Origin of the sequence: Burkholderia sp. Bp9140 (genome assembly GCF_003853425.1) — a bacterium.
Taxonomy (GTDB): domain Bacteria; phylum Pseudomonadota; class Gammaproteobacteria; order Burkholderiales; family Burkholderiaceae; genus Burkholderia.
Genome location: NZ_QTPQ01000055.1, coordinates 1 through 45,826, shown reverse-complemented (window position 1 = coordinate 45,826; position 45,826 = coordinate 1). Strand labels below are relative to the sequence as shown.

Here is a 45,826-nt window from a genome sequence, read left to right as displayed (position 1 = left end):
GCGTCGTCCGTGCCGATCGCGCGCAGCGTCGACAGCACGAGCCGGCTCATGTCGACCGACGACGAGATCGCGATCGGCTTCGACGGCCGCAGCTCGCGCACCGGCGCGTGGCCGTCGTCGTTGCGCAGGTTCACGAAGTACCCCGACTGCGGGCGGCTTTCGAGCAGCCCGCGGCTTTCGAGCAGCAGGTATGCATGCAGCACGGTCGTGATGCTGATCCGGTGCTGCTGGCTCGCCTGCCGTACCGACGGCACACGATCGCCATGTCGATACACGCGTTGCCGGATGAGCCTCTCGATGTCGTTCGCGAATTTCTCGTAGAGCTTCATCCGCCTCGCCCCGCCAGCGGTGAACCAGGCTGCGACGCGTGCATGCGCGTGCCGCGCCGCTGCGCGAAGCCGGATAGCCGTGCGCGGCCGCGGGCATCCCGGTGCGAGCGTCGTCCGTTACCGAAATTGAAGGCGGATAGCAATGCGGAACCCATCGTGACAAGGATCGGCATCCTACTTCGTCAATTCGGTGAATGTAAGTGACAGTTTGGCGATCGAACGCCAAATCGCGCGGGTGTGGTGAACAGATGGAAAATCAGCGGCACGCCAGCATCCCGTGCCTTCCGTATCGCCGCGCGGATGCCGGGCACACACGGCCGACGGCACGCAGGTCGGCGCCCCGGCGCGGCACGTGCAATCGCACGGCAACGATTTGCCCCCTGCCCTACAGGCACCGACGCTCGGTATTCCCGACGGCCTTCGGGCCGCGACGGCGGCATGCATGTCGGCGGTTTCAAACAGCGCGGCGCGGCGCGATGCGTCATCGACACGGCGACGATCAGTTGCCGAGGCGTTGGACACCTCTCGTGTCGCTGATCCACGCGACCGCCGCCAGCCGACGATCGTCCGCGGAAGGTTCGGACCGCGAGCACGCGACGGCCGATATCCCGATGTTCGACATGCGTGCCCGTCGCTGCGTCACGCGCAGTGCGAGCCGCGCGTTATCGCCGCGCGTGCGCATCCTCCTCGACATCGTCGACTTCCGCCGGAAAGCGATGCTGGCCGAAGCTCAGGATCAACACGCCCACCGCGAGCAGCACGATCCCGAACGTGGTCATCAGCATCCGCTCGGGACTATCCGTCGCGCCGCGCAGAATAAGGTCGCGCGCGAGCGACGTCATCGCGATGAACAGCGGAAAGCGCACCGGCAGCCGGCCGAGCCGCAGGTACCGCACGTCCATCGCGAGCACCTCGAGATACAAGAACATCAGCAGCAGGTCGGTGAGCGACACCTCGCCCGCGAGCACGACCTTCCACGCTTCCTGCGCCATCGCGAACGCGGTCGCGAGACCGATCACGATCAGCCCGGCCAGCTCGGCCGCATGGAGGAAGTATCCGAAGCGGCGGCGGATGCGCTCGGCGGCCGTATCGGCGGAAGCAGTGGACGTGTTCAAGGCGATGACCGGTGCAATGACGTAGGTGCCGCGCTCGACGCTGCGTCGACGCGGCGGACGGTATCGGACAGCGGGAAGCCCGCGACGCGCGCATCGGAAACGGTTGCGCACGCACCGGCTGTGCTGGCGGACTGCGCGACCGCGGACAGCGTCCGCCGGCAGCACTGGGCGAATGCGACACCGGCATCGGTGCACGCCACGCCGTCGCTCGCGCGATCCAGCAACAGCCGGCAGCCGAGATACCGTTCGAGGGCGTCGAGGCGCTCGCTCACCTGCGCATCGCCGAGCTTCAGCTCGGACGCTGCGCCGGACAGCCCGCCATGCTCGACCACCGCGACAAAAATGCGCATCGCTTCCAGCAGGTTCATCATGACGGTCCTCTTCGGCGGGCAGGGCGAACCTAATCTACTGCACGCGTCACGCACGCTCAAGAGCACAGCGCCGCGGGCTTCAGGAGTACAGCTGCACGCACGCGACGCAAAATCGGACCCCGATCAACCCATTCGAATGACAGATCGTCGATACGTGTTCCAAAGACCCGCCGAAGCTGCTAGATTGCAGGCTCGACGACGTTACGCGGTGCGGACAGGTCACGCGCCGGGCGAACGCGCGGCCTTCCCGCCCGCCTTCCCTTGCGCGCCCGGGCGGCAGGCCGCCGCCGCCGCGGCCCGTTGCGCGATGCCCGCGCAACGTCCTTCATCCGCATGTCACAAAGAGAACAGCCGCATGACACAGTCCAACCGTTCGTCTTCGCGCGCCGCGGCATCCGCGGCCCGTCCGTCCCGACATGACTGACCGGCAGGCCGCGATGCAAACCCGTCCCCCGCTTTCCCAGGCCGTTCACAGCCCGATCACGCGCAGCGCGATCTTCCTCGTCGCAACCGTCAACCCCGGCGCCGACCGCGCCGACACGATCCGTTCGTGGTGCGGCGACATCGCCGCGCTCGTGCGCTCGGTCGGCAAGCGCGTGCCGGGCGGCAACCTGTCCTGCGTATGCGGCTTCGGCGCCGACGCATGGGATGCGCTGTTCGGCGACCCGCGCCCCGCGTCGCTGCATCCGTTCCGCGAATTCGGCGCCGGCCAGCGCGTCGCGGTCGCGACGCCGGGCGACATCCTGCTGCACATCCGCGCCGACGCGATGGACCTGTGCTTCGAACTTGCAACGCAACTGCTCGGCGCGCTCGGCGATGTGGTCACGGTCGTCGACGAGGTGCACGGCTTCCGCAACTTCGACCAGCGCGCGATGATCGGCTTCGTCGACGGCACGGAGAACCCGGAAGGCCGCGAGGCGGTCGACTTCACGGTGATCGGCGGCGAAGACGCGGAATTCGCGGGTGGCAGCTACGTGATCGTGCAGAAGTACCTGCACGACATGGCCGGCTGGAACGCGCTCGCGGTGGAGACGCAGGAGCGCATCATCGGGCGCACCAAGCTGTCCGACATCGAACTCGCGCCGGACGTGAAGCCGTCGTGCTCGCACAGCGCGCTGACCACGCTCGACGAAAACGGCCAGGAAGTGAAGATCCTGCGCGACAACATGCCGTTCGGGCGCCCCGGTTACGGCGAATTCGGCACCTATTTCATCGGCTACGCGCGTTCACCGGCCCCGATCGAGCAGATGCTCGAGAACATGTTCGTCGGCCGCCCGCCCGGCAACTACGACCGGCTGCTCGACTACAGCCGCGCGGTCACCGGCTCGCTGTTCTTCGTGCCGTCGGCCGACCTGCTCGAAGCACTCGCCGATCGCGCCGCACCGGCCGACGCCACCGCCGCCGCGCAGCCGGCACCCGCATCGCCCGAGTCGCGTCGTGACGGCTCGCTGAACATCGGATCGCTGAAAGGAGCCAAAGCCCATGAATAACCTGCATCGCGAACTCGCGCCGATTTCGTCGTCCGCCTGGGAGCAGATCGAGGAAGAAGTCGCACGCACCTTCAAGCGCTCGGTGGCCGGGCGCCGCGTGGTCGACGTCGAAGGCCCCGCCGGCCCCGAGCTGTCGGCCGTCGGCACCGGGCATCTGCGCGAGGTCGCCGCACCGCGCGAGCTGGTGGGCGCACGGCTGCGCGAAGTCCGCACGATCGTCGAGCTGACGGTGCCGTTCGAGCTGAGCCGCGATGCGATCGACAGCGTCGAGCGCGGCGCACGCGACGCCGACTGGCAGCCGGCCAAGGACGCCGCGCAGCGCCTCGCATTCGCCGAAGACGGCGCGATCTTCGACGGCTATCAGGCCGCGGACATCGTGGGCATTCGCGAAGGCACGTCGAACCGCAAGCTCACGCTGCCGGCCGACGTCAGCGCGTATCCGGACGCGATCAGCGACGCGCTCGAAGCGCTGCGGCTCGCCGGCGTCGACGGCCCGTACTCGGTCGTGCTCGGCTCGGACGCCTACACGGCGCTCAGCGAAGCGCGCGACCAGGGCTACCCGGTGCTCGGCCACATCAAGCGCATCGTCAGCGGCGAGATCATCTGGGCGCCGGCGATCAGCGGCGGCTGCGTGCTGTCCACCCGCGGCGGCGACTACGAGCTGCACCTCGGTGAAGACGTGTCGATCGGCTACACGAGCCATACCGACAAGGTCGTGCGCCTGTACCTGCGCGAAACGTTCACGTTCCTGATGCTGACGAGCGAGGCATCGGTGGCCGTGGCGCCGCAGGGCAGCGCGGCGACCTGACGTCCCGCGCGCGATGCCTGCCGGGCGTCGCGCGCACTGGCCGCATTGCCGGCCGCACGTTCGTCGCCTTCCGAACCCTCCTGCATGGAGCGTGAAATGAGCGATTCGAATGAAGCATTGCAGGCGCTGCAAGCGTCGGTCGACGGGCTGAAGCAGGCCATCGACGCGAACGCGAGCCGCCAGGTCGGCGACACCGCCGTACTGTTCACCGTCGTGTCGCTGATGCTGGCCGAACTGCCGCCCGACACCCGCAACCTGATCGAGGATTCGTTCTCCGTCTGGGCCAATGATCTGCAGGATGCGGCGCTATCCACCGACGTGAAGCAGATCGCACGGCAGCGGCTCGCGATGAAATGCTCCGACTGACGCCGGTGCGCCATGGTTGCGCCAGGTCCGGCCGGCACCGTGCAACCCTCCTTCTTCGTCATCGGCCCCGCGCGACGCACCGGATGCGGTGCGCACGGGCCCCGGCGTACCCCACCCGAGCACGCCGCCGCGCCGCGTAATCGCGCCGATGCGCTTGCGCGGCCGCGTTTCACTTCGCGCGCGCCCTCCCGTTTGCTCTCCACCGGCGCCCTGCGCGCCGATGTCGCACCGCGCTTCGCGCGCCGCGTCGTTTCCGCGTCCCGCACGCCGCGCCCGCATGCACGCTCGCCTGTACTCCTTGCAACGCGCGCACGTGCGCATGTGAGGGTGCAATTCCCGGCCTGGCCGATGCGGAACTGTGTCTTGGAGGCCCTGGGCCGATTCGCTATTTTGAACGCAGTCGAAGTGATGCCGCGGACGCCGCGAAGCGCCGGTGTTGCCGGTGTTGCCGGTGTTGCCGGCGGCGAGCGCGGGCGGCGGCCGCGCCGGCTTGCGCTGCGCGATGGCGCCGGCGCGGCGCGCGCGCGGCCGGTCGCGTCGTGCGGCGAGCACACCTCGGCGCCGTATCGCATCGGGACTTCCCTTTCGAACCACGTTCATTGACAGGAGCCAGACCACCATGCCCGCACTTTGCGATATCTGTCACGCCCGGCCGGCCGTCGCGCGCGCCACCGTGATGCAGGACGGCGAGCGCAAGACGATCTCGATCTGCGACTATCACTTCCGTCAGCTGATGCGGCATCAGAGCATGCTGAATCCGTTCGATTCGCTGCTGGGCGGCGGTGCGTCCTCGCTGTTCGGCGCGTCCGGCGACGCATCGCCGCTGGCCGCCGAGATTCCGCGCGAATCGGTCGACCCGACCGACGCGTTCAGCGAGCAGACGCTCGAACTGCTGCAGCACGCGGCCGAAAAGGCGCACGAACTGCGCCGCAGCGAACTCGACACCGAACATCTGCTGTACGCGCTCGCGGATACCGACGTGTGCGCGGCACTGCTCAAGGAACTGAAGCTGTCGCCGCAGGACCTGAAGGCCTACATCGACGAGCATGCCCAGACCGGCACCGCCTCCCCCGACGCGTCGCTCGACAAGCTGTCGATCTCGCCGCGCGTGAAGAAGGCCGTGCAGTACGCATTCCAGGCCTCGCGCGATCTCGGCCACTCGTACCTCGGTCCCGAGCACCTGCTGATCGGTCTCGCGGCGGTGCCGGACAGCATCGCCGGCACGCTGCTGAAGAAATACGGCGTAACGCCGGAAGCGCTGCGCCAGAAGGTCGTGAAGGTCGTCGGCAAGGGCGCGGAAGACGGCCGCGTCGACGCGCCGACCGGCACGCCGAATCTCGACAAGTTCGGCCGCGACCTCACCGCGATCGCGCGCCAGGGCAAGCTCGACCCGGTGCTCGGCCGCGCGCAGGAAATCGAGAGCACGATCGAGGTGCTCGCGCGCCGCAAGAAGAACAACCCGGTGCTGATCGGCGAGCCCGGCGTCGGCAAGACCGCGATCGTCGAGGGCCTCGCGCAGCGGATTGTGAACGGCGACGTGCCCGAGGTGCTGCGCGGCAAGCGGCTCGTCGAGGTCAACATCAACTCGATGGTGGCCGGCGCAAAGTATCGCGGCGAATTCGAGGAACGCGCGAAGCAACTGATCGACGAAGTGACGGCCAAGCATGACGAGCTGATCCTCTTCATCGACGAGCTGCATACGATCGTAGGCGCGGGCCAGGGCGGCGGCGAAGGCGGGCTCGACATCGCGAACGTGCTGAAGCCGGCGCTGGCGCGCGGCGAGCTGAGCCTGATCGGCGCGACCACGCTCAACGAATACCAGAAGCACATCGAAAAGGACGCGGCGCTGGAGCGGCGCTTCCAGCCGGTGTTCGTGCCGGAGCCGAGCGTCGAGCAGACGATCGTGATCCTGCGCGGGCTGCGCGACAGCCTCGAGGCGCACCACCAGGTCACGTTCGCCGACGACGCGTTCGTCGCGGCCGCCGAGTTCGCCGACCGCTACATCACCGCGCGCTTCCTGCCCGACAAGGCAATCGACCTGATCGACCAGGCCGCCGCGCGCGTGCGGATCGGCGCGACGTCGCGCCCCGTCGACATCCAGGAAGACGAAGCGCAGATCGCGCAACTGAAGCGCGAGCAGGACTACGCGACGTCGCGCAAGCGCTTCGACGAAGCGAAGCAGTTCGAGGAGCAGATCGGCGCGAAGCAGAAGTCGCTCGATGAAAAGATGGAGGCGTGGCAGCGCAAGACCGGTTCCGAGACGCTGGAAGTGACCGTCGAATCGGTTGCCGAGGTCGTGTCGCGGCTGACCGGCATTCCGGTGTCCGAGCTCACGCAGGAAGAGCGCCAGAAGCTGCTGAAGATGGAGGAGCAGCTGCGCGAGCGCGTGGTCGGTCAGCACGACGCGGTCGTCGCCGTCAGCGACGCGGTGCGGCTGTCGCGCGCCGGGCTCGGCCAGACGCACCGGCCGATCGCGACGTTCCTGTTCCTCGGGCCGACCGGCGTCGGCAAGACCGAGCTCGCGAAGGCGCTGGCCGAGACCGTGTTCGGCGACGAGCAGGCGATCATCCGCATCGACATGTCCGAGTACATGGAACGGCACGCGGTCGCGCGGCTGATCGGCGCGCCGCCCGGCTACGTCGGCTACGACGAAGGCGGCCAGCTCACCGAGCGCGTGCGGCGCCGCCCGTACAGCGTGATCCTGCTCGACGAGATCGAGAAGGCGCATCCGGACGTCTACAACGTGCTGCTGCAGGTGTTCGACGACGGCCGCCTGACCGACGGCAAGGGCCGCGTGGTCGACTTCAGCAACACGATCATCATCGCGACGAGCAACCTCGGCGCCGCGATCATCATGGACAACCTCACGCAGCCGGAGGCCGCGCGCAAGACCGACAAGGCGATCCGCGAGCAGCTGATGCAGGTGCTGAAGGGTCATTTCCGCCCCGAGTTCCTGAACCGGATCGACGAGGTGATCGTGTTCCATGCGCTGTCGAAGGAGAACATCCGCTCGATCGTGCAGATCCAGCTCGACCGTGTGGTGCGCACCGCCGCCGCGCAGGACATCACGCTCGTGATGGGCGAGTCGCTGGTCGAACACCTGACCGAAGCCGGCTACCAGCCGGAATTCGGCGCGCGCGAACTGAAGCGGCAGGTGCGCCAGATCATCGAGACGAAGCTCGCGAAGGAGATCCTGGCAGACAAGCTGACGTCCGGCGATCGCGTCGAAGTCGATTACGACAAGGCCAGCGACGAAGTGACGTTCAACAAGCTCGCGTCGCCTGAAGCCGGGGACGCGAAGAAGGACGCAGACGGCGAGGCGAAGCCGAACGGCAAGGCGGCGAAGGCGTCGACGGATGAAAAGGATGACGAAGCGAAGGCCGAAACGTCCCCGCCGATCGCGAAGGCATCCGGAAAGAAGTCGTCCGGCGCGAAGAAGCACGCGCCCTGAATCACCGATACCACGCGGGCCCGCATGCACGGGTCCGCATGACCGGCGCCGTCCGCCCGACGGCGCCGCCCCACGCCGCGACGCGGCGCAACTCGAGCCGCCCCGCAGCGGGCGCGGCCCATGGAGATTCACATGACAAATCGACGCGACGTGCCAGGCATCAGGAAGTACGATGGGCCCGCCGGCGGTTGGGGCGCGCTTCGCGCGACAGCCGATGCCGTGCGCACGCAGATGGAAACCATCGAGGCGCCGATCGTGCTGATGCGGACCAACCAGCCCGACGGTTTCGACTGCCCCGGCTGCGCATGGCCCGACAAGGAACACAAGTCGACGTTCCAGTTCTGCGAGAACGGCGCGAAGGCCGTCACGTGGGAAGCGACGACCAAGCGCGTGACGCCCGAGTTCTTCGCGGCGAACCCGGTGTCGTCGCTGTTGCGGATGTCCGACTACGAGCTGGAGAACATGGGCCGGCTCACGCATCCGCTCGTCTACGATCGCGCGACCGACACGTTCCGCGCGGTCGAATGGGACGACGCGTTCGCGCGCATCGGCGAGGTGCTGCGCGCGCTGCCGCCCGAGCAGGTCGAGTTCTACACGTCGGGCCGCGCGTCGAACGAAGCCGCGTACCTGTATCAACTCTTCGCGCGCGAGCTCGGCACCAACAACTTCCCCGACTGCTCGAACATGTGCCACGAGCCGACCAGCGTCGGCCTGCCGCAGTCGATCGGGATCGGCAAGGGCACGGTGTCGCTGGAGGATTTCGACCACTGCGAGCTGATCATCTCGATCGGCCACAACCCCGGCACCAACCATCCGCGGATGATGGGCACGCTGCACGAGTGCTCGCGCCGCAACGTGCCGATCATCGTGTTCAATCCGCTGCGCGAGCGCGCGCTCGAACGCTTCGCGGATCCGCAGGACATGATCGAGATGGCGTCGTTCGGCTCGACGCGCATCGCGTCGACGTACTACCAGGTCGACGCGGGCGGCGACGCGGCCGCGCTGAAGGGCATCATGAAGGCGCTGCTGCGGCTCGAGGCCGAGCGCGGCGACGTGCTCGACCGCGACTTCATCGCGCAGCACACGAGCGGCTTCGACGCATTCTCCGCCGACCTGGAGGCCACGTCGTGGGACGACATCGAGCGCGCGAGCGGCCTGAGCCAGGCGCAGCTCGAACAGGTCGCGCTCGCGTATGCGAAGTCGAACGCGACGATCGTCACGTACGGGATGGGCGTCACGCAGCACAACAAGGGCACCGCCACCGTGCGCCTGATCGCCGACCTGCTGCTGATGCGCGGCAACTTCGGCAAGCCCGGCGCGGGCGTGTGCCCGCTGCGCGGCCACTCGAACGTGCAGGGCAACCGCACGGTCGGCATCACCGAGAAGCCGTCGGCCGAGTTCCTGCAGAAGATCGAGGACGTGTGCGGCTTCAAGCCGCCCGCGCAGCACGGGCACGATGCCGTGCAGGCAATGCAGGCGATGGTCGACGGCCAGGCCAAGGCGCTGCTGTGCCTCGGCGGCAACTTCGCGGTCGCGCTGCCCGATCCCGAGCTGTCGTTCCCCGCGATGGCGAAGCTCGATCTCAGCGTCCATCTCGGCACGAAGCTGAACCGCTCGCATCTGCTGGTCGGCAAGGAAACCTACATCCTGCCCGTGCTCGGCCGCACCGAGCTCGACGTGCAGGCGAGCGGCCCACAATCGATCACCGTCGAGGATTCGATGTCGATGGTGCACGCGTCGGCCGGCAAGCTCAAGCCTGCTTCCGACCAGTTGCGTTCGGAACCCGCGATCGTGGCCGGCATTGCACATGCGACACTGCCGGCCAGCAAGGTCGCGTGGCTCGACCTGATCGCCGACTACGACCGCATCCGCGACCTGATCGACAAGACGGTGTCCGGCTTCGAGGCGTTCAACGCGCGCATCCGCACGCCGGGCGGCTTCCGCCTGCCGCTGCCGCCGACCGAGCGCGTGTGGCCCACGCCGACCGGCAAGGCGATGTTCTCGGTCTACAAGGGCGTGAAGGAAGACGCGGACGTACTCGGCGCCGCGCAGGTGCTGCGGCTGATCACGCTGCGCAGCCACGATCAGTACAACACGACGATCTACGGGCTCGACGATCGCTATCGCGGCGTGTTCGGGCGACGCGACGTGCTGTTCATGAACCCGGCCGATCTCGCGAAGTACGGGCTCGAGCACGGCGATCTCGTCGACATCGAGACGATCACCGCGTCGGGCCGCACGCTGCGCCTCGAGAAGATCACCGCGATCGAGTACGACATCGCGCCGGGGTCGGTCGGCGCGTACTACCCGGAGGCGAACGTGCTCGTGCCGCTCGACTACATCGACAAGGAAAGCGGCACGCCGTCGTACAAGTCGGTGCCGGTGCACGTCACACGCTCGGCGGTCGCCTGATCCGCGGGCAGGCAGGGTCGCGACGCACGGCCCGCCGCGCCATGCCGCGAACCTGAACCGGCTCTTTCCCCTCTCCCGGCCGCCGCATCGCATCCGATGCAGCGGCCGCTTTCGTTGATCGCGTCGAACGACGGCCGGCTTACCGCGCCGCCGACGACGGCAGATGCGCGCCCGCCTGCCGGCGCCTGTACGCGCTGTCGCGCGTCGCGAGCCAGTAGTACAGCGGCGACGTCAGCAGCAGCCCGACGAGCCACGACAGGTCGGCACCGCCGAGATGCGCGGGAATCGGCCCCGCATACATCGGCGTGTTCATGAACGGAATCTGCACGGCGATCCCGATCGCATACGCGAGCAGCGCCTGCGGATTGAAGCGGCCATAGACGCCGCCGTCCGCCATGAAGATCGACTGGATGTCGTACTTGCCCTTGTGGATCACGTAGAAGTCGATCAGGTTGATCGCCGTCCACGGCACCAGCACGACGAGCAGCGCGAGCACCAGATCGACGAGATTGCCGACGAAGTTCGTCGACGCGCCGATCGCCGCATAGCAGCACGCGACGAAGATCACCACCGACACCACCGCGCGCGTCTTCGCGGTCGGAATCCACTTGTACGCGAAGGTCTGCACCGACGTGATCACCGCGAGCACCGCGCCGTACAGGTTCAGCGCGTTGTGGCTGATCACGCTCAACAGGAACAGCACCAGCATCAACGGGCCGAGCGGGCCCGTCGCCTGCTTGACCGCGTCCATCGTATCCGCGCCGGCCGGCACCGCGAGCACCGCGACCGCGCCGAAGATGAACGCGAGCGTCGAGCCGATCGTGCAGCCGAGATAGGTCGCCCAGAACGTCGACGCGACGCCGACGTCTTCCGGCAGGTAGCGCGAATAATCCGACACGTACGGCGCGAACGCGATCTGCCACAGCGCGGACAGCGACACCGTCGCCAGCCACCCTGCGAAGTCGAAACCGCCGCGCGTGAGGAAATCGGCGGTGCTCACGTGCGACAGGATCATCCAGAAGCCGACCAGGATGCCGATGCCGAGCACCCACGTGCCGATCCGGTTCAGGATGTGGATGAACCGGTAGCCGACGATCCCGATCAGCCCCGAGCCCACCGCGCCGATCACGATGCCGACGGGCACCGGCACCGACGACGCGATCCCGTGCACCGACTTGCCGGCCAGCACGATGTTCGATGCGAAGAAGCCGACGTACATCACCGCCGCGATCAACGTGACCAGCAGCGCGCCCCACGAGCCGAACTGCGCGCGGCTCTGGATCATCTGCGGGATGCCCATCTGCGGCCCCTGCGCCGAATGCAGCGCCATCAGCACGCCGCCGACCGCCTGGCCGACGACGATCGCGACGATGCCCCACATCAGGTTCAGGTGGAAGATCTGCACGCCGAGCGCGCCGGTCACGATCGGCAGCGGCGCGATGTTGCCGCCGAACCAGAGCGTGAACAGGTCGCGCACCTTGCCGTGGCGTTCTGCGGGCGGCACGTAGCCGATCGTGTGTTTCTCTATCATGGGGGACGCGTTGCGGTCCGCGGTCGTCATGGCGATGTCTCCTGTGCTGCGCGGCGATGCGCGCGTGCCGTTTCAGCCGGCGCGCGACGGTGCGTGCGCCTGCAATCGGGTCCGGATACGCGGGCAACGGTTCGCCGCGTGCAGGCACGACGACATCGATCGAAGCGCCGGCGCGCATTGCGTGCGGGGACGGATGACATGCCCCGCCGGCACGTGCGCGCTTTGGTCGCGATCCGGATTGCAGACGATGGTGCGCCACGCATGCGGCGACCGGAAAATACTAAAAATATTTCCGGGACATACGAAAAAGCTCTGCAGCGGAAATGCCGGCGCCGGGCTTCTTCGGGTAAGGTGCTACGCAAAATACTGGACAGAATGGGCCCCGCGGCCGCACGCGCCGGGGCCGGTATCAGAGGTGCTCGTGGCTCACTACACTTTGCGGCAACTGAAGTATTTCGTGACGACGGTGGAATCCGGCAGCGTCGCCGAGGCGTCGCGCCAGCTCTTCATCGCGCAGCCGTCGATCTCCAGCGCGATCAAGGGGCTCGAGGAAAGCTTCGGCGTGAAGCTGTTCATCCGCCATCACGCGCAGGGCGTGTCGCTGACGCCGAGCGGCACGCGTTTCTACCGGAGGGCGCAGGAGCTGCTGCGCATCGCGCACGAATTCGAACAGAACGCGCTCGCCGACAACGACGTGATCAGCGGGCAGATCGACATCGGCTGCTTCGAGACCGTCGCGCCGCTCTACCTGCCACAGCTGATCGCGGGCTTTCGAGAGCGCTACCCGGGCGTCAACATCCGGCTGCGCGACGGCGACCAGCAGGAGCTCGTGCAGGGCCTGACGGCCGGCACCTTCGATCTCGCGTTTCTCTACGACCACGATCTCGACGGCACGATCGAGACCGAGCCGCTGATGCCGGCGCAGCAGCCGTACGTGCTGCTGCCGGAGAACCACCGGTTCGCGGGTCAGTCGCATGTATCGCTGCGCGACCTCAGCGTCGAGCCGATGATCCTGCTCGACGTGCTGCCGAGCCGCACCTACTTCGTCAGCCTGTTTCACGAGTTGGGGCTCACGCCGAACATCGTGTTCGCTTCGCCGTCGATCGAGATGGTGCGCGGGATGGTCGGCCAGGGCTTCGGTTTCTCGCTGCTCGTCACGCGCCCGCATTCCGAATACACGTATGACGGCCGGCGCGTCGTGACGATCGGCCTCAGCGAAACGGTGAGCCCGTCGGGGCTCGTGAGCGCGCGGCTCAAGCGCGGGCAGCTGACGAAGCAGGCGCAGTCGTTCGTCGAGTTCTGCCGCGAGCGGCTCGCACAGATCGTCGCCGAATCGGCGCAATAGCAAGGAACGAACCGCACGCGCCGCCGAACGGCGGCGTGCGGCATGCAGTCGGACGGCCGGATCAGCCGGACGAAGCGAGATGCGTGAGGAGACGGCCGAGCATCGCGTCGCATCCGTGCAGCTGCTCGAGCGTGACGAACTCGTCGGGCTTGTGCCCCTGGTCCATGCTGCCCGGCCCGCACACCACGGTCGGTATGCCGGCCTGCCCGAACAGCCCGCCCTCGGTGCCGAATGCGACGGTGCCGAACGCGTCGGAACCGCTCAGCATCGCGAGCAGCCGCGCGGCTTCGCTGTCCGGCGACGTCGCAAGCCCCGGATATGCGCCGAGCGATTGCAGACGGATGTCCGTATCGGGCTGCACCGCGCGCATCCTCGGCAGCAGTTCGGATTCCGCATAATCCTGCAGCCTCCTCGGCACGTCGTGCGCATCGAACGCCGGCAGCGCCCGCACCTCGAAATCGAACTCGCACTCGGCCGGCACGATGTTGAGCGCGCGGCCGCCCTTGATCAAGCCGGCCTGCACGGTGGAGAACGGCGGATCGAAGCGGCTGTCGTGACGCTCGGGCCGCGCGAGCGACGCACCGATCTCGCCGAGGCGGCCGATCAGCTTCGCCGCGTAGTCGATTGCGTTGACGCCGAGCGGCGCGTACGCCGAGTGGCACGCAGCACCCTTCACGTGGCAGCGCATCGCGAGCTTGCCCTTGTGACCGAGCACCGGCTTCAACGCCGTCGGCTCGCCGATCAGGCACAGGCGCGGCCGGTGCTCGCGAGCAGCCAGTGCGTCGAGCATCGGCCGCACGCCGAGACAGCCGACTTCCTCGTCGTACGAGAACGCGATATGCACGGGCAGGTTCAACGGCCGTGAGACGAACGCTGGCACGGCCGCGAGCACCGACGCGATGAAGCCCTTCATGTCGGCCGTGCCGCGCCCGTATAGCCGGCCGTCGCGCTCGGTCAGCCGGAACGGCTCGACCGTCCACGCCTGCCCGTCGACCGGCACCACGTCGGTATGGCCCGACAGCGCGACGCCGCCGCGATCGCGCGGCCCGATCGTCGCGTACAGGCTCGCCTTCGTGCGTTCCGCGTTGTAGAACAGCTCGCTCGAGACACCAAAGCCGTCGAGATAGTCGCGGATGAAGTCGATCATCGCGAGGTTCGAGTCGCGGCTGACCGTCGCGAAGCCGATCAGACGCTCGAGCAGTGCGCGGCTCGACGTGTCACTCATCGCCCGGCACTCCGTAGCTCGGCGCGGCGGTCGGGTTCAGCGCGCGCGTCTGGTAATCCTGCATCTGCGGGCGATACGCGTGCCACAGCGCGTCCAGCTGCCCGATCGGATCGGCGTCGGCCCAGTCGACGCGCAGGTCGACGAGCGGCCAGGTCACGTCGCCGGCCACCTTGAGCGCGGCCGAATGCACCGGCCCGGCCTCACCGCCCGCCGCCATTGCCGCGTGCATCGCGGCCAGCAGGCGATCGGCGAGCAGCCCGGGCGCCTGCCCGAACGCGCGCGCCATCGCATCGATCACGGCCGGCGCGGCCAGCAGATTGCCGGCCGCCACGCATTGCTCGCCCTGCACCGCGTGGTGCGTGCCGAGCGCCTCCTTGCCGGTGAAGCACGCCGTCTGCCCCTGCCCGTCGATCACCGTGACCTGCCGGAACTGGCTCCAGCCGTTCGCGCTGAGCGCGCGATCGAGCGCGGCGGCTGGCGCGAGCTGCTCGTGCTCGATCAGATCGAGGATCTGCGGGCCGAGCGCCGGCAGCGTGATGTTCTGCGTCGCGACCGCGCCGACGCCCGCGCGCACCCACGGGCAGCGCGCGCCCACCGCGATGCTCGACGAGCTGATCGCGATGCCGAGCTGGCCCGTTTCCGGGCAGCGCCCGACGATGGAGAAAGTCATGCCGCCTCCTATGCGCGGTTCGGCTGCCAGTTGTCGGGGATCACCGCGATCACGTCGATCTCCATCAGCCACTGCGGCTGGCCGAGCGCCGAGACGACGAGCCCCGTCGAGATCGGGTAGACGCCCTTCAGCCACTTGCCGACTTCCCGGTACACCGGCTCGCGATAGCGCGGGTCGATCAGGTAGGTCGTCGTCTTCACGATGTGCGTGATGTCGCTGCCGGCTTCATCCAGCAGCTGCTTCACGTTCTTCATCGCCTGCTCGGCCTGCGCGCGCGGATCGCCGAGGCCGACCAGGTTGCCGTCGAAATCGGTGCCGACCTGGCCGCGCACGTAGACGGTGTTGCCGGCGCGTACGGCCTGGCACAGGTCGTTGTCGAGCGTCTGGTTCGGATAGGTATCCTTCGTGTTGAACATGCGGATACGGGTGTGGGTGGGCTGGCTCATCGAGGTCCTTCGATTGTCGGTGTATGCGCCCGCCGCGCCGGAAGCGGGCGCGGTGCGGCGGGGTTCTCGTTGGTACGGATCGCAGCGTGACTGCGTATCAGCCGATCGCGTCGACCAGCGGGCGCGCATCGGTCCGCGCGGTGTCGCCGTGTTGGGTGCGCGTTTGTGCGCGACGTTGCGATGCGTCGCGATAGTCGAGGTACTTGCGCTGCGTGACGATGTGGTCGGCGATGTGCTTCGCGTCGTGCCACACGCCCCAGATGAAGCTGGAGCCGCGTCGTGACAGCCACGGCAGTCCGAGGAAATAGAGGCCCGGCTCCCTCGACACGCCGCGCTGATGCTGCGGCTTGCCGTTCGCGGCGAACGCGTCGACGTTCAGCCAGCCGTAGTCGACCGCGTAGCCCGTCGCCCACACGATCGACGTGACGCCGGCGCCGGCCAGGTCGAGTGCGAGAATCGGCTCCGTGACGCACTCAGGATCCGGCAGGATGCGGCGTGCTTCCGGCTCCTCGGGCAGGTCGAGGCCGTTGCGCGCCGCATAGGCGTCTGCGGCGTCGAGCAGCGACAGGTAGTTCTCGTCGCCGCGGGCGAGATTGGCCGCGAGATCGCGTTCGAACACCGCGACGCCGCCGTCGAACGACTTCGTCAGCCCGACGAGCGTCACGCCCTGGTGCGCGAGTGCGCGGAAATCGACCGTATGGCCGCCGCGCGCGCCGCTCACGGCAATCGTCACGTGTTCGCGGCCGGGTGTCGCGACTTCCTTGTCCCATTCGCCGAGCACGCCGAGCCACCAGCAGAAGTCGCGGCCGCGATACGCGCGCGGCGGACGGTCATGCGGGCCGACCGACAGGTAGACCTGCCGGCCCGCGCGCTGCAGTTCGTCGGCGATCTGCACGCCCGAGGACCCCGCACCGACCACCAGCACCGCGCCGTCCGGCAATTGCGCCGGGTTGCGATAGTCGGCGGAATGGATCTGCACGAGACCGGCGTCGTCCGGTGCGATCGGCGGGATGACCGGGCGCTGGAACGGTCCCGTCGCGACGACCACGCGCGCCGCCTCGATCGTGCCGCCGGAAGTTTCGACGACGAAACCCGGCTTGCCTGCGTTGCGCACGACGCTTTTCACTTCGACGCCGGTGCGGATCGGCGCGTCGAACTTGCGCGCATACGCTTCGAAGTAGTCGGCGACCTGCTCCTTCGTTGCAAACGCATCGGGATCGAGGCCGTCGAATTCGAGCCCCGGAAAGCGGTCGTGCCACGCGGGGCCGTTCGCGACCAGCGAATCCCAGCGCCCGGTGCGCCAGCGCTCGGCGATGCGATCGCGCTCCAGCACGAGATGCGGCACACCGAGCTTGCCCAGGTGCTCGCTCATGGCCACGCCGGCCTGCCCGGCCCCGACGACCAGCGTATCGATTGAGGTTGTTTCCACTGCCACGGCTGTCTCCTTGAAGTGCGGCTCGCTGCGATGCTCGTGTCGTCGCGCGAGTGGGAATGGAGACATTCTGCTGACAGGGTGGCTAGGGCGAAACGATCATTTTTGTGGTTGTTGACGAGAAAAAAGCTGGGGATATCGAGGACGGCCAGTGGACCGGGCATACAGCGCAACGCCGCATCCGGTCCATGCGGTCCAGGGCGATCCCTGCGTGTGCGCGTGGTCGACGCGACGCGCAGGCGGTGTCGGAGGCATGGCCGAATCCGACATCGCCGGCTTCGCCGCGTCGACCAACGTCTGGTGCGTTATGTCCCTTTAAGCAGGCCATTGCCCGACAATTCTTGACTGTGCGCGCGCCCTCGAACTGATACGATGCGCGTCGCCTCGCACGACGCGATGCGCACACGGGACGCGTGACCGTTCCCTTTTTCGATCCGCGCGCGTGCCCCCCCTACCGCGCCGGGCCGCCGGCCCGCCCCCTCGTTGAACCCCGTAGCATCTCGGCGCCTCACCCGGCCCCGTTGCAGCAACCGTTGGAGTGGCGCACGTTGCGCCTGCAAGCATGAAGAAACTGAAGCAGCACATCCGCACCCTGAGCGAGAAGGACCGTACGCCCGTGGTGCGCGCCTGCGCGCTGCTGTTGATGGCCGGCCTGCTGTACCTGCTGTGGCCGTCCGCGGAAGTCGCGCGCCTCGCGATGGAATCGATGGTGCGCTGACGCACCGTCCGCCCGCCGCTGCGCTATACTTGCGCGATGGAAACCCAACCTGCCTCGCCGAACGTGCATCGCTGGTGGCGCGCCTGACCCAGGCGGCCCGTTTCCTTTTGCATGTCCCGAACGTGATGCCGCCAGCCATGGCGGCATTGTCGTTTCTGCGCCCACGTCATGGCTGGTGGCTTCGATAACCCGGAGCCAACCCAAACCATGACGCACCCGACTCGACCGACCATCCTCACCGGCGACCGCACGACCGGCCCGCTGCATCTCGGCCACTACATCGGCTCGCTGCGCGCACGCGTGCAGATGCAGCACGAGGCGACGCAATTCCTGCTGCTCGCCGACACGCAGGCGCTGACCGACAACATGGGCCGCCGCCAGCGCGTCACCGAGAACGTGATCGAGGTCGCGCTCGACTACCTGGCCGTCGGCATCGACCCGGCGATCTCGACGATCGTCGTCCAGTCGCAGGTGCCCGAACTCGCCGAGCTGTCGCAATACCTGCTCAACCTCGTCACGGTCGCGCGCCTCGAGCGCAACCCGACCATCAAGGAAGAGATCCGCCTGCGCGGCTTCGAGCGCGACATCCCGGCCGGCTTCCTCACCTACCCCGTCAGCCAGGCGGCCGACATCACCGCGTTCAAGGCGACCCACGTGCCCGTCGGCGACGACCAGTTGCCGATGATCGAGCAGACCAACGAACTCGTGCGCCGCTTCAACGCGACGGTCGACAAGCCGGTGCTGGTGGAATGCGAGGCCGTGCTGTCGGCGGTCACGCGGCTGCCGGGCATCGACGGCAAGGCGAAGATGAGCAAATCGCTCGGCAACGCGATCACGCTCGGCTCGACGCCCGACGAGATCGCTCAAGCCGTGAAGGACATGTACACGGACCCGAACCACCTGCGCGTGAGCGACCCCGGCCAGGTCGAGGGCAACGTCGTGTTCACGTTCCTCGACGCGTTCGAGCCCGACGTGCGGAAGGTCGACGAACTGAAGGCGCACTATCGCCGCGGCGGCCTCGGCGACAGCGTCGTGAAGCGCGTGCTGAACGAGCGGCTGCAGGCGCTGATCGAGCCGATCCGTGCGCGCCGCCGCGAATTCGAGGCGGACAAGGCGGAGGTGATGGCGATCCTGAAGCGCGGCACGCTGCATGCGCGCGAGGTAGCCGGTGCGACGCTGGCGGAGGTGAAAGGCGCGATGGGGCTCACGTATTTCGATTGAGCGGTGCGCGCAGCACACGCGCCCCGGCGACGATGCGCGGCGCAATACCGGAGCCGCGCGTGTCCGATGCCCAACGGCACAACGCCATTCGGCGGGTGGTCAATCGTCGGCGAGCGCCGTCATGACCGCGCGTGCTCCAGCGGAGCCGCGTGGCACACAGCCTCGATCCGGTTGCCGGCAGGGTCGATCAGAAAGGCCGCGTAGTAGTCGCCGTGATAGTGCGGCCTCAATCCGGGGTCGCCGTCAGACTGGCCGCCCGCGGACAGGCCGGCCTCGAAAAACGCATGCACCTGCGCGCGGGAAGCGGCCTTGAAGCACCAGTGCCGCTTGCTCGCCCAGACTTCGGCGGAATCCAGATAAACCGCCAGACAGGTCGATGCGATGTCGTTCGCATTGCAGCGTTCGCCATAGCCGAGCGCGGTGAGCCGGTCGTAGACCTTGGCTGCGCCCAGTGCGGCCATGACGCCATCGTAGAACGGGCGGGCCCGGTCGATATCCGGAACGGCGATGGACACGTGGTCGAGAAGTTGCATGATGTCGGCTCCATTGAACGAGCACGAGTCTACACAAACGTGACGCACGAGCGATCGCAATCCTTTCGCGCCGCTGGTCCACGCCGCCGATGGCGCAACCGCGCGCACGGCGCGTCACTTCATCTGCATCAGTTGCACGAGGTTGCCGCACGTGTCGTCGAGCACCGCGACCCGCACCGGCCCCGCGTCCATCGGCGCCAGCGTGAAGCGCACGCCGAGCGCGTCGAGCCGCGCGAACTCCGCGTCGAGATCGTCGACCTGGAACGACGCCGCCGGAATACCGTCCTCGTAAAGCGCCTGACGGTAAGGCCCGACCGCGCGATGCTGGCTCGGCTCGAGCATCAGTTCGGTGCCGTCGAGCTGGTCCTTCGACACGACCGTCAGCCAGCGGTACTCGCCCACCGGCACGTTGTTCTTCAGCCGGAAACCAAGGACGTCGGTATAAAACGCGAGCGCCTTGTCCTGATCGTCGACAAAGATACTCGTCACGTAGATACGCATGTGATGTTCTCCTGATCGTGCGTGCCGCTTACGTGATCTGGTACGTCGACGCCGGCACGAATTCCTCCGGCATCGCGCGATCGCCCAGCTCCAGCACCGACCGTTCGATCGTGCGCGCCATCGCATCGAGCGCCAGCGCGTTCGGCGCGAGGCCGAACGGCTCGGCGACCTCGTTCGCGATCGCCTCGAGCGCGATCAGCGTGTACGAGATGAACACGCAAATCAGCGGCGTGAAGAATTCCGTCGAATCGACGAGACCGAACGGCAGCAGCACGCAATAAGCATAGACGGTGCGATGCAGCAGCACGCTGTACGAGAACGGAATCGGCGTCGTCAGGATCCGCTCGCAGCCGCCCACCGCCCGGCCCAGCTCGACCAGTTGCGCATCGAACATCCAGCACGTCGCTTCGCTGCCGGGCGCGCGGCCCAGCGCGCGGACGATCCCGCCGCGCAGGTCATCGAGAATCGCGACGGGCCGGTAGCACTTGTGCGCGAACGCGGCGGCACGCTCCGCGCCAAGGATGCGTTGCAGGTCTTGCGCCGGGTCGGTGTGACGCAGCTGATGCTTCAGCGCATACGTAAACGCGATCAGCAGGTCGGCGAGCCGATTGCGCTCCGCGTCGCCGACGCCGTCGGGCAGGTAGCGCCGCAGTTGCGACGTGACGGTGCGCGCCGCGATCAGCAGGTTGCCCCACAGAAGCCGTGCCTCCTTGAAGCGCTCGAAGCTCGCGTTGTTGCGAAACGCGAGAAAGATCGCAAGCGCGAGCCCGAACAGCGTGAACGGCGCGGTGTTCAGCGGAATCTTCTCGCCGAAGATGCGCCCGTTCGTGAAGACCGCCAGCGTGCTGACGATCGCCATGAACACGAGTTGCGGAATGATCGACTGCAGCACGGAGCCGTTCCATACGAACAGCATCCTGAGCCAGTTTTGTCGTGGTCTGACGATCATGGTGTTGTTTCGCCTGCCAGGGAAATACGCAATGCCGGCCGCCCGCGCCCGATGTGCAACGGCCCGCGCGTGGCGGGCCGCTGTCGGTTCGATGCCGGGCCGGACGACGCGCCGCGCTGCACGTGATGATACGCCCGCACACGCCGCGCCCCGTCACCGGGCCCGCCGGTCAGTGATAGCCGATGTCGCCCTCGCGCACCTTGCCGCGGAACACGCGGTACTGCATCGCGTTGTACACGAGGATGATCGGCAGCACGATCACGGTGCCGACGAGCGCGAACAGCTGGCTCGAATGGCTCGACGACGCGTCCCAGATCGTCAGCGACGGCGGCACGATGTTCGGCCAGATGCTGATCACGAGCCCCGTGTAGCCGAGGAACACGAGCGCGAGCGTCAGCAGGAACGGCGTCGCCTCGTGCCGGCGCTTCACCGTGTGGAAGATGCCCCACACGCACGCGACGACGAGGATCGGCACCGGCAGGAACCAGCCGAGGTTGCCGCTGCCGAACCACCGATGCGCAACCGCCGGCAGCCCGACCACGGTCCACAGGCTGACCACGCCCATCACGGCGAGCAGCACGCCCGCGAGCGGCTTCATCAGCACGCGCATCTTGCGCTGCAGTTCGCCGTCGACCTTCAGGATCAGCCAGCCGCAGCCGAGCGTCGCATAGGTGACGAGCACGCCGATCCCGCAGAACAGGCTGAACGGCGACAGCCAGTCGAACGGCCCGCCCGCGAACTGGTTGTTCACGATCCGGATGCCCTGCAGCAGCGAACCGAGCACGATCCCCTGGCAGAACGCGGCAAGCGCGGAGCCGCCGATGAATGCGAGATCCCACAGGTGTTGCGTGCGGTTCGCCTTGGCGCGCAACTCGAACGCCGCGCCGCGGAAGATCAGCCCGACCACCATCAGGATCAACGGCAGGTAGTTGGCCGGCAGCAGCGTCGAGTAGACGACCGGGAAGGCGCCGTACAGGCCCGCGCCGCCGAGCACGAGAAAGGTCTCGTTGCCGTCCCACACCGGCGCGACGGTGTCGAGCATCACCTGCCGCTCGGCCTTCGCGTCGAAGAATGGAAACAGCAGGCCGATGCCGAGGTCGAAGCCATCCAGCATCACGTAGATGAACACGCCGAGGCCGATGATCGCGGCCCATACGACAGGAAGATCGATTTGCATGGCTTACTCCGCTTCGGTGACGTTCAGCGGCGTGGACAGCGCGCTCTTGCGCAGCCCCGGATGCCGGTGCAGCTCGATATATCCGGCCTGTGCCGCCGGCCCGCGCTTCATCAGCTGCATCATGTAATAGATCCCCGTTCCGAACACCAGGAAATACACGACCACGAAGATCAGCAGCGACACGCCGACCTGCTGCGCGCTGAGCGGCGCGACCGAATCGACCGTGCGCAGCACGCCGTACACGGTCCAGGGCTGCCGCCCGACCTCGGTCGTGATCCAGCCGGCCAGCAGCGCGACGATGCCCGACGGCCCCATGCACACGACGAACCACTGGAACCAGCGCGTCTCATACAGGCGCCCGCCCTTGCGCAGCAGCAAGCCGAGCACCGCGGTGAGCAGCATCAGCATCCCGAGGCCGGCCATGATCCGGAAGGTCCAGAACACGATCGGCGAATACGGACGGTCCTGCGGCGGGAATTCCTTCAGCCCGCGAATCTCGCCGTCCCAGCTGTGCGTGAGGATCAGGCTGCCGAGGTGCGGCACCTGGATCGCATAGCGTGTCGTCTCGGCCTGCATGTCGGGCAGCCCGACGAGGTTCAGCGCGGTGCCGCCCTTCTCCGTTTCCCACAGCCCCTCGATCGCCGCGATCTTCGCCGGCTGGTATTCGCGCGTGTTCAGCCCGTGCGCATCGCCGACGACGATCTGGATCGGCGCGAGCAGCAGCAGCATCCACAGCGCCATCGAGAAGCTGCGCTTCACCGGCTCGTCGCGGCGCCCCTTCAGCAAGTGCCATGCGCCGCACGCGGCGACGATGAAGCCCGCGACGATGAACGCCGCGATCGTCATGTGCACGAGGCGATACGGGAACGACGGATTGAAGATGACCTTGAACCAGTCGACCGGCACGACGAGGCCGTTCTCGATCCGGTAGCCCTGCGGCGTCTGCATGAAGCTGTTCGACGCGAGGATCCAGAACGTCGAGATCAGCGTGCCGACGGCGACCATCAGTGTCGCGAAGAAGTGCGCACGCGGGCTGACGCGCTGCCAGCCGAACAGCATCACGCCTAGAAAGCCGGCTTCGAGGAAGAAGGCCGTCAGGACTTCGTAAGTGAGCAGCGGGCCGGTGATGTTGCCCGCGACGCGCGAGAAGCCCGCCCAGTTCGTGCCGAACTCGTAGGCCATCACGACGCCGGAGACGACGCCCATCCCGAAGCCGATCGCGAAGATCTTCGACCAGAACTGGAACATGGATTTGTAGGCCGCGTCGCCGGTGACGAGATACCGCCATTCCAGCACCGCCAGGAAGCTCGCCATGCCGATGCTGATCGCCGGAAACACGATGTGGAACGACACCGTGAACGCGAACTGCAATCGGGCGAGATGGAACGCATCGAAGATTTCCATGACCGTAATTTGCTCGTGGTTGTGAGGACGTCAGCTCGAAGCAGGAAATCGCGCGACGGCTTCGCGGCGGCACGTGCAAACATGGAAGGATCGCAGTGCACGGCAACGAAGCGTGAATGACGATATCGCGTTTCGGACGATACTCGCAATCGCGCGAACGTGCGCTGAAACTGTGCTTTCCCCGGGCCCGAAGATGTGTGCACGGAAAACCCGTTTCGGGGCCGCGAGGCCGTCAGCTGTACTGCTCCGCGCACTGCAACGCTGTGCATCCGCGGCACGGCCGAATGCCCGTACCATCGGCTCGAAGCCTGCCCGTGGCGAGCCGGCGCGACGCCGCGCACCGCCCCTCGCAGAATCCGTTTCCGTCGCCCGGCGCCCGCGCCGGCCGATCTCCCTGGAGAAACCCGCATGGACCCCAGCGACCGCCCCGACGATCCGGCCGGCAGCCACGCGTGTCGTGTGATGCGTCATCGTGCCGGCGACGCGCGGGACACCGTCGATCGTGTGGTCGACGAAACGCCGGTTGCACTCGTGTTCAACGGCATCGCGCACACGGTGATGATGGCGACGCCGATCGACCTCGACGCATTCGGCCTCGGCTTCGCGCTGAGCGAGGGGATCGTCGAGCGCGCGTCCGACGTCTTCGATATCGAAACCGAATGCCGGCCCGGCAGCGCCGAGGTGCGGCTCACGGTGTCGCAACAGGCGTTCATGGCGCTGAAGGCGCACCGGCGCGCGCTGGCCGGCCGCACCGGCTGCGGCGTCTGCGGGATCGAAAGCATCGCGCAGCTCGACCTGCATCCGCCGCGCATCGCGGCCGCGGGCGCGGCGGCCGGCATCGACGCCGACGCCGTCGCGCGCGCCGCCCGCGCGTTGCCGCAGCGGCAGCCGCTGATGCGTGCGACCGGCGGTATCCATGCGGCTGCGTGGTGCGACCGCGACGGCACCGTGCTGGACGTCTTCGAAGACGTCGGCCGCCACAACGCACTCGACAAGCTGATCGGCCGGCTCGCGCGGCGTCGCACCGACCTGCGCGCGGGCTTCGTGTTCCTGTCGAGCCGCGCGAGCTACGAGCTCGTGCGCAAGGCCGCCCGCGTGGGCATCCCGATGATCGCGACGATCTCCGCGCCGACGTCGCTCGCGATCGACGTCGCCCGTGAAGCCGGTGTGCGGCTGCTCGGCTTCTGCCGCGACGACGGCTTCGTCGAATACGTGTCGCCCGACGCGCTCCCGTTACCCGAACCGGCGCGTGCGCAACCGCACGCGCTTACCGCCTGATGACACCCCTGACCGATTTCGACGCCGCCCAACGGCAATTCGCCGGCGCGTTCGCACCGCCGCATGCGACCGCCTTGATTCCGGTCGCGCAAGCGGCCGGCCGCGTGCTCGCCACGCCGCTCGCCGCCGTGCTCGACCAGCCGCCCGCCGACCAGAGCGCGATGGACGGCTACGCGGTCCGTTACGCGGACCTCGCACACGGCGAGCCGCTGCGCGTCGCGCAGCGCTGCTACGCGGGCGACGCGCCGTCGCCGCTCGCACCGCGCACGGCCGCGCGGATCTTCACCGGCAGCCTGATTCCACCCGGTGCCGACACCGTCGTGATGCAGGAGCACGCGCGCGAGCAGGACGGCTGGGTCGCATTCGACGCACCGCAGCGCGCCGGATCGCATATCCGCCGCCGCGGCGAGGAAGTGCGCGCGGGCGACCGGCTGATGCCTGCCGGCGTGCGGCTCGGTGCGATGCACGTCGGCGTCGCCGCCGCGCAGGGTTGCGCACACATCGACGTGCGGCCGCCGCTGCGGGTCGGCATCCTCACGACCGGCGACGAGCTCGTCCCGTGCGGCCAGCCGCGTGCGCCGCAGCAGATCTACAACAGCAACGCGCCGATGCTCGCCGCGCTGGTGTCGGGAACCGGTGCCGTCGTCGCGGCGAGCGCGCATGCGGCCGACACCGCGACCGCCGTCGATCAGGCGCTGCGCACGATGGCCGCGCGCTGCGATCTGGTCGTCTGTGTCGGCGGCGCATCGGTCGGCGACAAGGACCTGCTGCGCCCCGCGCTGAGCGCGCTCGGCGCATCGTTCGTGGTGTCGGGCGTGCGGATGAAACCCGGCAAGCCCGTCGCGCTCGCGCGGCTCGACGAACGGCCCGTCGTGCTGCTGCCCGGCAATCCGGGCGCCGCGATGATCGCGTTCGCGCTGTTCGTCGCGCCGCTGATCCGCCGCCTGCAGGGGCGCGACGACTGCCTGCCGGCCGTACCGTCGCTGCCGATCGATATCGACGTCGAGCCGGATGCGCAGCGCGAACGCTTCGTGCGCGTGCGCCGCGCCATCGACGCCAATGGCGCGCCCGTACTCGATACGCTGCGGCAGCAAGGCGCCGGCACGCTGCAATCGCTCATGCAGGCGAGCGGGCTCGCGCGGCTGCCGGCCGGTCGACGCATCGCGCGCGGCGACGCGGTGCCGTATTACGATTTCGCGCACTGGCTCGCGTGAGCATACGCGCGACGCCCGCCTTTCGTGCAAGCAGGAGGACGAACTGTATTCCTGCATTTCGGGCGCGATTGTGCCTCTGCCGGGAAAATCCGGCGGACTATCCTCACGATGACGCACGCCACGACCTGCGCGCCGACACGTCGGCGCATACGCGGCCGATCGGCGACGCCGTTCCGCTCATTTCATGCAGGCCGACGAACCGATCGTGAATGCCATCGTTTCCGCCGCGCCGGCCGCCGCCGCGTCCCGTGGCGCATCGCCCGGCGCCTTCTCCCGCCCGCTCGACACGCTCGCGCGGCCGCTGCGCGATTTGCGGCTGTCCGTCATCGACCAGTGCAACTTCCGCTGCGGCTACTGCATGCCGCGCGACAGCTTCGGGCCCGACTATGCGTTCATGCCGTCGTCCGAGCGGCTGTCGTTCGCGCAACTCGAGAAGATTGCCCGCGCGTTCATCGCGCTCGGCGTCGAAAAGATCCGACTCACCGGCGGCGAGCCGCTGCTGCGCCGCAACCTCGAAGCGCTGATCGAACGGCTCGCGACGCTGACGACCGTCGACGGCAAGCCCGTCGAAATCGCGCTGACCACCAACGGTTCGCTGCTCGCCGCAAAGGCACGCTCGCTGCGCGAGGCGGGCCTGTCGCGCGTGACCGTGAGCCTCGATGCGCTCGACGATGCCGTGTTCCGCCGGATGACCGATACCGACGTGCCCGTCGCGCGCGTGCTGGCCGGCATCGAGGCCGCGCACGCGGCCGGGCTCGCGCCCGTGAAGGTCAACGCGGTGATCGAGCGCGGCGCGAACGACAACCAGATCCTGCCGCTCGTGCGCCATTTCCGGCATAGCGGCGTGGCGGTGCGCTTCATCGAATACATGGACGTCGGCGGCGCGAGCGCGTGGTCCGGCGACAAGGTCGTACCGGCCAAGCGGATGCGCGAGTTGATCGAAGCAAGCTATCCGCTCGTGCTCGTCGGCGAACCGGGACACGATGCCACTGCAATCCGCTGCCGGCACATCGACGGCGCGGGCGAAGTCGGCTTCATCGCGAGCGTGTCGCATCCGTTTTGCGGCACGTGCTCGCGCGCCCGCGTGTCGGCCGACGGCCAGCTTTATACGTGCCTGTTCGCAACCCAGGGCACCGACCTGCGGCCGTGGCTCGACGATCGCGCATCGATCGACCACCTCGCCGACGCCGTGCGCGATCGATGGACGCGGCGCGACGACCGCTATTCCGAGCGGCGGGCCACGCGTGCGGCCCGGCCGTCGGGCAAGACCTATCCGACCGTGCGCATGTCGCTCGTCGGCGGCTGACGGCTGCCGCGCGAAGCGGCCCGCACCGCTTACTGGAGAACCGTCATGACGACTTCCACCGAATCCCGTGCCGCGCCACCCGACGATCCGCCGCGGGACGGCAGCCATCCCGAACCTGCCGTCCCGCACGGCGTACCGCCGCCGGCGATTGCCGCCGGCTTCGAGGTGCGTGTGCAATACGCGGCGATCGACGCCGGTGCCGAGATCGCGCCGATCGCTCGCAATCCGAATGTCGGCGCGGTCGTGAATTTTCTCGGTGTCGTGCGCAACGAAGGCGACGTCGACGACGTGATCGCGCTCGAAGTCGAGCACTATCCGACGATGACCGAGCAGGCGCTATGGAGCATCGTCGAGGAAGCCAGCGCGCGCTGGCGGCTCGAAGCGGTCAGGATCGTGCATCGCGTCGGGCGCATTCCACTCGGCCACGCGGTCGTGATCGTCGTGGTGGCCGCCGCGCATCGCGCGTCGGCGTTCGATGCGTGCGAATTCATCATGGACTTCCTGAAGACGCATGCGCCGTTCTGGAAGAAGGAGATCCGGCACGACGGCGCGTCCGGCTGGGTCGAGCCGAAGGCGCATGACGATCAGGCGATGCGGCGATGGGGATGAACGTGCCGGCCAATGCCTTGCCGATTCCGCCGATTCCTCCCGGGACCTCACGATGAAACTGACGATCAAATACTTTGCGAGCATTCGCGAACAGTTGCATACCGACGAGGAAGTCGTCGAGATCGATGCGCATGAGGTCACCGTCGACGCGCTGCGCGGCACGCTCGCCGCGCGCGACGTGCGCAGTGGAGAAGCGCTGCGGATGGACCGGCCCGTGCGGGCGGCCGTGAACCTCGAGATGGTGACGGGCGGGTTCGTCGTGCGGGAGGATAGCGAGGTGGCGTTCTTTCCGCCGGTGACGGGCGGGTGACGGGCAGGCATCGGACGGCGCGCGCGACCGGCAAACGGCTTGCAGCCGCGCGTTTGCGACGTACCTTGCAAGCGTGATCTGCAGTTTTCCCGCTGAAACATCCGCGGCAACGTCCTGAACGTCCCGACGCCGATCGAGGCCCTGGCAGCCCGCATTTCGATCGCAAGATCCCGATGCAGGCGCTCGCCGATCCACCTGCACCCCGCGCCGAGACTTGAATTGTTCACGCACTGCGACTGACGTGCGAAACTGAGCTGCGCCTGTCCGCCGTGGCGACACGTCCGCACGGTTCGCACGGCGCCCCGGCCCGCCCTGAAGATCAACCGGAGACCCGCTCATGGCAACCCGTCTTTATGGAGCACGAACAGGCAACTGCCGAAGGGCAGCCATCGCGCTGGCGGAGGCCGGCATTGCGTATTCGGTGAGCCAGGTGGACCTGAGGGCGGGCGAGCACAAGTCCGCCGCGTTCCGGGCACTCAACCCGCGCGGCCTCGTGCCCGTCATGGTGGAAGACGGCAATACAGGCCCCGACCTGGTCCTCACCCAATCGAACGCGATCATGTTCCATGCGGCCAGCCGGTCCCGGGAGCGCCTGGCGCCCGATCAAGGCCGGCAGTCAGCCGTGTTCCTCGATCGCCTGTTCTATTTCGTCACGGAAGTGATCGCGCCCAACGGCAGCGCGTTCGCACTCGCGCAGCAAGGCGACGAGCCAGGCGCCCGGTTGCTGGCCGGCCGCTCGCTCGACGCGCTCGTTCAGGCCGAGCGATTCCTGACCGACAGCCCGTATATCGCCGGCGATACGTTCACGCTCGCGGACATCGCCGCATACACGAGCGTCTTCGCGGTGACGCAGGATCTCGACTGGTCCGCGCTGCCCCTCCTCCACGCGTGGTACGCGAGGATCGGTGCGCGGCCCGGCGTCGTCCGGGGCATGGCGGCGTTTTAGCGGCGCACGGCTCCAGGCCCCGCAACGCGCCGACACGTTTCGACCATCGCCGTACTGGTACCGCCCCGAATTAAAAACTTGCACATACAAGCATATGCTCCTATCCTGACTAACAGGAGCATATGCTCTTAATTTCACGGAGGGATTCAGCCATGAACGAAACATCGATTCTTGTCAGCGGCGCAACCGGCCGCACCGGCGGCGCAGCCATCGACGAACTGCTACGGATGGGCAAGCGCGTCCGCGCATATGTGCGCTCGGACGACGACCGCGCGGCCGCGCTGCGCGCACGCGGCGTCGACATCGCCGTCGGCGATTTCACCGACATCGATGCGATCCGCGCCGCGATGGAGGGCGTCAGCGCCGCCTACTTCCTGCATCCGATCGCACCGGGCATTCTCGGCGCCGCGGCCTATTTCGCGCAGGCCGCGAAGGAAGCCGGCGTCGGCGCGATCGTCAACATGTCGCAGATTTCGGCACGGCGGGAATCGACCAGCCATGCGGCGCAGGATCACTGGGTGTCGGAGCGCGTGTTCGACTGGTCGGGCGTCCCGACGACGCACCTGCGCCCCACCTTCTTCGCGGACTGGCTCGTGTATCCGCACTTCGCCAAGGAAATCCGGGCCACGCAGAAGATCGAGTTTCCGTTCGAGGACGGACGCCACGCGCCGATCAGCTCGGACGACCAGGGCCGCGTCATCGCACACCTGCTGGCGAACCCGGCCGGCCACGGCGGCCAGACCTACACGCTTCACGGCCCGGTCGAACTGAACCACACGGAGATCGCCGCGATGATCAGCGAAGTGCTCGGCATCAAGATCGAATATGCGCCGACTTCGATCGAGGTGTTCAAGCAAAAGATGGAGCAACTGTACAAGTTCCCTCCGTTCCTCGTGCAGCATCTCGTCGAAGTCGCCCAGCACTATCGGGAAGGCGTGTTCCGGGGCACCAACGATGTCGTCGAGAAGATCACGGGCACCCCCGCGCTGTCGGTGCCGGCCTTCATCGAGAAGTACCGCGGCGCTTTTGCGTGACAATGCGCATGAAGCCGGCAATCGGCCAACGTCAAGGAGAAGGGAAATGCGGGCGAAAAGCCAACCCATCGGTGTGGATCAATGCAATTGCTTTACCGTGAGGAAGGCCGCCCGTCAGATCTCGCGTCTTTACGATGCGCATCTCCAGCCGTCCGGCCTGCGCATCACGCAGTTCCTGATCCTCGCAACGTTGAACGAGCGCGAGAGCGCATCGGTCAATGCGCTGGCCGAGCGCCTCGACATCGAGCGCACGGCGATGGGAAAGATGGTCGGCGTTCTGGAACGGGACGGCTTCGTCACGATGCGGCCGTCCCCGGAAGACGGTCGCATTCGCATCGTCGAACTCACGCCGGATGGAACCACGCTCTTCGAACGTGCCGCACCGCTGTGGCGTGAAGCGCAACAGCGGTTCAGCACACTGAACGGCGCGGAAAACGTGGATGCGCTGCGTCACAGCCTCGTGGAGATGAAAGTCGGCACCGATGCTCCGTCCATTCCGGAGTGACGGGCTTTCAGGGGGCTCCGACCATTGGGTCGCCCCCGTCTCGAGCACCGAAAACGCCCGCGCACATCGATCACGAGGTTCGCGCCCCCTGCCCGCATGAACCGAATGCCGCTCGCGATCGCGCCGAACAGGCGGCGCAGGCCATCGGGGGCCCGCGCCCGCCTTTCCGCATGGCGGAATCCCGACCCGGCAGGGCCTGGGCGACGTTGACGGGCGCTGCGGGTCCCGGCCAAGGCAGCTTGCCGCACCAACTTCCCGCCCCCTCCATCAGTTGCCGGCGCGCCGCCCCGCGCAGCTCGCCGCGCCCAGGCGCCCGCACACACGACCGCGTTCAGCCCGCCGGTTGCGCCGCCCCGCGCAACCCGCCATCCGATACCGCATCAGCAACTCTTATATAAGACATAAGACATTTGACGCCTGACCATATTGCGATTAGAATCCCGTCCAAGCAGTGAAGCAGTGTCCGGAACAGCAGCCTCGGCGTGCCTGGAAAGCCCTTCCCCTGAAACGCAATCTCAGCAGGTCCCCCCATGCTTGAAAACTTTCGTGCTCACGTGGCCGCCCGCGCCGCGCTCGGTATTCCCCCCCTGCCGCTGACGGCTCAGCAAACCGCCGAACTGGTGGAACTGCTGACGAACCCGCCCGCAGGCGAAGAGCAGACGCTGCTCGACCTGATCACCCACCGCGTCCCCGCCGGTGTCGACGAAGCCGCCCGCGTGAAGGCCGGCTTCCTGGCCGCCGTCGCGAAGGGCGAGACGGCCTGCGCGCTGATCTCGCGCGAACGCGCGACCGAACTGCTCGGCACGATGCTCGGCGGCTACAACATCCAGCCGCTGATCGAGCTGCTGTCGGACGACGCCGTCGCGGCCGTCGCCGCCGACGCACTGAAGAAAACCCTGCTGATGTTCGACCAGTTCCATGACGTGAAGGAACTCGCCGACAAGGGCAATGCGCACGCGAAGGCCGTGCTGCAGAGCTGGGCCGACGCCGAATGGTTCACGAGCCGTCCGGAAGTGCCTGAAAGCCTGACCATCACCGTGTTCAAGGTCACGGGCGAAACCAACACCGACGACCTGTCGCCGGCGCCGGACGCCACCACCCGCCCGGACATCCCGATGCACGCGCTGGCGATGCTGAAGAACGCGCGCCCCGGCATCACGCCGGAAGAAGACGGCAAGCGCGGCCCGGTCAAGTTCATCGAGTCGCTGAAGGAAAAGGGCCACCTGGTCGCCTACGTGGGCGACGTGGTCGGCACCGGCTCCTCGCGCAAGTCGGCCACCAACTCGGTGCTGTGGTTCACCGGCGAAGACATCCCGTTCGTCCCGAACAAGCGCTTCGGCGGCGTGTGCCTCGGCGGCAAGATCGCCCCGATCTTCTACAACACGATGGAAGATGCCGGCGCGCTGCCGATCGAACTCGACGTGTCGCAGATGGAAATGGGCGACGTGGTCGAACTGCGCCCATACGAAGGCAAGGCGCTGAAGGACGGCAACGTGATCGCCGAATTCCAGGTCAAGTCCGACGTGCTGTTCGACGAAGTGCGCGCCGGCGGCCGCATTCCGCTGATCATCGGCCGCGGCCTGACCGCGAAGGCGCGTGAAGCGCTGGGCCTCGCGCCGTCGACGCTGTTCCGCCTGCCGCACCAGCCGGCCGACAGCGGCAAGGGCTTCTCGCTCGCGCAGAAGATGGTCGGCCGCGCATGCGGTCTGCCGGAAGGCCAGGGCGTGCGCCCGGGCACGTACTGCGAACCGAAGATGACCTCGGTCGGCTCGCAGGACACCACGGGCCCGATGACCCGCGACGAACTGAAGGACCTGGCGTGCCTCGGCTTCTCGGCCGACCTCGTGATGCAGTCGTTCTGCCACACCGCCGCCTATCCGAAGCCGGTCGACGTGAAGACGCACCAGACGCTGCCGAACTTCATCAGCACGCGTGGCGGCATCGCGCTGCGCCCGGGCGACGGCGTGATCCACTCGTGGCTGAACCGCATGCTGCTGCCCGACACCGTCGGCACCGGCGGCGACTCGCACACGCGCTTCCCGATCGGCATCAGCTTCCCGGCAGGCTCGGGCCTCGTCGCATTCGCGGCCGCCACCGGCACGATGCCGCTGGACATGCCGGAATCGGTGCTGGTTCGCTTCAAGGGCAAGATGCAGCCGGGCGTCACGCTGCGTGACCTGGTCAACGCGATTCCGCTGTACGCGATCAAGCAAGGCATGCTGACGGTCGCCAAGCAAGGCAAGAAGAACATCTTCTCGGGCCGCATCCTCGAAATCGAAGGCCTGCCCGACCTGAAGGTCGAGCAAGCGTTCGAGCTGTCGGATGCGTCGGCCGAGCGTTCGGCCGCCGGTTGCACGGTGCACCTGAACAAGGAACCGATCATCGAGTACCTGAACAGCAACGTCACGCTGCTGAAGTGGATGATCGCGCAGGGCTACCAGGATCCGCGCAGCCTGCAGCGCCGTATCGCGGCGATGGAGCAGTGGCTGGCCGACCCGCAGCTGCTGTCGCCGGATGCCGACGCTGAATACGCCGCCGTCATCGAGATCGACCTGGCCGACATCCATGAGCCGATCGTTGCGTGCCCGAATGACCCGGACGACGTGAAGACGCTGTCCGACGTCGCCGGTGCGAAGATCGACGAAGTGTTCATCGGCTCGTGCATGACCAACATCGGTCACTTCCGTGCCGCGTCGAAGCTGCTGGAAGGCAAGCGCGACATTCCGGTCAAGCTGTGGGTCGCGCCGCCGACCAAGATGGACCAGAAGCAGTTGACGGAAGAAGGTCACTACGGCGTGTTCGGCACGGCCGGCGCCCGCACCGAAATGCCGGGCTGCTCGCTGTGCATGGGCAACCAGGCACAGGTGCGCGAAGGCGCGACGGTGATGTCGACGTCGACCCGCAACTTCCCGAACCGCCTGGGCAAGAACACGAACGTGTACCTCGGCTCGGCGGAACTGGCGGCGATCTGCTCGCGTCTCGGCAAGATCCCGACCAAGGACGAGTACATGGCCGACATGGGCGTGCTCAATGCGAACGGCGACAAGATCTACCAGTACATGAACTTCGACCAGATCGAAGACTTCAAGGAAGTCGCCGACACCGTGCAGATCTAAGCATGCGGTCGAGCTGCGGCGGGTTGCACCCGTCGTAGCGACACGCGATGGCGCCGCGGGCTGAATGCCTGCGGCGCCATTTTTTTTTGGTTCTTCGTGAATTTCCGTGGACGTCGCTTGCCGATCCATTGCTGCCCTTCAGCGAGTTTCTCCCGAATGTCCCCTCCTCGCCGAAAAGCGGCCGTAGCTCTTCCCGACTGCGCGCAGCATGTCGAGACTAGACACAGATGTCGGCGTGCGCGGCGTGTCTGAGCTGTCAGCACCATTCTCAAATGTCCGCTTGCCCGCTAAATGGACAAGTCCAGTCATGTATCGGGCCTGAAACAATTTTTCCGATTTCCTTCGTCCGGGACATTTTCAGGTGGCGTTTATTGAAGCGAAATCAATGTACTAGCCAACCTGGCCCGCTCCTTGCGTGTGGGAACCGTCGGCAGGTTTGTGGCGAGCAACTTATGGATGACAGCCAAGCCGCGCATTTGCAGTTGTGATCCGGCACTCAGACGCAAGGAGGGCAAGACATGGCCATGGTGCACACCGATTTTCGTCCTGCCATCGATGGATACGCGTTCGTGAACGAATGGACGGTCGACCCGGGCGAACGCGATAACGTGCGCGCAATCGTGCGCGAGGTGGTCCCCGCGGCCGTCGCGATCCTTTCGCCGGTGCTGGTTGCAGTCTCCCCCGTCGCCATCGCGACGCTGGGTCCAGCACTCATCATCGCTGGACCATTCCTTCCGATCCTGCTGCCGTATGCCCTCACGCAAGCCTTGAACGCACTCTCAGATGCCGTCGCCGACGGTGCCAACGCTCGATGTGCCGGCATGGCATACAGCAGCGTCGATTACTTTCAGCAGAATTGGGCATTGCCTCGCGGCGATTCGGCGAACGACGAGCCCTTGCATCTCACAGAAGGCGGCACTGAAGCATCAGACTGGCTACGCGATTACATCTGGAACCGCCTGCTAGACAGCCATCGAGCCAATGGCGCGACCTTCGTCGCATGGATTGCGATGAGCAAGCTGTTCGGCGACTACGGGCGGCAATGGATCAGAGACCAGGTACGGAACGAGTTGCAGACCCTCCGCCATAAGATCGAAGCGGGCACGCCCTGGCCGATTGGTCTCCTTGGAGAGTCCGCCAATCCGACGGACAGCCATGTCGTCGTCGCGATCGGCTTCGAGCAAGTCGGCTTGCACCATGCGCGAGTCGAGATTTACGACAACGACCTACCGGACGAACTGTGCGTCCTCGATGTCGACGCGAGCGGTTCCTCCGTCTACATCACCGAAACCAACGCGGACAGATCGTGGGGAGGCCTGTTCTGCACGAGCTACACGTCGGTTCGCCCGCGACCTGCTCTGGCTGCAACCTCGGCGCTGTCTCTTTCGCCGGCCGCGTATGCTGGCTCAGGAGGCACCATCGAAGCCACGTTCAGCGCTGAAAACATGGGGTTCCACACCACTTTGCCACTGCATCTCTGTGTCGGGGGCGACATATGGGCGTACGGGGAAGACACATCGACCCCGCTACCCAAAGTTGCGGAGGGAGACGCGATTCCGGCAAACCTGCCGATCACGTTCCGCCTATCGCAGGCAACCACCTATTCGCTCGTCCCGAAGGTCGCACTTTGGTCCAAGACGGGGGACGGGCCCAGCTACAAGCATCTGCCCGCAACGGATGGGTCCGATATGCCGCCTGTGCAGATCGTAGCGACGCCTCGGATCGCGATTCGCGCCACCGCGCCGGGGGGAAGCTCATGCACGCCGGTCTATACGGAGGGTGCGACTGTCGTATTTACGGCGGATATTTCCAGCGTCGTCGGCATTGGCATCGTCGGGTACACCTGGTCTGTGTCCGGGGCGCTCACGCAGGTCAGTCACGACTACAGCCTCACAATTCTGGGGCTTCCCCCATCGCCGGCAGCGATTCGCATCGACTTAACGATCGATCTCGCCGATGGAACCGAAGCGTACGGAGGGGAGAGCTTTGTCACTATGGATCGGGCCTTCTCCGAACGCCTGACGAAACTTTGCGAAATTGCCCACATCATCGAACAGGTTCCCGGGGTGCGCGGGCCAATCGGTCCGGCGGTCGATCCATCGCCGGTGTGGTTTAAGAACCCGGCAATCCGCAAGGCCGTTGATCCGCGCGCGTATGTTCAACACATCGAACAAGCGCTGCAGGAGATGCAGAGTCTCTTGCACGACAGTTCGACGAAGGGGCGCTGAAGGAGATCAGTCTGCCTGTACGACTCACTCATGCGTTCCGCACAAATACGTGGAAAAGTTCGCTACCACACGTATCCCAAGCCGCACATGAAATGGTGAGCTATTTTGTCTGTTGGGCCGTGCAACAAGTCGCCATATGTCTCACGCTGTCAATCGGAGCGTTCCATCGCGCATAGGCAAGTCGCTCACCCAGCGGAGTGCACGTGATGAGCCGCTTCGATAGCGTGGCCCATTCTCCGGCACTAAAACGTTTCCGGAGCTAACCAATGCATCACTCGCCGCACATGATCTCGCGCCGGATGTTCCTGCGTAGCCTCTCGACCCTCTCCGCTTGGGGCGCGCTTGGTGCAATACCGGGTTGCCAAACCAGTTGCCAAACGACCGTCAAGTGGAACCCACCGCCGGAATCGCCTTTCTATCGCGGACCGTACAGCGTGAGAAGGGCTATATTGGGCGTCACGCCAGGAACGACAACAATGCCGTTCCCGCAGGACCGCTTCACCGAGACAGTGTATTGTCCTAACACGCCTTTTGCGGGGACGTTCACCGCTGACGCTAAGAATATTTCGGCGGCCATCTACTATCCGGGGTCGAGCACGTCCTATTGGCCGACCGTGCCCATTAATGTGGCGATGAAAGAAAAAAATTACCCGGTCATCATCTTCGCGCACGCGAAACGAGATCCTACCCTGTTTTGCCAAGCTCCCGGACCCGGTCTCGACCCTGACATACTGGACATCAGCAAGGACTTCACTCGAGCAGATTTCATGCTCGACCATGTCTGCTCGTACGGTTGTGTGGCGGTCGTGCCGGATCTCAGCGGGCTTACTTTCCTAGGCGCTTTCGAGCGAGCGCAAGTGCTGGTCGCAATGTACCAATTCCTGGCGTCCATCAATCCTTTGTTTCAGAATCGACTGGACCTCAACCGGATTCTGCTTTGCGGGCATTCAACGGGCGGCGGGAGTTGCCTCATCGCAAGAGGTGATTTAGTCAGCGCGGGCGGACCGACTCCGCTGGCGATGTGTCTCATCGCACCGGCGGTCCGGGGCAGCGGTCCCGATCTGAGCGCGCTCGCTTCGAGCGTTGCTCCGAATGGGCTAATGGTGATTGCCGGCGCGGTGGACACAATGCAAGCAGGTGTCGATCCGATGGCCGCCTATGCCGCAGGTCAATCGCCTAGAGTGCTGATCACGATTCCGGGCGCAAATCACTTTGGGTACACGAGCATCTGTTCGCTCGACAATAAGGTATGCGCGGCCAGCGACAACCCGGGCACCATCGTGCGGATTGCCCAGGAATTGACGGCCGCCGCGTACCTCGCCGCGCTCGTGCGGCGGTTCGCGCGGGGAGATCAAACGGTTGAACCGTATCTGACTGGGCAGCAAATCGTGGAAACTAATATCTTCGGCGTCTTGGGAATTAAGGTGCAACAGGACGGCATGTAGTTGCGGCGCTTGCATTTAAATGTTCCGTCACTTTCATTGATTTCGGCCCCGTCGGGATACTTATGGGCCTGGTTCAAGCGCCATGCCTTGGCCAACTTCTGTCCCATTCGCTGAACGAACTCTAACTCACTACACGCAACAAGCTGCGCAGTGGTCAGCGACGGCAATTGATCATAACTGCCTGCTGGAAACAAGCCGAGCCGTGGTGATGTCATGATTGATGCAATTCTCAATAGATTCAATACAGCCTAAGCCGTCACCGCACATTTTTGCCTGTGGCCCAAGGCGCCAGTTCGCCCAGAATCCGATCAAAGCGCGAAGGTCCATTGTCACGGCGTAGCGGTCGTCTAAATGCCCAATTCCAGGCAATAGCAAACGACTCTTTGTGGCCGAATACTGCCCAATTAGCCGTCAATTCATGAAGCAGTCGATCGAAGAACCTCCCCCGAAGATGGCACCGATCGCGGTTGAGTTCCGCGCTCGCAAAACCGGTCACCCACCAGGACTCACGGGCGCAGCCCGAATACGCCGTGCCACAGAGCGCTGAAAAAGTCACTATGCACGTGTTCGTCACTCCTTCGCGCGTCGCTCTTTGGCGCCTGTGTCGCCCTCTTCTCGCATTGCGGCATCTGCTCATCACGCTGCCCGTCCCGCGATGCGCTCGGCTGGCGCGACGCATGCAGCTCGACCACGCTGCCGGCAATGCGCTCGGCGAGTTGAACATCGCAATCACGGCCGAGCAGAACACCGAACACGACGTCGCGGTTGTGCCCTTGTTCGGCGAAGCGCATCGCCCATGCCACGAACCGCGCATATTCCGCTTCGCGCTCCGCCTTCAAGCGCTCCTCTTCTTCGCGAAGCCGTGCGTGACGGAGCATTTCCTCTGCGTAAACGGTGTCATAGACGCGGCGCAGCTCCGGGTTCGAGAGAATCGCGTATGCCTCCTTGATCTCCTGAAATCGCGCATGCGCGTCCGCTTCGCACCCGACGTTGCGGTCGGGATGCGCTTTCATCGCTGCCTTTCGGTAGCTGCGCTTGATTTCCTCGTTGGTGGCGTTCTCGCACACACCGAGCAATTCATACATTGTCGTCATTGTGCGTCGGGATGAAAGTCGGATCGCGTTGATCGTAGCATGTCGCCGCCGCGCCAATCCGTCGGGTTGAGAATTCACCACGTTCTGAACACCCTGAGTGCAGGTCAGGGGCGCTTTGGCAGATGACGAAATCTGAATCATTCTCATCGGAACGGCCGTTTGCCGACTGGAGCGGTCGCTCGAGTGTCCGAATGAGCATGCAGGCTAACGGCGCTTCATGCGCCGGCAAGCGTCCGCTCGCCGGCCATGTTACCGTCAGACCTCGGTCTGCTCCGCTATCTCGAGGGCACACGTCCGCGAGGGAGTGCGAATGAACGGCCGTCAATGGCCGCATGGCGACGTTACCGCATTGCAACGTACGGCAAAACAGGGAAACCAGGTGATCCGTCGATATTTGTAGGCAGTAACCGCCCGACGAGGCAACGGACTACCGCTCATAACTCAGCCACCGCCGACGATCTGCTTAAGGTCAACTTCGGTCAGGGCTTCACATTCCCTTGCCTGGAGCCGATGGCCGCAGCAATGCGGCTTTGCGCAGCGACGAGTTGGTCATCCGTGGTCGCCACCAGCCACAGACGTGCCTGCTCCTCGATTTGGCGGTTGTGGTCCTTCAACGGGCCCATCGCGGCAGCGGCCTTCCAGACCACCGGGGCGATTCGGCTTTTCCTGCCTGACGGCGCGCCTACCAGCAGGCAGTAAGGTCCCAGCGGGAGCGATACAAACGGAAGTGCCGGACTGGCACGCACGCGCCAGTCGATGAAGGGCGTGTCGCCGATAAGCAGCGGCATGGGCAAGCTGTGGAGCACACTGAAATCGTACAGCGCCAGTTGCTCCCGCATGCCGGCGTAAATACGCCGGATGTCGTCGACAACCGCCGCGCGGATCTCGTCATCGAACATGGGTTCCTGCGCGTATCGGGCAAACGCCTTTCGAGCCTCCCATTGATATGCGCTGAACAGGCCAATCTCCACGCAGTCCTGTACTGCGCGCTGGACATCCGCTACAGAACCGGCTTCCTCCGGCGTACTCAACTGCGCGGCCCGCAAAAACCGGGCAAGTCCAGCCTCCTGGATCGCAGGACCCTCCGCAGATGCATCGTCTTCAGCGCCCTTGCCAAGGGGCACATAGATATATTTCTCGGCCGCGAAATGCGACTTCTTGCCCTCGTCAAACCTGATTTCGCCATCAACGCAGTCCAGATAGCGAGTCCCGATTCGACCATGCTCCCAAACCCAATTTTTCAGGAGCGGACGTAGTGGATGCAGTCTGTCGTGATCGGTCATGGAAGCCTCCAGGTTGCCCAGTATAGTTCCAAGTTGTCGATTGTTTCGTGGAGGACATGGCGATCAATCGAACCACTACCGCCGTTGGAACCCGCGCAGCCTCAACGGCTGTTTAACCGGATATCAGTGGCCCCGTGCCTACGCGCTGAGCGGCAAGTGCTCGGCCTTTGCAGGCGTTCACGTGTCGGCCGCGGCAGGTCGACTTGACGCTACCTTGCAGACGTTCGGCTGATCATCTGCACCGAACGTCTGCTGTCAGGCTCAGCGAATAGGCACTTTCGACCCAACTCGGCCGTTCGACGGCGGTTGATGCAATGTCTCGTTCTGAAGAACAGGCGCCACTCGCCAATTCGTTTTGTGTGCTGGCCATTGTTTTGGCAACACACGCTAACGTCGGAACAAGCCGGGATGCGCTCGCACTTCAATTCATGTTCGATCGATGAACCTGTGGCGCTATGCGCTCTTCGATGTCGGGCTTCGCCTCCGCAGACTCACTGTCACGAATCGCAAAAATGGCATCGGCCAATCTGGTACCGGTCGATGCTAGCTTTGCCAAAACGCGGAGTTGTTCTTTACAAGGTAGGCTCGTGGTCGGATGCGGATAGTTAAGAGCATGATCGATTTCTCCCCAAACCTCCTCAAACAGGGTGCGCACTTGAATTTCGCAGGTGATGTCTACACGCTCTTGCGGCTTCACAATGTAGTGAATGCTGGTGTAGTAAGTTTCGCGCGTCTCTGCCCGAAGACCAAGGCTCTGGAAGAACGCCGTTGCTTCCGGGTCCCAACTATATGCAACGGGAGGTTCGGATAGAAACCAGTAACCCTGTTCGACCTGACTCATCGTCGCCCGATGAATCTTTTCTAATTGGCGAGAATGCAGATGCAGCACCCGTACCCCAGCTGCGTCGTTGATACGTTCAAAAAAGTTCTCCGCCGTGATCGGACCCGCGCTCCACTTTCTCGCGATCTTTTCTTTGAGATGCGACGCGTCTTTCACTCTGGACTTAACCGAATGAACTGCTGGTAGAGGTCCGGTAGTCAGCACCCGGCTGGTCGTGAAAAAATCCGCCACTTGCTTGCGGAACCAATCAACTTGATCGCGCCGCGCCTCGAAAGCAGCTAGCGCAGCATCTAGTTCCTCAGGCGTTGGACCACTCATGATTGTGTTGCCCCGGTCGGCGCGAGAGCCTCAATCCGAGATATCACATCAGCCGCGAAGGTCGCGTACGCTCCTTTAGTTTCATAATACTTTTCACGACTGGCTTGAATCGTAGGGCTGTCGGACGCATCCAGATTCTGCAAATTGGGGAGTTCCCACATGGGACTGTGATACTTTTGGGCGTGAGACGGAAACGTATTGTGAGAGTGCATCACTGACATTTCGCCAATTGGTAATCGCAGGCTAGCCTCCGAGATACCCGCGCTAAATTCGGACGGCAAATGCCCCGCGATCGTCTCAGGAATTTGGCGGGCATAATCAAAGTGCGCACCGGCCATGTCCCACTCGCTGGCTCCCGCCCGTCGTTTCGCGTTGTAAATGGTGTATCCCAGGAAACGAACCATAGTCTCCGGCAAAGCCCCCCGCCGACTTGGTGAGATAAGTGTGTAAAGCGTTCTGAATTCGTGCGCCCATCGTTGAAGTGAATTTCCGATGTTGCGAATTCCATATAGACTAAATAAGTCAGGAGCACAGGGAACCAAGAATGCGTCTACCGTACTCAATGCGACCTTATTGAGTAATCCGAGACTGGGCGACGTATCGACAATGCAGTAATCGTATTTATGCTCTTGAGCATACATCAAGATAAGACGACGTATTTCACCAAGTGTACGAAGAGCTAATGGCTGCCCGATGAAAGCATCGCTCCATCGCCTAGAGATCTGTTCCTCGAACATGTGCAACGTAAGCCGCCCGGGTATGAGATCCAGGTTCTTCGAGAGAGTGATCGGTGGCGGCAGCGACTCTAGTTCTGCGGTCCCTTCCTCCGTCGGCTTCAAAAGAAAGTGCATGGTCCGCGGTTCAGCCAGCAGTCGCGTGAATTCTTCCGCCGCGACGACCTTCTGAGTTTCAGCGAAACCGGGTTCGTCAATGTATGGATTCTCGTTATCCCATAACGATTGAATCTGCTCTACCGGAACACCATAAATCGAAAGGTTACATTGGGGATCGAGGTCCACCATGAGCACCTTATGCCCCATACCTGCCAATGCGTGTCCAAGGTGAAACGTCAGAGTAGTTTTACCGACGCCGCCTTTATTGTTGAAGACAGAGATGATTTTGGGATTCATTTTGGTAATTGGTAGTCAACCCGCTCATTAAGACCGTAATGATACGCCCGCTTTTCTGGTCGTGTGGTGAAAATTTTCAGCAGGGTATTGGTTCGACGGCCCAGTCCGCCCCGACCAGACTTCGCTGCGTTTATTTGCGGGACTCAAGCTGCGTGCGCGCAGGCGCACGTCTTTCCCGCCGGGAGGGTGACGGGTAACGCGGCAGCACACGGTGAACGCCACGCCATGCCAAGACCGTTCAAAATAAGCGACCGTGTTGCACGGTAGATGAACACGCGTCCGCTATGAGCGGTGGAACTGTCGCTCAAGCGTCCGCGGACCCATGCTGTCGACTGTCTCAAACTGGCCGAACGCCGACGTTCCTCCCCGGGTGTTCCCCCGGAAATCCGCGATGAACCATTTTTTTGGTATCGCCGGCGTCGCGCAACGATCCGGCTCACACGTCAGACCATCGTCCTCAACCAGTCGAGCAGATCCGACTGCGCGCTGCCGTCCTTCACAGGCTCCTGCGTCAGCAGACAATAGTGCGAGCCGTCTTCGACGAAACCCATCGGCGCGACCAGGACACCGCTTTCGAGATCGTCGCGCACGAGATGCCACGGACCGATCGCGACACCCAGCCCCGCAACAGCCGCCTGAAGGCTGAAATAGAAATGGTCGAACACCTGCCCGCGTCCGCCGCCCGCCGGCTGATGCGCGGCCGCCGCCCACGCCTTCCATGCGTCCGGCCGCGTCCGGGTATGCAGTCGCGGTGCGCCCCGCTTCAACGCGCAACCGTCGCGACTGCCGGAAAACCACGTATCCACGTTATCCGGCCGGCACACCGGACCAACTCTTTCCGTGAACAGCTGCTCGGCGTGATAACCGTCGGGCCACGCAAAGTCGTTGCGGCGGATCGCCATGTCGATACCGTGGTCGAACGAGAACGGGCCGCCCGCCGCGGCGAGATGGATATCGACGCCCGGATAGGTCGCCTGGAAGTCCGGCCAGCGCGGAATCAGCCAGCGCATCAGCAGCGTGGGCTCGCACGACAGCACCCAATGCTGCGCACGGGCCGCCTCGGTCCGTAACTCGTTTGCGGCCTGTCTCATCAGATGCAGACCGTCATGGACGGCCTGCGCCAGCTTGCGGCCCGCATCGGTCAGGAAGACACGACGACTGCGCCGCTCGAACAACGCCACCCCCAGATCGTCTTCGAGCAGACGCACCGCCCGACTGACGGCGCCGTGCGTCACATGCAGTTCATCGGCGGCACGGCTGAAATGCTCATGGCGCGCCGCCGCTTCGAAGCAGCGCAGGGCCATCAACGACGGCAGATTGGCGCGAACCTCATGTGAGTCAGACTCACCATTCTGGTCAGAAATCATCGTTTTTCCTGATGAACCTTGATCCCTAATATTGACGCATCACGATGAACTTCAAAAGGACGATGCAATGACGGAATGGATAGTCGTATTCACCATCACTTTGCTGGCCGTCATCAGCCCGGGGCCGGATTTCGCGATGGTCACGCGCAACAGCCTGATGCTGTCGCACCGGTCGGGCTTGCTCACCGCGTGGGGGATCGGACTGGGCGTGACGGTACACGTGAGCTACACGCTGCTCGGCGTGGGCCTGTTGATCCGTCAATCCCTGTGGCTCTTCGATGCCGTCAAGCTCGTCGGCGCGATCTACCTGATCTACCTCGGCGCGAAGATGCTCGCGGCCAAACCCGCTGACGGCCGGCCCGCGACGCAGGCCGCGCCGCTGTCGGATCTCGCGGCGCTGCGCACCGGTTTCCTGACCAACGCGCTGAATCCGAAAACCACCGTGTTCATCGTCAGCCTGTTCATGCAGGCCGTCCGCCCCGACACGCCATTGTTCGTGCAGATCGGCTACGGCCTGTTCATCGCGCTGGCGCACGCGGGCTGGTTCAGTCTGGTGGCCGTCTGTTTCTCGGCCGAGGCTGTCCGTGATCGTTTGCTGTCCTTACGTCACTGGATCGACCGCACCTTTGGCGTCCTGCTGGTCGGCTTCGGGGTAATGCTCGCCGTTGCGCGCGGCAGTCGCTGATCGATGCGTGGCCGGTCAACGTCAATCCGGCAGCAACGCCCCGCTCGCCCGTCCCGGTATCGCATCGCGGCCGGCAATCATCGCGATGCGCTGCCTGGCTTTCTCGGCTCACACCATCCAGATATATAGATTTTTAGTCTACTATAGACAATTCATTCTTAAAGGCAGATACTTGGCAGCATCGCTTTCAAGGCCAACCCGAGAAAGGAACAACCATGAAGATCAAGGAATTCGGTGTCGAACGCTGGATGGACCTGCACGAGAACCACTGTACGTACAACCTCGCGGAAACGTGCGTCGAATCGCTGACCGTCGATCAGCTGCTGACGATGACCGACAAGCAGGACACGCTGCTCGACGAGCTGCGTCCGATGAAGCTCACGTACGGCGCGATCGAAGGCACGCCGCGTCTGCGCGAAGCGATCGCATCGACCTACGCGCGCCAGTCGGCGTCCAACGTGATCGTCACGCACGGCGCGATCGGCGGCAACGCGCTCATCTATGAAACGCTGGTGGAGCCGGGCGACACGGTCGTGTCGGTGTTGCCGACCTACCAGCAGCACTACTCGATTCCGGAAAGCTACGGCGCGAACGTGAAGGTGCTGAAGCTGCGCGAGGAAAACGGGTTCCTGCCGGATCTCGACGCGCTCGCGTCCCTCGTCGACGACAAGACGCGCCTGATCGCGATCAACAACCCGAACAACCCGACCGGCTCGCTGATGGACGAAGCGCTGCTCGGCAGGATCGTCGAGATCGCGAAGCGCCGCGGCGCGTATGTGCTGTGCGACGAAGTCTATCGCGGCACCGATCAGGCCGGCAGCGGCTACAGTGCATCGATCGCCGACCTGTACGAGCGCGGCATCAGCACGGCGAGCATGTCGAAGACGTATTCGCTCGCCGGGCTGCGCCTTGGCTGGATCGCCGGGCCGGTCGAGCTGATCCACGCGGTGAGCGTCCATCGCGACTACAACACGATCAGCGTCGGGATGATCGACGACTACCTCGCGACACTCGCGCTCGAGCACCGCGACGTAATCATGCAGCGCAATCACGACATCGTGCGCACCAACCTCGCGATTCTCGATGCATGGGTCGAGCGCGAGCCGGCGATTTCGTGGGTCAAGCCGAAGTCGGGCACGACGGCGCTGCTGAAGTACGCGTTCGACATGCCGTCGCGCGCGTTCTGCACGGAACTGATCGAGGCAACCGGCGTGATGTTCACGCCGGGCAGCGCGCTCGACATGGAAGGCTATGTGCGGATCGGCTATGCCAACAGCCGGACGGTGCTCGAGCAAGGGCTCGCGCGCGTGTCGGCGTTCCTGCGCACGAAGGCCGGCTGATCGCCGCGCGCCGATATCCGGGCCCGCGGTTCGGCCCGGATATCGGCATCAAACAGGCCGGTGCATGCGACGCGCACCGGCCATCGCTTCACCGCATGCACGACGCCGCCAGCTTCCCCACCGCGATCACCGCCTGCTCGATTTCCGGCGACCACGGGCTGCTGTAGTTCAGCCGGATGAAGTTCCGGTAGTTGTCCGTGATCGAAAACATGTAGCCGGGGCCGATCGTGATCCCCTGCTCCAGCGCGAGCTGGTACAGCCGCATCGCATCGACCTGCGCCGG

At 65.4% G+C, this 45,826-nt stretch carries 40 protein-coding genes and 2 pseudogenes; 23 read left to right on the top strand and 19 right to left on the bottom strand.

Annotated elements, in window-relative coordinates; translation table 11 throughout:
• From DIE21_RS33260 to DIE21_RS33250, 3 genes are all read right to left on the bottom strand, one after another.
• Positions 1-329 (bottom strand): GntR family transcriptional regulator (locus DIE21_RS33260; RefSeq protein WP_148092769.1); only part of this gene is annotated, 329 nt, incomplete at its 3' end.
• A 662-nt stretch (positions 330-991) separates the two neighbouring features.
• Positions 992-1,444 carry a phosphate-starvation-inducible protein PsiE gene (locus tag DIE21_RS33255; protein WP_124501654.1) on the bottom strand — a complete coding sequence of 151 codons (453 nt, stop codon included), beginning with the start codon at positions 1,442-1,444 and terminating at the stop codon, positions 992-994.
• On the bottom strand, positions 1,441-1,812 hold the full coding sequence (locus tag DIE21_RS33250) for a LysR family transcriptional regulator (protein WP_124501656.1): 372 nt from the start codon (positions 1,810-1,812) through the stop codon (positions 1,441-1,443). The genes DIE21_RS33255 and DIE21_RS33250 overlap by 4 nt, the downstream gene beginning before the upstream one ends.
• A gap of 419 nt (positions 1,813-2,231) precedes the next feature.
• Here DIE21_RS33250 and DIE21_RS33240 point away from each other — a divergent pair, with 419 nt between their 5' ends.
• The 6 genes from DIE21_RS33240 (at position 2,232) to DIE21_RS33215 (ending at position 10,342) form a co-directional block, all read left to right on the top strand.
• Complete coding sequence (locus tag DIE21_RS33240; protein WP_124501653.1) at positions 2,232-3,305, top strand: Dyp-type peroxidase; 1,074 nt, start codon at positions 2,232-2,234, stop codon at positions 3,303-3,305.
• Positions 3,298-4,113, top strand: coding sequence for a family 1 encapsulin nanocompartment shell protein (locus DIE21_RS33235; RefSeq protein ID WP_124501652.1), 816 nt, complete (start codon positions 3,298-3,300; stop codon positions 4,111-4,113). The genes DIE21_RS33240 and DIE21_RS33235 overlap by 8 nt, the downstream gene beginning before the upstream one ends.
• Positions 4,114-4,209: 96 nt before the next feature.
• The gene (locus DIE21_RS33230; protein WP_124501651.1) at positions 4,210-4,479 is read left to right on the top strand and encodes a hypothetical protein; all 270 of its coding nucleotides are present in this window, start codon (positions 4,210-4,212) and stop codon (positions 4,477-4,479) included.
• Positions 4,480-4,842: 363 nt separating this feature from the next.
• Positions 4,843-5,082: a hypothetical protein gene (locus tag DIE21_RS33225; RefSeq protein WP_124501650.1), complete on the top strand. Its 240-nt coding sequence runs from the start codon at positions 4,843-4,845 to the stop codon at positions 5,080-5,082.
• Between the two features lie 16 nt (positions 5,083-5,098).
• Positions 5,099-7,930: an ATP-dependent Clp protease ATP-binding subunit gene (locus tag DIE21_RS33220; RefSeq protein WP_124501649.1), complete on the top strand. Its 2,832-nt coding sequence runs from the start codon at positions 5,099-5,101 to the stop codon at positions 7,928-7,930.
• 132 nt (positions 7,931-8,062) lie between these two features.
• Positions 8,063-10,342 carry an FdhF/YdeP family oxidoreductase gene (locus tag DIE21_RS33215; protein ID WP_124501648.1) on the top strand — a complete coding sequence of 760 codons (2,280 nt, stop codon included), beginning with the start codon at positions 8,063-8,065 and terminating at the stop codon, positions 10,340-10,342.
• A 139-nt stretch (positions 10,343-10,481) separates the two neighbouring features.
• Here the strand turns inward: DIE21_RS33215 and DIE21_RS33210 are convergent, their stop codons facing one another.
• Positions 10,482-11,903, bottom strand: a complete 1,422-nt coding sequence (locus DIE21_RS33210; protein WP_124501647.1) for a cytosine permease — start codon at positions 11,901-11,903, stop codon at positions 10,482-10,484.
• Between the two features lie 391 nt (positions 11,904-12,294).
• Here DIE21_RS33210 and DIE21_RS33205 point away from each other — a divergent pair, with 391 nt between their 5' ends.
• Positions 12,295-13,218: a LysR family transcriptional regulator gene (locus tag DIE21_RS33205; protein WP_124501646.1), complete on the top strand. Its 924-nt coding sequence runs from the start codon at positions 12,295-12,297 to the stop codon at positions 13,216-13,218.
• 61 nt (positions 13,219-13,279) lie between these two features.
• Here the strand turns inward: DIE21_RS33205 and argE are convergent, their stop codons facing one another.
• From argE to DIE21_RS33185, 4 genes are all read right to left on the bottom strand, one after another.
• Complete coding sequence (gene argE / locus DIE21_RS33200; RefSeq protein WP_124501645.1) at positions 13,280-14,443, bottom strand: acetylornithine deacetylase; 1,164 nt, start codon at positions 14,441-14,443, stop codon at positions 13,280-13,282.
• Entirely contained in the window at positions 14,436-15,113 is a 678-nt protein-coding gene (locus tag DIE21_RS33195) for a DUF1028 domain-containing protein (protein ID WP_124501644.1), read from the bottom strand. Before DIE21_RS33195 ends, argE begins: the two co-directional genes overlap by 8 nt.
• A gap of 8 nt (positions 15,114-15,121) precedes the next feature.
• On the bottom strand, positions 15,122-15,559 hold the full coding sequence (locus DIE21_RS33190; RefSeq protein WP_124501643.1) for a RidA family protein: 438 nt from the start codon (positions 15,557-15,559) through the stop codon (positions 15,122-15,124).
• Positions 15,560-15,656: 97 nt separating this feature from the next.
• A complete protein-coding gene (locus DIE21_RS33185) occupies positions 15,657-16,994 on the bottom strand; it encodes an NAD(P)/FAD-dependent oxidoreductase (RefSeq protein ID WP_124501642.1) in 1,338 nt (445 codons plus the stop codon).
• A gap of 559 nt (positions 16,995-17,553) precedes the next feature.
• On the opposite strand from DIE21_RS33185, the gene DIE21_RS37440 reads away from it, so the two are divergent.
• On the top strand, positions 17,554-17,709 hold the full coding sequence (locus DIE21_RS37440; RefSeq protein WP_162840566.1) for a hypothetical protein: 156 nt from the start codon (positions 17,554-17,556) through the stop codon (positions 17,707-17,709).
• Between the two features lie 207 nt (positions 17,710-17,916).
• Entirely contained in the window at positions 17,917-18,930 is a 1,014-nt protein-coding gene (gene trpS, locus DIE21_RS33180; RefSeq protein ID WP_124501641.1) for a tryptophan--tRNA ligase, read from the top strand.
• Between the two features lie 119 nt (positions 18,931-19,049).
• Here the strand turns inward: trpS and DIE21_RS33175 are convergent, their stop codons facing one another.
• The 5 genes from DIE21_RS33175 to DIE21_RS33155 all read right to left on the bottom strand — a co-directional run bounded on the left by DIE21_RS33175 (position 19,050) and on the right by DIE21_RS33155 (position 23,494).
• On the bottom strand, positions 19,050-19,463 hold the full coding sequence (locus DIE21_RS33175; RefSeq protein ID WP_124501640.1) for a VOC family protein: 414 nt from the start codon (positions 19,461-19,463) through the stop codon (positions 19,050-19,052).
• 114 nt (positions 19,464-19,577) lie between these two features.
• A complete protein-coding gene (locus DIE21_RS33170) occupies positions 19,578-19,964 on the bottom strand; it encodes a VOC family protein (RefSeq protein ID WP_124501639.1) in 387 nt (128 codons plus the stop codon).
• A 28-nt stretch (positions 19,965-19,992) separates the two neighbouring features.
• Positions 19,993-20,913 carry a bestrophin family protein gene (locus DIE21_RS33165; protein ID WP_124501638.1) on the bottom strand — a complete coding sequence of 307 codons (921 nt, stop codon included), beginning with the start codon at positions 20,911-20,913 and terminating at the stop codon, positions 19,993-19,995.
• A gap of 169 nt (positions 20,914-21,082) precedes the next feature.
• Complete coding sequence (cydB, locus tag DIE21_RS33160; RefSeq protein ID WP_124501637.1) at positions 21,083-22,090, bottom strand: cytochrome d ubiquinol oxidase subunit II; 1,008 nt, start codon at positions 22,088-22,090, stop codon at positions 21,083-21,085.
• Between the two features lie 3 nt (positions 22,091-22,093).
• A complete protein-coding gene (locus DIE21_RS33155) occupies positions 22,094-23,494 on the bottom strand; it encodes a cytochrome ubiquinol oxidase subunit I (RefSeq protein ID WP_124501636.1) in 1,401 nt (466 codons plus the stop codon).
• Positions 23,495-23,902: 408 nt separating this feature from the next.
• On the opposite strand from DIE21_RS33155, the gene fdhD reads away from it, so the two are divergent.
• The 12 genes and pseudogenes from fdhD to DIE21_RS38070 form a co-directional block, all read left to right on the top strand.
• Entirely contained in the window at positions 23,903-24,772 is an 870-nt protein-coding gene (gene fdhD, locus DIE21_RS33145) for a formate dehydrogenase accessory sulfurtransferase FdhD (RefSeq protein ID WP_124501635.1), read from the top strand.
• Positions 24,772-25,986, top strand: a complete 1,215-nt coding sequence (gene glp, locus DIE21_RS33140) for a gephyrin-like molybdotransferase Glp (protein ID WP_124501634.1) — start codon at positions 24,772-24,774, stop codon at positions 25,984-25,986. The genes fdhD and glp overlap by 1 nt, the downstream gene beginning before the upstream one ends.
• A 184-nt stretch (positions 25,987-26,170) precedes the next feature.
• Complete coding sequence (moaA, locus tag DIE21_RS33130; protein WP_124501633.1) at positions 26,171-27,292, top strand: GTP 3',8-cyclase MoaA; 1,122 nt, start codon at positions 26,171-26,173, stop codon at positions 27,290-27,292.
• 45 nt (positions 27,293-27,337) lie between these two features.
• Positions 27,338-27,901: a molybdenum cofactor biosynthesis protein MoaE gene (locus tag DIE21_RS33125; protein ID WP_124501632.1), complete on the top strand. Its 564-nt coding sequence runs from the start codon at positions 27,338-27,340 to the stop codon at positions 27,899-27,901.
• Positions 27,902-27,953: 52 nt separating this feature from the next.
• On the top strand, positions 27,954-28,211 hold the full coding sequence (gene moaD / locus DIE21_RS33120; RefSeq protein ID WP_124501631.1) for a molybdopterin converting factor subunit 1: 258 nt from the start codon (positions 27,954-27,956) through the stop codon (positions 28,209-28,211).
• Positions 28,212-28,548: 337 nt separating this feature from the next.
• On the top strand, positions 28,549-29,157 hold the full coding sequence (locus tag DIE21_RS33115; RefSeq protein ID WP_124501630.1) for a glutathione S-transferase family protein: 609 nt from the start codon (positions 28,549-28,551) through the stop codon (positions 29,155-29,157).
• 152 nt (positions 29,158-29,309) lie between these two features.
• Positions 29,310-30,191 (top strand): NmrA family NAD(P)-binding protein, encoded by an 882-nt coding sequence (locus DIE21_RS33110; RefSeq protein ID WP_124501629.1) that lies wholly within the window; start codon positions 29,310-29,312, stop codon positions 30,189-30,191.
• Positions 30,192-30,237: 46 nt separating this feature from the next.
• Positions 30,238-30,696 carry a MarR family winged helix-turn-helix transcriptional regulator gene (locus DIE21_RS33105; RefSeq protein ID WP_124501628.1) on the top strand — a complete coding sequence of 153 codons (459 nt, stop codon included), beginning with the start codon at positions 30,238-30,240 and terminating at the stop codon, positions 30,694-30,696.
• A 530-nt stretch (positions 30,697-31,226) separates the two neighbouring features.
• A complete protein-coding gene (gene acnB / locus DIE21_RS33100) occupies positions 31,227-33,812 on the top strand; it encodes a bifunctional aconitate hydratase 2/2-methylisocitrate dehydratase (RefSeq protein ID WP_124501627.1) in 2,586 nt (861 codons plus the stop codon).
• Between the two features lie 518 nt (positions 33,813-34,330).
• Complete coding sequence (locus DIE21_RS33095; protein ID WP_124501626.1) at positions 34,331-36,040, top strand: hypothetical protein; 1,710 nt, start codon at positions 34,331-34,333, stop codon at positions 36,038-36,040.
• A gap of 476 nt (positions 36,041-36,516) precedes the next feature.
• The gene (locus DIE21_RS33090; protein WP_124501625.1) at positions 36,517-37,485 is read left to right on the top strand and encodes a hypothetical protein; all 969 of its coding nucleotides are present in this window, start codon (positions 36,517-36,519) and stop codon (positions 37,483-37,485) included.
• Positions 37,486-37,533: 48 nt separating this feature from the next.
• Positions 37,534-37,694, top strand: a pseudogene (locus DIE21_RS38070) (IS630 family transposase); the annotation flags it as partial.
• Between the two features lie 297 nt (positions 37,695-37,991).
• Here DIE21_RS38070 and DIE21_RS33085 read toward each other — a convergent pair.
• From DIE21_RS33085 to DIE21_RS33065, 5 genes are all read right to left on the bottom strand, one after another.
• On the bottom strand, positions 37,992-38,579 hold the full coding sequence (locus tag DIE21_RS33085; RefSeq protein ID WP_185640759.1) for a J domain-containing protein: 588 nt from the start codon (positions 38,577-38,579) through the stop codon (positions 37,992-37,994).
• A 479-nt stretch (positions 38,580-39,058) separates the two neighbouring features.
• Positions 39,059-39,862, bottom strand: a complete 804-nt coding sequence (locus tag DIE21_RS33080) for a hypothetical protein (protein ID WP_124501623.1) — start codon at positions 39,860-39,862, stop codon at positions 39,059-39,061.
• A gap of 421 nt (positions 39,863-40,283) precedes the next feature.
• The gene (locus DIE21_RS33075; RefSeq protein WP_081051591.1) at positions 40,284-41,021 is read right to left on the bottom strand and encodes a RelA/SpoT domain-containing protein; all 738 of its coding nucleotides are present in this window, start codon (positions 41,019-41,021) and stop codon (positions 40,284-40,286) included.
• The gene (locus tag DIE21_RS33070; RefSeq protein ID WP_124501622.1) at positions 41,018-42,151 is read right to left on the bottom strand and encodes a ParA family protein; all 1,134 of its coding nucleotides are present in this window, start codon (positions 42,149-42,151) and stop codon (positions 41,018-41,020) included. Before DIE21_RS33070 ends, DIE21_RS33075 begins: the two co-directional genes overlap by 4 nt.
• Positions 42,152-42,594: 443 nt before the next feature.
• Positions 42,595-43,518, bottom strand: a complete 924-nt coding sequence (locus DIE21_RS33065; RefSeq protein WP_124501621.1) for a LysR family transcriptional regulator — start codon at positions 43,516-43,518, stop codon at positions 42,595-42,597.
• 67 nt (positions 43,519-43,585) lie between these two features.
• On the opposite strand from DIE21_RS33065, the gene DIE21_RS33060 reads away from it, so the two are divergent.
• A complete protein-coding gene (locus DIE21_RS33060) occupies positions 43,586-44,203 on the top strand; it encodes a LysE family translocator (protein ID WP_124501620.1) in 618 nt (205 codons plus the stop codon).
• Positions 44,204-44,418: 215 nt separating this feature from the next.
• The gene (locus tag DIE21_RS33055; protein ID WP_124501619.1) at positions 44,419-45,543 is read left to right on the top strand and encodes an aminotransferase; all 1,125 of its coding nucleotides are present in this window, start codon (positions 44,419-44,421) and stop codon (positions 45,541-45,543) included.
• A gap of 88 nt (positions 45,544-45,631) precedes the next feature.
• Here DIE21_RS33055 and DIE21_RS33050 read toward each other — a convergent pair.
• Positions 45,632-45,826, bottom strand: a pseudogene (locus DIE21_RS33050) (2-aminoadipate aminotransferase); the annotation flags it as partial.

What these genes read in the sequence shown, in the direction of transcription:
- DIE21_RS33250 (WP_124501656.1), bottom strand. Translation starts at nt 1,812, where the DNA reads ATGAACCTGCTGGAAGCGATGCGCATTTTTGTCGCGGTGGTCGAGCAT.
- DIE21_RS33240 (WP_124501653.1), top strand. Translation starts at nt 2,232, where the DNA reads ATGACTGACCGGCAGGCCGCGATGCAAACCCGTCCCCCGCTTTCCCAG.
- DIE21_RS33235 (WP_124501652.1), top strand. Translation starts at nt 3,298, where the DNA reads ATGAATAACCTGCATCGCGAACTCGCGCCGATTTCGTCGTCCGCCTGG.
- DIE21_RS33230 (WP_124501651.1), top strand. Translation starts at nt 4,210, where the DNA reads ATGAGCGATTCGAATGAAGCATTGCAGGCGCTGCAAGCGTCGGTCGAC.
- DIE21_RS33220 (WP_124501649.1), top strand. Translation starts at nt 5,099, where the DNA reads ATGCCCGCACTTTGCGATATCTGTCACGCCCGGCCGGCCGTCGCGCGC.
- DIE21_RS33215 (WP_124501648.1), top strand. Translation starts at nt 8,063, where the DNA reads ATGACAAATCGACGCGACGTGCCAGGCATCAGGAAGTACGATGGGCCC.
- DIE21_RS33210 (WP_124501647.1), bottom strand. Translation starts at nt 11,903, where the DNA reads ATGACGACCGCGGACCGCAACGCGTCCCCCATGATAGAGAAACACACG.
- argE (WP_124501645.1), bottom strand. Translation starts at nt 14,443, where the DNA reads ATGAGTGACACGTCGAGCCGCGCACTGCTCGAGCGTCTGATCGGCTTC.
- DIE21_RS33195 (WP_124501644.1), bottom strand. Translation starts at nt 15,113, where the DNA reads ATGACTTTCTCCATCGTCGGGCGCTGCCCGGAAACGGGCCAGCTCGGC.
- DIE21_RS33190 (WP_124501643.1), bottom strand. Translation starts at nt 15,559, where the DNA reads ATGAGCCAGCCCACCCACACCCGTATCCGCATGTTCAACACGAAGGAT.
- DIE21_RS37440 (WP_162840566.1), top strand. Translation starts at nt 17,554, where the DNA reads ATGAAGAAACTGAAGCAGCACATCCGCACCCTGAGCGAGAAGGACCGT.
- trpS (WP_124501641.1), top strand. Translation starts at nt 17,917, where the DNA reads ATGACGCACCCGACTCGACCGACCATCCTCACCGGCGACCGCACGACC.
- DIE21_RS33175 (WP_124501640.1), bottom strand. Translation starts at nt 19,463, where the DNA reads ATGCAACTTCTCGACCACGTGTCCATCGCCGTTCCGGATATCGACCGG.
- DIE21_RS33170 (WP_124501639.1), bottom strand. Translation starts at nt 19,964, where the DNA reads ATGCGTATCTACGTGACGAGTATCTTTGTCGACGATCAGGACAAGGCG.
- DIE21_RS33165 (WP_124501638.1), bottom strand. Translation starts at nt 20,913, where the DNA reads ATGATCGTCAGACCACGACAAAACTGGCTCAGGATGCTGTTCGTATGG.
- cydB (WP_124501637.1), bottom strand. Translation starts at nt 22,090, where the DNA reads ATGCAAATCGATCTTCCTGTCGTATGGGCCGCGATCATCGGCCTCGGC.
- DIE21_RS33155 (WP_124501636.1), bottom strand. Translation starts at nt 23,494, where the DNA reads ATGGAAATCTTCGATGCGTTCCATCTCGCCCGATTGCAGTTCGCGTTC.
- fdhD (WP_124501635.1), top strand. Translation starts at nt 23,903, where the DNA reads ATGGACCCCAGCGACCGCCCCGACGATCCGGCCGGCAGCCACGCGTGT.
- glp (WP_124501634.1), top strand. Translation starts at nt 24,772, where the DNA reads ATGACACCCCTGACCGATTTCGACGCCGCCCAACGGCAATTCGCCGGC.
- moaA (WP_124501633.1), top strand. Translation starts at nt 26,171, where the DNA reads ATGCAGGCCGACGAACCGATCGTGAATGCCATCGTTTCCGCCGCGCCG.
- DIE21_RS33125 (WP_124501632.1), top strand. Translation starts at nt 27,338, where the DNA reads ATGACGACTTCCACCGAATCCCGTGCCGCGCCACCCGACGATCCGCCG.
- moaD (WP_124501631.1), top strand. Translation starts at nt 27,954, where the DNA reads ATGAAACTGACGATCAAATACTTTGCGAGCATTCGCGAACAGTTGCAT.
- DIE21_RS33115 (WP_124501630.1), top strand. Translation starts at nt 28,549, where the DNA reads ATGGCAACCCGTCTTTATGGAGCACGAACAGGCAACTGCCGAAGGGCA.
- DIE21_RS33110 (WP_124501629.1), top strand. Translation starts at nt 29,310, where the DNA reads ATGAACGAAACATCGATTCTTGTCAGCGGCGCAACCGGCCGCACCGGC.
- DIE21_RS33105 (WP_124501628.1), top strand. Translation starts at nt 30,238, where the DNA reads ATGCGGGCGAAAAGCCAACCCATCGGTGTGGATCAATGCAATTGCTTT.
- acnB (WP_124501627.1), top strand. Translation starts at nt 31,227, where the DNA reads ATGCTTGAAAACTTTCGTGCTCACGTGGCCGCCCGCGCCGCGCTCGGT.
- DIE21_RS33095 (WP_124501626.1), top strand. Translation starts at nt 34,331, where the DNA reads ATGGCCATGGTGCACACCGATTTTCGTCCTGCCATCGATGGATACGCG.
- DIE21_RS33090 (WP_124501625.1), top strand. Translation starts at nt 36,517, where the DNA reads ATGCCGTTCCCGCAGGACCGCTTCACCGAGACAGTGTATTGTCCTAAC.
- DIE21_RS33085 (WP_185640759.1), bottom strand. Translation starts at nt 38,579, where the DNA reads ATGACGACAATGTATGAATTGCTCGGTGTGTGCGAGAACGCCACCAAC.
- DIE21_RS33080 (WP_124501623.1), bottom strand. Translation starts at nt 39,862, where the DNA reads ATGACCGATCACGACAGACTGCATCCACTACGTCCGCTCCTGAAAAAT.
- DIE21_RS33075 (WP_081051591.1), bottom strand. Translation starts at nt 41,021, where the DNA reads ATGAGTGGTCCAACGCCTGAGGAACTAGATGCTGCGCTAGCTGCTTTC.
- DIE21_RS33070 (WP_124501622.1), bottom strand. Translation starts at nt 42,151, where the DNA reads ATGAATCCCAAAATCATCTCTGTCTTCAACAATAAAGGCGGCGTCGGT.
- DIE21_RS33065 (WP_124501621.1), bottom strand. Translation starts at nt 43,518, where the DNA reads ATGATTTCTGACCAGAATGGTGAGTCTGACTCACATGAGGTTCGCGCC.
- DIE21_RS33060 (WP_124501620.1), top strand. Translation starts at nt 43,586, where the DNA reads ATGACGGAATGGATAGTCGTATTCACCATCACTTTGCTGGCCGTCATC.
- DIE21_RS33055 (WP_124501619.1), top strand. Translation starts at nt 44,419, where the DNA reads ATGAAGATCAAGGAATTCGGTGTCGAACGCTGGATGGACCTGCACGAG.